The following is a 57,671-nucleotide window of genomic DNA, read 5'->3' as shown; positions in this document are numbered from 1 at the left end:
TGCCGACCGGTGCAGGCTTGTCGCGTCGGCGGGTGCTGTTGTCGTGTCGGCCGACGCCGTGGGAGGTCGGCCGCCCGGTGCGCGTACCGGTGCGCGTACCGCTGCGGTGCGGGCGGTGCGCGTGTCCGTGTGCGGTACGTACCGGTGCGGTGGTGCGTCGTTGAGCGTAACGTGATGGTGACGACAGTCAACGGGCCGCGATAGCACGGGCGTTGGTCCGACAGCCGACAGCCGACAGCCGACAGCCGAGGGTCGAGGGTCGATGGGTTGCCGTCACCGGCCGTCACCGGCCGTCACGGTTGCCGTGGTCGACGCGGTCGACGCGGTCGTGGTGACCTGCCGAGCCCCGGGTCAGCGGGGAGAAGGGTGAGCCGTCGATGAGCAGCACACCCGCGACGGGACCGGATCCCGACGCCGAGGGAGCCGAACGACCGGGTCCGCCGGGGCGGTCGGAGTCGGAGTCCGCTCGGCAGGGAGAGTCCGCTCGGCGGACGGAGCCCGGCTCACAGACGGAGCCCGGCCGACAGGCGGATCCCGGCCGGCTGGGGGAGCCCGGCCGGCTGGGGGAGACGCCCGGTTCGCCCCGGACGGCGCCTCGGCCCTCCGAGGGGACGGCGGGCCCCGGCGGTATGCCCGTGGCCTCCGCGATGCCCGGGTTCGCCCTCACTCCGGCTCAGCAGGAGTGGTGCGCCCAGCTGCGTGCGGTCGCCGCCGACGAGTTGCGTCCGCTCGCTGCGGCGGGCGCCCCCGGTGAGGTCAACCGTCCGCTGCTGCGTGCCCTGGCCGATCTCGGGCTGCTGGGTCGTGTCGTCCCCGGAACGGCGCACGGGGGCGGCGTCTCGGCGCTCGAACTGTGCCTCCTGCGTGAGGAGTTGGCGTACGCGTGTCCCGAGGCGGAGACGGCGCTCGCGCTCCAGGGGCTCGGGTCCGGGCCGGTCGCCGACGCCGGGACGGACGCACAGCGCGCACGCTGGCTCCCGGCCGCCGCGCGCGGTGACGCCGTCGCCGCCTTCGCGCTGAGCGAGCCGGACGCCGGGAGTGACGCCGCCGCCCTCGCCCTGCGGGCCGAACCGGACGGTCCCGGCTGGCGGTTGACGGGCACCAAGACGTGGATCTCCAACGCGCCGCAGGCCGACTTCTACAGCGTCTTCGCCCGCACCGGCGAAGCACCCGGCGCCCGTGGCGTCACCGCCTTCCTCGTGCCGGCCGACCGGCCCGGACTGACCGGTGAACGCCTGGAGATGCTCGCGCCGCACCCGCTGGGCACCCTCCGCTTCGACGGTGTGCCCGTCGGCCCCGACGATCTGCTGGGCGCCCCGGGCGGCGGCTTCCGGGTGGCCATGCGCACCCTCGATCTGTTCCGGCCCAGCGTCGGCGCCTTCGCCGTCGGCATGGCACAGGCCGCACTCGACGCCTCGCTCGAACACGCCGACCGGCGGCGGGCGTTCGGCGGGGTCCTGCGCGACCTTCAGACCGTCTCCCACCGGCTCGCCGAGATGGCCACCCGCACCGAGGCGGCGCGGCTCCTCGTGCACGCCGCCGCCTGCGCGCGCGACCGCGAGGGGGCCCGCGGGCCGGGCGTCACCAAGCGGGCCGCCATGGCGAAGCTCGTGGCGACGGAGACCGCCCAGTACGTCGTCGACTCCGCCGTCCAGCTCCACGGTGCCGAGGCCCTGTCCAAGGGGCATCCGCTCGAACACCTCTACCGCGAGGTGCGGGCACCGCGGATCTACGAGGGCGCCAGCGAGGTACAACGCACCGTCATCGCCAAGGAGTTGTACACATGAGCGACGAGGACCGGTCCGCGCAGCCGCACGCCGTGCGCCGCGTCAACCCCGCCGGACTCTCCCCGCCGCGCGGCTTCTCGCACGCGGTCACCGCCACCGGGTCCCGGCTGGTCTTCCTCGCCGGGCAGACCGCGTTGGACGGCACGGGAGCCGTCGCCGCCCACACCTTCCCCGGCCAGTTCCGGCTCGCCCTGACCAACCTCCTGGCCGCCCTCACGGCCGCCGGCGGCACCCCCGCCGACCTCGCCCGCGTCACCGTCTACACCACCGACGTACCCGCCTACCGGCGTCACGCCGCGAAACTGGGCCGCATCTGGAGGGAGTTGGCGGGGCGCGACTATCCGGCCATGGCCGTGATCGGCGCCGTGCGGCTGTGGGACGAGGACGCCTGGGTGGAACTGGACGGCACCGCCGTCCTGCCCTGAACGGCCCCTGCCGGGCGTCTCCCGTTGTGGGGGAGCGCGACGTCGCCACCGGGGCGGGAGCGGGCGGCGCCGGGCATCGTGTGCCGTGTGCTGTCTGTTGAGGGCTGAGGGGGCGGGTCAGCCGCCGGTGGCGCGGTCGTCGGCGCGTTCGTCGGCCTGGGCGGCAGCGCCCTCGCCGCGGGGGGCCGTGGGGTTCTCCGTGCCCTGCGCCCGGCGGCGGAGGCGGTGCGCGGCCACCCGCGTACGGGAGGCACAGGTGGTGGAACAGTAGCGACGCCGGGCACCCGGGCCGGTGTCGAGGAAGAGCGTCCGGCACCCCTCGGCCGCGCACTCGCCCCACGCCGTACGCCCCTGCTCGCTGAGCAGTTGGGCCAGCGCGAGGGCGCCGGTGGCGGTGAACCAGTCCGCCCAGCTCGCGTCGTCGCCCCGGTCCACATGCAGGTGCCAGGCGTGACCGTCGTGCCGGCTGAGCCGGGGCCGGGCGCCGCACCGCTCCAGCAGGGCGTTCAACGCCTCGGCGGCCCGGTCGGGGTCGGCCTCGGACAGCACGCGTCGGCTCAACTCGGCGACGGCTGAACGCAGTTCGTCCGCCTCGGCCGTGGACAGCTCCGCGAGGTCGTGCTCGGTCTCGCCGTGCCGGGACAGGAGCGCGGCCAGGCCGTCCCGGGACAGCTCGGGGTCCTCCCGTACCGCGTTGGCCAGCTCGATCAGCCGCTCACCCGGCCGGAACCCGCCGTGCACCACCTTCCGGGACCCGCTGCCACCGCTGCCACGGCTGTTGCCGCCCCGGCTGCCCGCCCCGGTACCGCTGCCCTTCCCGGCGCGACCCCCGCCGCCCCTGCTGCCGCTCATGCCCTTGCCGTCGCTGGCGCCCTTGCCGCTGCCGCTTGCGCCGCTGCCGCTTGCGCCGCTGCCGCTTGGGCCGCTACCGCTTGCGCCGCCGCCGCCGTCGTCAGGGGCCCGGCCGCGCGCCGCGTCACCGGCTCCGCCGAGCGCCTCACCGTCGTCCATCGTCCATCGCCCCTCTTCCACCTTCCCGGCCCGCCGCATCCTCCCGCAGCCGTGGGCGCCGACACGAATAGGTAACGCGTTTCCAGTGTAAGCCGTTACAGTGTCCGTCGCCTTCCCGGCAGCGGGCGGGCAGGCAGGTGGCGACGACGGAGGGCCGCCCATGAAGGCGTATCTGTCCACCGCGTTCCTCGCGCGGCTGGCGGACGAGGGCGTCGGGGTCGTCCTCGCGCTGCTGGCGCTGGAGCGCACCGGCAGCCCCGCGCAGGGTGCGTTCGTGCTGACGGCCTGGACCGCGCCGCACGCCGTGGCCGCCGCCCCCGCCGGGGCCGCCGCCGAACGGGCGCGCAGCCCCCGGCTGTTCCACGCCGGGGCGCTCGCCGTCTTCGGCGCGGCCATCGTCCTGCTGGGTCTCGGGCTGGGCCGGGTGCCGACGCCTGCCGTGTGCTGCGTCGCCGTCGTCGGCGGCAGCTGCGGGCCGCTGGTCACCGGTGGTCTGTCCGGCCTGGTGGCGCGGCTGGCGGCGGCCGGGCCCGCGCGCGCCCGCGCCTACGCGCTGGACGCCACCACCTACAACGCGGCCTCCGTCGCCGCACCGGCCCTCGTCGGCACCGTCGGAGCGACGCTGGGGGCCGGGACGGCGGCCCTGCTGCTCGCCGCCTCCGCCGCCGGCGCCGCACTGCTGTGTGCCGCGCTCCCTGTCGCGGGAGCGGGAGCGGGGGTGGGGGCGCCGGTAGGAGGGGCAGGAGCCGGAGCAGGGGCCGGACCCGGGCCCCAGGCCGACGGCGGCGAGGGCGAGGGCGAGGGCGAGAGCGAGGGCGGGGGCGAGAGCGGGCGCCGGGGCGAGAGCGGGCGCCGGAGTGAGAGCGGGCGCCGGAGCGCGAACAAGGGCGGGGACGGGAACGAGAACGGGAGTGGAAGAAGGAGCGGGAGTGGGAGTGGGAGCGGGGGCGGGAGTGGGCCCGGTGGTCCCTCCGGCGGCGCTCGCCCGGGCTCCTGGCGTGACCAACTCGCCACCGGCGCACGGACGTTGTGGAAGGTACGGGAGCTGCGTGCCCTCACCGTGGCGACCTGTGTCGCCTTCCTCGGGATCGGCGCGCTGCCGGTGGCCGCCGTCCTCCTGGCGGCACGCGGCGGGGACGGCGGGGCGGGCGGCGCCCTCATGACGGCGTTCGCGCTCGGCGGCCTCACCGGTTCGCTGGCGCTCGCCCGGCGCCGGACCGCACCCGACCCGCGCCGGACGGCCGTGCTCAGCCTGGTGGTGACCGGTGCCGCGCTCGCCGGCGCGGCGCTCACCGGCTCGGCCCCGACGCCCGGACCCGGACTCCCCGTCGCCCTCGCCCTGTTCGCACTGGCCGGGCTGGGTGACGGGCCGCTGCTGACGACGACCCTGCGGATGCGCGCCGAACACGCGCCGGAGGCCGTCCGCACCCAGGTCTTCACCCTCGGTGCCGGGCTGAAGCTGACGGCGGCGTCCGGCGGTGCCGCCCTCGCCGGGGCCCTCTCGGGAACGTCTCCCGCGGTGCTGCTGCTCACCGTAGCCGGGCTCCAACTGGCCGCCGCCGCAGTGCTGTTCGCGCTGTCCGGGTCAGAGGGATGACAGCCAGGCCGCGGTGTCCCGGGGGTGGCGGAAGCGGACGAGGCCGAGGGGAGCGAAACGGGGGTCGCGGAGACGCTGCTCGACCTCGCGGCGGCGGGTCGCATGCTGGGACCAGGACCACCAGGCCGGGTGCTCCCGGCTCAGCCAGCCCTTCCACGTCTCCCTGTTGCCGCCGAAGAGGACCTCACGCGTCACGGTGCGCCGCACGGACCGGCGCAGCACGCGGGGCATGGTGACGCGCCGGGGATAGTCCAGCCAGAGCACCGTGTCGGCCCGGTCCCACAGCAGATCGCGGACTTCCGGGTAGCCGAGGGAGTCGACGATCCAGCGCGGTCCGGCGGCGAGCCGCGCCACGTCCTCGGCCAACTCGCCGTTGACGGCCCACCCCGGGCCGTTGAAGTACAGCGCGTCCAACTCGTGGTAGGGCAGGGCCAGTCGGCCGCTCACGGCCCGGGCGAGCGTGGACTTGCCCGCACCGGTCACACCCACCACCAGAATCCGTCGCACGCGTGCACCCTAGTGGGGAGACATTCGTCCAAGACGGGCGGGGCGGCGGTCTGCGACGCTGCACGCATGTCCGACAACACGAACTCTTTTCCGCCCACTTCCGTGCGCCGGCCCCGCTACGGCGTCGACGCCCCGACGGTCCCGGCGCTCCTCGGAACCGCCGGGACCGCCTGCCTTCTGGCGGCAGCACGGCGCCGGCCCGGACGCGGCCCGGTGGCCGGCGCCGGAGCGCTGCTGCTCGCCCACGCCGGGATCTATCTGCACACCACGCTCCGGGGCAAACTCCACATCTGGGAACGGGAGTTGGAGCAGGCCGGTCTGCGGGGCGACGAGAAGCTGCTCGACATGGGGTGCGGGCGCGGCGCGGTGCTGATCGAGGCGGCGCGGCGGCTGCCGAAGGGCCGTGCCGTGGGCGTCGACCTGTGGTCGGGAGAGGACCAGAGCAACAACCGGCCCGAGGCGACGCTCGCCAACGCCGCGGCGGCGGGGGTCGCCGACCGGGTCGAGGTGCGCACGGCCGACATGACGGAGCTGCCGTTCCCCGACAACTCCTTCGACGTCGTGACGAGCGCCCTCGCCCTGCACAACATCCCCTCGTTCGAGGGCCAGTACCGCGCGGTGGACGAGGCCCTGCGGGTGCTCCGCCCGGGCGGCCGACTGCTCCTCGCCGACTTCTGGTTCGCCGTCCGCAAGTACGCGACCCACCTCGGCCACGGCACACACCGCGGACTCGGCCCCGGCTACTGGTACGGCAACCCGCTCCTGGGCATCGCCCTCCTCCACACCGTCAAGCCGGATCCAGCCGGGGGAGCTGCTCCCCGGCCGTGATCTTGACAGCGGGACGGCGGCGGGGACGAGGATGACGGGTCAGCGGGTCGGCGGGTCGGCGGGTCGGCGGGTCGGCGGGTCGGCGGGTCGGCGGGGCAACGGGTCAACGGGTGTGGCAGGGAGGCTGTGCGATGCGGGTGGTCGTCATCGGGGCCGGGGTGGCGGGTGCTTCCGCCGCGTACGAACTGGCGCGCGCCGGCGCGGAGACCGTACTGGTCGACGCGGCGCACGAGGGCAGGGCCACCTCCGCAGGCGCCGGCATCGTCTGCCCCTGGACGGGGCGCGAGGAGGAGCCGCTCGGTGTCGAAGGGGCCCGGCACTACCCCGAGATGCTGGCCGCACTGGCCGAGGACGGGCAGACCGAGGTCGGCCACCGCACGAGCGGCGCGCTGCTGCTGATCGGCGGTCCCGGCGGCGCGGACGGCGGGGCCGGCGGTGGGAACGGCGGGGACGGCGATGTCGACGGTGACGCCGCCGAGGTCGAGGAGCGTATCCGGGCCCGTACCGCCGGGGACGCCCAGGCCGGGCAGATCACCCGGGTCGCGCCCGAGGACGCTCGGGAGCTGTTCCCCGCGCTGCATCCACGGTCGAGCGCCCTGCACATTCCCGGGGCCGCCCGCGTCGACGGCCGGCTGCTGCGTGCTGCCCTGTGTGCGGCGGGGGAGCGGCACGGGCTGCGCACCGTCGAGGGCAGCGCCCGTATCGAGACCGGCGGCGGGCGGGTGCGCGGGGTGCGGGTGGTGCGCGGGGCGCGCGGACACACCGGGGGTGAACTGCTCGCGGCGGACGCGGTGGTGGCCGCGGCGGGCGCCTGGGTGCCGGAGCTGCTCGGGCCGCTCGGGGTCGAGGTGCGGGTGGCACCGCAGCGTGGGCAGATCGTCCATCTGCGGCTGCCGGACGCCGACACCGCCGCCTGGCCGGTGGTCCTTCCGCGCGGCACCGGCCACTACATGCTGGCCTTCGACGACTCCCGGATCGTCGTCGGCGCCACCCGGGAGGACGGCGTCGGCTTCGACCCCCGGGTCACCGCGGGCGGGCTGGCCGAGGTGCTCGACCGGGCGCTGACGGTGGCCCCGGGCCTCGCCCGCGCCGAGCACATCGAGACCCGGGTGGGCTTCCGCCCCGTCGGGCCGGACGCCGCGCCGCTGCTGGGCACCGTCCCGCACCTGGACGGGCTCGTCGTCGCGAGCGGGCTGGGCTCGGGCGGTCTGACGGCCGGACCCTTCGCCGGCCTGGTCGCCGCCCGCCTCGCCCTCGGCAAGGACCCGGGCACCGACCTGACCCCCTACGATCCCCTGCGCGCCCCGGCCCCCACATCACCCCGAACCGGCTGAGGGACCGCGCCCCCTCCGAGCCACTGCCGCAGGCCGGTCGAGCTGTGCCCGGGCAGGTGGTGCCGCTCCGACGCCAGGTGGTGCTGTTCCGGCGGCAGTTGGGGCCGTTGCGCCGACAGTGGGGCCGTTCCGGCGGTAGTTGGTGCCGTGCGGGGCCGGTATGGTCCCGCTCCCGGCCGTCAGCCCCGGATGTCAGCTCAGCTCCGGCCAGCAGGCGCGGGCCACCGGCCGTCAGGGGCGGGCCACCGGCCGTCAGGGGCGGGTCACCGGCCGTCAGGGGCGGAGGTGCGCCGCGAGCGTCAGCTCCGGGCGTGGTTCCGCTGCTGGCCGGCGGCGAAGTACGCGGCCAGGTCCGGGTCGAGGGCGGGCACGTCGTAGGGCATGCCGCCCTCGCGCAGGGAGCGGGTGGCGAGGACACCGGCGGCCACGCTCATCCGGGCCGCGACGGGTGAGGTGTCCGTCGCGCCGCCCTCGCGTGCGAAGCGGCAGAACTCCTGCATGATGCGTACGTCGGAACCGCCGTGCGAGCCCGTGGACTCCGGCACCCGGAAGACCGCGTCGGCGTCGGCGCGGTAGTCCGTCGGGCCGGTGTTCCACACCCGCACCTCGCAGCCGGGCCCGTCCCCGAAGTTCTCCAGCCTGCCCTCGGTGCCTATCACCGTGTAGTTGCGGTAGTAGTCGGGGCTGAAGTGGCACTGCTGGTAGGCGGCGATCACGCCGTTGTCCAGCCGCATGTTCATCACCGACACGTCCTCGACGTCCACGACGTGGTGCAGATCGCGGCGGCTCGCCGGCGGCCAGTCGAACTCCTTCAGCCAGCCGTCGGGCCGCGGGGTGTCCGGCTCCCTGCGCGGCAGATCGCCGTAGAGCATCAGATCGCCGAGCGCGTTGACCCGCGTCGTGTAGCCGCCGGCCAGCCAGTGCACCACGTCGATGTCGTGCGCGGCCTTCTGGAGCAGCAGGCCGGTGGTGCGCCGCCGGTCCGCGTGCCAGTCCTTGAAGTAGTAGTCGCCGCCGTAGGCGACGAAGTGCCGCACCCACACCGTCTTCGGTTCGCCGATGTACCCGCGCGCGATGATGTCCCGCATCTGCCGCACGACGCCCATGTGCCGCATGTTGTGCCCGACGTACAGCCGGGTGCCGGTGCGCCGGGCCGTGCGCAGGATGGTGTCGCACTGCTCGACGGTGATGCCGAGCGGCTTCTCCACGTACACCGGCTTGCCGGCCTCCAACGCCTCGCAGGCGAGGGCCTCATGGGTGTCGTCGGGGGTGGCCACGACGATCGCGTCGACGGAGTCGTCCTCCAGCAGACGGCGGTGGTCGTCGACGGTGCGGGCCCCGGCGAAGCGCTCGGGTACCCCGGCGCGCACCTCGGGATCGGTGTCGGCGACCGCCACGACGGCGGATCCCTTGCCGGGGCGGTGCCCGGCGTCGGCGAGAGCGGCGCGCAGCCCGAGCCCGACCACTCCGAGACGAAGGTCTTCCATGATGCTCCGATGCTCCTTGGACAGGTGGCGGCTCGGACCGGTTCCGGCCGGGACGGCCCCGCAACGCGGCGTGCGGTCAACGGTGTTCGTCACACGGGGGCGTGAGGCCCCCGCGGGTGTTCTGCGCGCGCGGGCGCCGACGGCACCCGACGGGTGTCCAACGGTGCCCAACGGTGTCCAGCGGTGCCCGACGGTGCCCGACGGGCGTCCGACGCTCGCGGCGACGGTTCCGATCCTCCCGCCTTGCGCACCGGATGGCAAGAGTTGCTCGGAAAGCCCGTGGAGGAAGCAGAAATGTGCAGGGTGCGCGCAGGGGTCACGCGCCGGCGCCTACACCGCCACCACGCGCACCCCCGCGTCCCGGAAGCCGGCGCGCGCCTCCTCGCCCAGCCCGGCGTCGGTGACGAGGACGTCGACCTGCGGCAGTCCGCAGACCCGGGCGAAGGCCCGTCTGCCGGTCTTGGAGGAGTCCGCCGCGACGATCACCCGGCGGGCGCGCTCGGCCAGCAGCCGGTTGATGCTGGCCTCGCCCTCGTGGTGGACGTGGGCGCCGCGGCCGTCGATGGCGTTCACCCCCAGGACGGCGGTGTCCAGGGCGATTTCGTCCAGCACGCCGCCGGCCAGCGGCCCGGTCAGCTCGTAGGACTGGGAGCGGGCCACCCCGCCGGTGACGACGATCTTGATCTGCGGCCGGACGGCCAGTTCGTTGGCGATGTTGAGGGCGTTGGTGACCACCGTCAGCGCGGGGGGCCGGCCCTTGTCGCCCGCGTCCGGGTCGCCGGTGATGTCGGGGCGCAGCGACAGCGCGCGGGCCACCTCGGTCACGGTGGTGCCGCCGGTGAGGCCCACCACCTCGCCCGCCGCGATCTCCCCGGCCACGGCGCGCCCGATCCGCTGCTTCTCCTCGGCCTGGCGGCCGCGCTTGTAGCGCAGCGGCAGCTCGTAGGAGACGCCGAGGGCCGCGGCGCCGCCCCGGGTGCGCAGGAGCATGCGCTGCCGGGCCAGCCGGTCGAGGTCGCGGCGGATCGTGGCGGGGGAGACGTCCAGCGCGGCAGCCGTCTCCTCCACCTCCAGCCGGCCCCTCTCGGCGAGCAACTCCAGCAGCCTGTTCCAACGGGCGTCCCTGGACACGTGCACCCCTTCTCCGTCTGCGGCCGTGTGCCGGGCCGGTGCGGCCCGCCGCCGCGGGCCGCACACGCCCTTCTCGTGTGCGGCGCGGGGGAGTTGGTGCGTGCGGTCGCGGCGAGCGGTGCTGCACGGACGACCGCGGCCCACCTGTGGCGAGCAGAGATATCACATGAGGTGACCGGGCGGTTGCCCAGGCGTCGCGGGTCCGCAGCGGGGAGGCGGCCCGGCGCTCAGCCCTTCATGCCGGAGAAGGCGATGCCCTGGATGAAGTGCCGCTGCATCAGCATGAAGACGACGATCACCGGCAGCGTCGCCAGCAGGGCGCCGGCCATCAGCACCGGATACTCCGTCAGATGTGCGCCCTGGAGGGAGGCGAGGCCCACGGAGAGCGGCACCTTCTCCGGGTCGGTGTTGACCACCAGCGGCCACATGAGGTCGTTCCAGGACCACAGGAAGGTGAGGATGCCCAGCGCCAGCAGGCCGGGCCTGGCCAGCGGCAGCGCGATCCGCCAGTACACGGTGAACGGGTTGGCGCCGTCCAGCCGGGCGGCCTCCTCCAACTCCTCGGGCAGGCCGAGGAAGAACTGGCGCAGCAGGAACGTGCCGAAGGCGCTGAACATGCCCGGCACCACCAGCGCCTGGAGGGAGTCGAGCCAGCCCAGGTTCTGCATGATCTGGTACTGCGGCAGCAGGAACAGTTCGCCGGGCACCATGAGCACGGCGAGGAACGCCAGGAAGAGCGGGCCCCGTCCGGGGAAGCGGATCCGGGCGAAGGCGTAGGCGGCCATCGAGCACAGCACCAGCTGTGCGCCGGTACGCGCCACCGTCATCAGCAGGGTGTTGAGGAACTGCTGGTCGAAGGGGACGGCGGAGAACACCTTGGCGTAGTTGGACCATTCCCACTGCTCGGGCCAGATCGTCGGCGGCACCCGGGTGGACTCGCCGAAGGTCTTGAACGAGGTCAGCAGCTCCCACAGCAGCGGGAAGACGGTGACGACCGCGCCGAGCGAGAGGACGAGATGGGCCGGCCACAGCCGCCCCTCGCGCCGCGGACGGCGGGCGGTACGCGCGGCGCCGGCTGTCTCAGCCATAGTGGACCCACCTCTTCTGGAGCCGGAACTGGATGGCGGTCAGCGCCATGATCAGCACGAACAGCACACACACGATGGCCGCGCCGTAGCCGCGCTGGTTGTCGAAGAAGGACTTCTGGAAGAAGAGCATGACGACGGTCTGGCCCTCGGCGTAGGCCGGATTGGTCAGCCCCGCCTGGGTGTTGGCGCCCAGGATCAGATAGACGAGGTCGAAGACCTGGAGGGACTGGATGACCGACAGCACGGTGGTGAAGAACAGCGTCGGGCTCAGCAGCGGCAGCGTCAGCGAGAAGAACTGGCGGACGCGGCCGGCGCCGTCGAGGGACGCGGCCTCGTAGTAGTCCTGCGGTATGCCCTGGAGGCCCGCCAGCAGCAGGATCATGTTGTAGCCGACGGTCATCCACACGCCGATCGCGGCGATGGCGAACCGCACCGTCGTCGGGTCGGAGACCCAGAACGTGCCGTCGATGCCGATCGCCGACAGCGCCTGGTTGAGGATGCCGACATCGCCGTTGTACAGCCACCGCCACACCACGGCGACCGCGGCGGGCATCGTGACGACGGGCAGGAAGTACAGCGTGCGGTAGATGCCCGTGCCGCGCATGCCCTTCACGTTCAGCAGGACGGCCAGCACCATCGCCAGCGGGATCCCGAGCAGCACGAGCGCCGTGTAGACGACGGTGTTGCCCAGCGCCTGCCAGAACTCCGGATCGCCCACCAGCGTGCGGTAGTTGGTCAGCCCGATCCACTCGGTGCCGCCGAAGGCGCCCCACTCGGTGAAGCTGTAGTAGAGCGTCTGCACCACGGGCCACAGATAGAAGACGGCGAGCCCCAGCCCGGCCGGGGCGATCAGCGCGTAGCCCCACCACTTGTCCCGGTACCGGAACCGGCGCTCCCGGCGCCGCAGCGCCGCCGGGTCCAGGCCCCCGGGCGCGGTGGCCGCGGCCGCCGCGCCCGCGGGGACGCCCGTGCCGGACGGCCGCCCGGGTGCGGGTGCGCCCGTGCCCGGCGCGGCGTCGGCGGTGACGTCGGAGCTCATGAGCCGGACTTCCCTTCCTGGGCGAGCAGTTGGTCCATGGCGCGGGTCAGCGAGTGGGCCGCGTCGGTGAGGTCCTCGTGGCCGCTCCAGGCGCGGGCGAGCCACTGCTGCTCCTTGTGCGACCAGGCGGCGGTGTTCGCCGAGATCGGGTACGCCTGCGCGTCCTTGACCGCGTCCAGATACACCTGGAGGTTGAAGCTCGGCTTGGCCTGCGTCCACGGCTCCTGGGTGCCGTTGCGTGCCGGGATCGCCGAGCCGTACCTGCCCTGGATCAGCGACGCCTTCCGGCCGGAGAGGAACCGCACGAATTCGCGGGCGAGTTCGGGGTGCGGCGTGCGCGCGTACACCACGTTGGCGAGCCCGTGGATGATCGAGGCGCGGTGCCTGCCGTGGGCGAGCGGTGCCACGTCGACCTGGTCACGGATCCCGCGGTCCTCCCAGAAGGTGGCCGCGTCGTAGGAGCACGCCTGCATCATGGCCACCCGGCCCGACTGGAACAGCTGCCGGGGATCGGTGTCCGTGAGCTGCTGGAGCGTGGGCGAGGCGCGGTGGCGGTGGATGAGGTCCACCCACAGCCGCAGCCCCTCGATGGTGCGCGGATCCGAGTACCCGGAGCGCTTGCGGTCCTTGGAGATGACCCAGCCGCCGGCCTGGGCGATCGAGTCGTAGTAGTTCTCCTGGGCCCACACCGGCGCCGCGATGCCGTGGATCCCGCGCCGCCGGTCGGTGAGCCGCCGGGCGTTCTCGATCAGCTCCTCCCAGCTCCAGGTGCCGTCCGGCGGGTCCACGCCGGCCCGCTCGAACAGCTTCTTGTTGAACCACAGGGCGACGGTGTCGAAGTCCTTCGGCGCACCGTACTGGCGGCCCTTCCAGTGGTAGAGCGAGAACAGGTCGGGCGGGTAGGCCGAGGGTTCGACGACCGCGTCGGGCCCGTCCGTCGCCAGCGGCAGCAGCTGCCCGGAGTCCGCGTACAGGCCGAAGTTGGGCCCGTTCATCCAGAACACGTCGGGGGCCGTACCGCTGGTGCACGCCGTGCGCAGCTTCGTCCAGTACGTGCCGTTCGGCGTCAGCTGGACCTCCACCGTGACGCCGGGATGCGTCCGTTCGAACTCGCGGGCCGCCTTGCGCATCGCCGGGAGCTGGTAGACGTCCCAGACACCGTAGGTGAGGCGTCCACCGCGGCCCGAGGCGCGTGCGGACGCGCCGCTGTCGCAGCCGGTGGCCAGGGCGCCCGTCGCGGCCGTCAGGGCGGACGCGGCGGCCGTGAGGAGGGTTCGTCTGCGCATGCGCAGCCTTTCGGAGGAACCGGGGACCGGGATCGGGCGGGGCCGGCGCGGCGCGGGATGACCGCGGTGCGCGCAGAGCGGATGCCCGGGCGGCCGGGCTGGAAGCCGACCCTGGAGTTGAGTTGCCGTGACGCTAATTGCTCGAAATTGACGCGTCAAGAGCAGTTTCAATCACGATTCCGCGCTCGGGGTGCACCGGCACCCGGCCGCGCGCACACGAAACGGGGGCGGACCGCGTGGGTCCGCCCCCGTCGCAAGGGCACGTTCCTGCCCGGCGGTTCAGCCGGTCAGCCGGTCGGCCGCTGGTCGCTCGGCGGCCCGGTCGTTCAGTTGTGGAGGCCCCCGCGGCTCAGCCGTTCAGCGGGACGCTCGGTGCGAAGGCCGTGACGGCGAGGCGCCCGTTGTCGACCCAGTTGGGGAACTTCAGGGTCTTGTGCTCGGTGGAGGCCGGCGGCGTCACCTGGAGGTACGAGGCGTGCTTCGCGTCCGAGGTGCCGGTGTTGGCGTGCGTCCAGGAGACGACGGCCTCGGCGCTCTGGCCGTTCTTGAGTGCCAGCGTCTTCTTGCCCGGGTCCTTCGCGTACCAGGTGTTGCCCCAGTGCGTGCTGGAGGCCAGCGTCCGGTGCTGGTCGTTCTCCAGGCCGAGCCCGGGGTAGCCGCGCAGGTAACAGGTGTGCCCGCTGGTGTTCTTGACCTTGAGCACCACGCCCTGGTGGTTCATCCCGCCCGCCAGGCGCTTGCCGAACGAGGCGTCCAGCCCGGAGGCGGTGCAGGTCGGCGTCGCGCTGCTGCTCGCCGCCTCGGCCGCGCCCGCCCCGGCCAGCCCGAGCCCCGCGACGGCGACAGCGGCCAGTCCCGCTCCGCCGATGCGCCGGGCCAGCCGGCCACGGATCCCGGTGCTGCTCCGGTACTGCTCAGTCATATCGCTCTGTCCCCTCTGGACGGCCTGTCAACGTCTTGCACAGGGTTGGATGCGCCCGGGGCACAAAAAGTTCACGCCTGAGCAGAACAGAGCGTAAAAAACTTCCGGTGCAATCCGGGCCGCGGAAACGGCGCCCGCAGCGCGCACCCGCCCCGTGCGTGAGCCGGACACACGCCCCGCGCGGCCCTGCGCGGGGTCCGCGCCAGGTGCCGCCCGGGGGAGCGCGGCCCGGTTCCGTGTGCCCACAATGGGCGGGGTACCACCGGTGCGCACCGATGACCCACCGCAAACAACCCGCGACCACCGGCAACCACCCGCAGCCACCCGCAATCACCGGCAACCACCGTCAACTGCACGCGACCCCCGGCGACGACCGGCGATCACCGGCGAACCACCGGCAAGGACCGTAGGCAGAGGGCGCCAAGGACCGTAGGCAGAGGGGGTCACCGACCATGGGCAACGAGGAGGGGCCGACCGTGGCCGACATCCCGCAACTCGCGCTCAACGACGGCAACAGCGTCCCGGCGCTGGGGCTGGGCACCTACCCGATGGACGACGCCGAGGCCGAGCAGGCCGTACGCGGCGCCCTGGAGACCGGCTACCGGCTGGTGGACTCCGCCGCCAACTACGGCAACGAGCGCGGCACCGGTCGCGGGGTGACCGGCAGCGGCGTCCCCCGTGAAGAGGTCGTCGTCACGACCAAGCTGCCCGGCCGGCACCACGGTCACCAGGAGACGCTCTCCTCCTTCGAGGAGTCCCGGCGGCGGCTCGGCCTGGAGTACGTGGACCTCTATCTCATCCACTGGCCGCTGCCGCGCCTCGGCAAGTACGTCGACTCCTGGCGGGCGATGATCGAGCTGCGCGAGCAGGGCCTGGTGCGCTCCATCGGCGTCTCCAACTTCACGCCCGCGCACATCGAACGCCTGGAGACCGAGACCGGAGTCCTGCCCGCCGTCAACCAGGTCGAGCTCCACCCGGCCCTGCCGCAGGAGGAGTTGCGTGCCTACCACGAGAGCAAGGGCATCGTCACCGAGAGCTGGAGCCCGCTGGCCCGCGGTGCGCATCTGCGGGACGATCCCGCGCTCGGCGAGATCGCCCGGACACACGGGGTGACCCCCGCCCAGGTGGTGCTGCGCTGGCACGTACAGCTCGGGGCCCTGCCCATCGCCAAGTCCGGCAGCGCCGAGCGGCAGCGGGAGAACAAGGACGTCTTCGGCTTCACCCTGTCCCCGGGCGAGATGGCCGCCGTCGCCGACCGCCCCTCCCGGCGCATCGGCGGCGACCCGGACGTCCACGAGGAGTTCTGAGCCGACGGAAAAGCGGCCGATCTGCCCACCTCGTCGTCACGTCCAACGGCCCTTCGGCGGACGGGGGTTCGGCGGTGGCCGGGCGCGTCGGGCAGCGGGCCGCCGGGGCCGCGGACGAGAGGGCGCCGTGCGCCCCGCTCGGCGGCGTCCGCACCGTCTTCACCGTCTCCGGCGGTGTGCTGGTCGCCTCCGCACCGCTGCTCGTGCTGCGCGTCGAGGCGCCCCGCAGCGCAGGCGGAACCGCACCGGAGCCGACGGATCAGCCCTCGCCCGTGCCGCCCGTGCCGCCCGTGCCGCCCGTGCCGCTGCTGCCGCCGGCGGCGCCCGCCCGGCGGGAGTCCTCGACGATGCGGTTCAGTGCCGCCACATGGCTTTCGAGGGCCCGCCGGCCGTCCGCGGTGAGGTTGACCCAGGTACGGGGGCGCTTGCCGACATAGCCCTTCTCGACCTCGACGTAGCCCTTGGCCTCCAGCGTGCTGATCTGCTTCGACAGCGCGGAGGGCGACAGTCCGGCCTCGTCGCGCACCCACCCGAACTCCGCCCACTCCACGCCCGCGAGAAGCGCGACGATCGACAGGCGGGTCGGGTCGAGCAGTACACCGTCGAAGTCAGTGGGAGCCATGGACGGCACCGGGCATGTCGCGCGGACCGCGCGTGGCCAGGGAGTTGAGGCTCTGCTGGAGCGTGCCGCCGAAGAAGATCAGCGTGCCGCCGAGCACGACACCGAGCGCGGTCCCCATGTACGGGAAGGGCGGCCCGTCCAGGAACAGCGCCAGGGCGAAGCCCGCCACCAGCACGAGCAGGATGGTGATCCGGGCGGCGGCGGTGAAGCGCGGGGAGATCTCCTCGCGGCGCACCCGGGTGGGCCGTCCCAGCAGTGCGGAGCCGCGGCGGGTGCGCAGCATGGTCTGGTAGGCGAGCAGGAGCACGACGACGGCCCAGGACGCCCAGGGCCGCACCCCGTCGCCGAAGAAGTCGGGCGCCGCCAGCTGCGCGAAGATCACGAGGCCGAAGACGACGCTCACCCAGCGGGATTCCCGCGTGGACGCGCGGGACCTGCTGCGCTGCTGCTCGACGTCACGCAGCGCGCGCGCCGCCTCGTCGGCCGGCGGCAGACGGTCGGACATGGAGACCTCCAAGAATGTGCTCACCCGGAACCTGTTTCCTGAGAGGAAAGTAGTTGCCTGCGGGCGGTGAGGTCAACCCGAGGGGGTCTCCGCCGGGGCCGGGTTATCCTGGCGCGCTCATCGACGTGGGGAGACAACACATGCGTGGCCGCGCCTCGTTGGCGTCCGTGGGGGTCGTTGCCGTCCTGTCCCTGAGTGCCTGCACCGTCGAGGCCGGCGCCTCCGACGACGTGATCCGGACCGGGGAGCTGGAGAAGCAGGTGGACCGGTCGCTGACCGAGAAGGTCGGTGAGTCGCCGAAGAAGGTCGACTGCCCGGACCCGCTGCGGGCGAAGAAGGGCGCGCACACCCGGTGCACGCTCAGCACCCACGACGGGCTGCGGTTCGGGGTCACGGTCACGGCCGGCCGGACAGGAGACGACGGCCGGGCCCATGTGGACATCGAGGTGGACCAGGAGCCGCAGTGAGGGCTCCGTGCGTCAGGCGCCGGACCCGGTGTCCGGGCGGACGGTCGCCACGAACTCCTGGAAGTCGTCGAGGACGGCGCCGGCCCCGTCCGGCGTGGCCGTCAGGACGAGCCGGAGCACCACGCGTCTGCCGGGCTCCGCCTCGTCCAGCAGGGCCAGATGGACCTGGGCCTGCACGAGGTCGCGGCGCACGCCTCCGGTGACCGCGGAGAAGCTCACGATCTGGGTCAGCGCCGGGGCTTCGGGCGAGCCGGCCTCCCGGCGGTCGACCACCCGCACCGACTCGGCCACCTCGTGCAGCCGCCGTACGGACTCCTCGGCGATGTCGGTCAGCGGCGCCGCGTCGGGACGGTACTCGCCGTCGGCGGTGATGTTGGCGGTGAAGCCGGCGTCGGGCCCGGGCGCCAGCGCGGCGAAGGCCACACCGGACGCGCCGGCCCGCGCCGGGTCCACCGGGCGCCAGCCCTCCGGCAGCCGGAACGTGACCGGGACGGGCAGTTCCGGCTGCGCCGGCCGCTCGGGCCCCTCGGGCTGTGCGGGCCCCTCCGAGCGCGTCGGTTGCTCGGCTTGCCCTGCTTGCTCTCGCTGGTTCGGTCGCTCCGGTCCCTCCGGTTGTTCCGGCCGGGCCGGTCGCTCCGGTCGTTCCGGCCGGGACGGTTGTGCAGCGGGCATCCCCACACCTCTTTCGCGACGGGACTCGCGACGGAACAGCCGGTGCCCCGTCTCTTCCAGGACGCCTGTCAGAAGACGTTCTTCAGCTTGCCGAAGCCGTGTGCCACCGAACCCGCCACATCCTTCGCGGTGTCGGCCACCTTGCCCGGATCGACGGTGACCTCCACACCGGCCGCGCCCCCGACCGGGACGATCGGGGTGAAGCCCAGCTTGCCCTTGAAGTGCCAGGCGCCGTTGTCGTCCTTCTTCCAGCCGATGAACCCTTCGGCGCCCTCGCCCTCCCAGGTCTCCGCCGTGCCGCCGATACCGATGCCGCCGGCCTCCGCGCCGACCGCGACGGTCTGTTTCTCCCCGGCGAACGCCTTGAGCCCGAGGCCGGTCTGGTCCCGGCCGACGGCGACGTTCGCCGCGGCCTCCGCGCCGCCGAACCTGCTCCCCCGGCCGTAGGCGCCGAGATGCCCGGACTCGATACGGCCCTCGACCATGGCCCGGGACCCCGCCGACACCTCGGCCTCGCCCCAGACACCCTGGTCCGTCATCCCGTAGCTCGCGCTGCCGCGGGCGCCCCCGTAGACATCGACCAGCCCGGACAGTTTGACGTCGCCGTTGCTGACCGACCCTTCCGCCGTGAAATGGGCGAGGTCGACATACGCCTTGGCCATGCCCTGCATGCCGTAGCCGACACCGGAAGCGGAGGCGTCGGCGTCCGGGCCCGTCAGATCCATCGAGCCGTCGGCCTTCCAGCCTCCGTCCTTGCCGTCCCCGCCGTCCTTGCCGCCGCCCTTGTGCCCCGCGCTCTTCGGCACCCAGTCCTTGGCGTCCCCGTTGAAACCGCCGGGCGCGCCCTTGTCCTTCTTCTCCGTGACGGCGGCGACCAGGGCGAGTTGGATGCCCTCGTCGAACGCGTTGATGTTCTTGACGGCCTTCTTGATCTCGGAGTCGGCCTTCTCGACCCGCTCCATGATCTCCTGCCAGTCGCCGGACTGCACCAGGCTCCGCTTCTCCTCGGCGTCGACCGTGTAGGAGACCTTGCCGCGGTCGCTGACCGTGTAGCCCTTGTCGCGCAGCTCCCCGACGTATGCCTTGAGCGCCTTCTTCCACGCCGTCAGGCCCTCGTGCGCGTCCTCCAGGATGGAGGCGACGGCATGCGCCTCGGTCCTGGCGGCGCCGAACTCCCGGTAGGAGTTGTCGGACGCGCTGCCGAACAGCTCGTAGGCCGCGCCCTGCCAGCTGCCGTTGGACAGCCCCTGGACGTGTGAGGCGTATTCGCCTTGTAGATCACCGAACTTGTCGCCCATCTTCCGCCAGGCGTGCCAGGCGTCGGTCAGGCTCGACAGGCTCGTGTTCATGATGTCGTAGTACGTCAGCGTCACGATGCCACCGTGCTCCCCGCGTTCCCCGTGCTTCCCGCGTTCCCCGTGCTCCCGGCGCCCCGGAGCGCCCGGTCCTCCGGGGCGCCCGGCGTTCCGGTGCTCCTCGCGTCCCGGCGCACCCGGCGTCCCCGGTGCCTTCCGCTTCCGCCCGCGCTCAGTAGTCGTTCAGCTTGCTGGGCAGCGGAGGGTCGGTCGCCGCCGACCGGAGGCGCCGGCCGGTGTCGCCGTCGTTGCCGTGGATCGTGGTGTTCGCCCCGCGCAGCGCGTCCCGCTCCGAGGTCAGCCGGTTCAGCAGGTTCTTCACCTGCTGCTCCCACACCGCGTGCGCGGTCGACAGGCCCTTGCTCAACGCCCAGCCCTGGAACGGGCCTCCGGCGATCGAGGGGCCCGAGGGCCGCTGCATGGCCGACGGGCTCAGCGGGATGCCCTGGTCCGGCACGGCGCCGGTGACGCCCGAGGTGGCGAGATCGGCGTGTGCGCCGTCCGTCTTCGTGTCCGGCGCCAGATGGTTCTCCAGATAGCCGGCCGCCTTCTTCTTGGCGGCCCGGGAGGACGCCAGATCGCCGGCGCCGCCGGGCTTCAGCGGTGGCCCTCCGAGCCCCGGCAGCGGGCCCTCGCCCGGCCGGGCCGGTGGCAGAAGCGGCCCTTCCCCGCTCGATGACATGCGTGTCCTTCCCCGTTCCCCGTTCCCCGTGATGCGCGGGCCCGCCGCCGTCCCGGTACCGCCCCGGCACCGGCCTGACGCCGTGCCGACGCCGTTCGGATGCCGTTCCGGCTCCGTGCCGACGCCGCCTCGGCGGCCGACGGCCCGACGTTCCGGACCCGCGGCTTCAGCCTATGGTCACTCAACTCCCGTTACAAGGCGTGAGGTTGAGGCCGGTGCGACAGCCGGATCCGGCCTCGGTGAGCGGGCCGGCGCCTCAGCGTGCGGTGCGCTTGCCGCCGGTGCGCCGCCCGCCGTCGCCGGGAGACTTTCCGCCACGGCCGGTGCGCTTGCCGCGGCGCGGCGCCGTCACCGTCGTCCCCTGCGACCGTGCGAGCGAGAGGAGCAGCCCGGCCCCGAACAGGGCGGCGATCAAGGCGGAGCCGCCGTAGGAGAACAGTGGAAGCGGTACCCCGGAGATGGGCAGCAGGCCGAGGGCGCCCCCGATGTTGATGGTGGACTGTGCCGCGATCCAGGTGGTGACGCCGACCGCCGTCAGCCGTACGAAGGTGTCCCCGGTGCGCGCGGCCACCGCCAGCCCGGCCGCCAGGAGCAGCGCGTACAGGGCCAGCACGGTCAGAGTGCCGACCAGCCCCGTCTCCTCCCCGGTGATGGCGAGCACGAAGTCCGTGTGCGGCTCGGGCAGTTGCCCCCACTTCTCCATGCTCGCGCCCAGACCCCGGCCGAACAGTCCGCCGTCGGCGAAGGCGTACAGACCGTGCACCGCCTGCCAGCACTGGTCGTCCGGGCCCGGGTCGACCGCCCCGACGCAGGAGAGCCGCGCGGCCCGGTAGGCGGTGGTCGCCACCAGGGCGACGCAGGCGAGCGCTGCCGCCGCGAGGGCCCAGCCGAAGACGCGAGCCGGTGTCCCGGCGGTCCACAGCAGGCTGAAGAGGACGCAGCACAGGATGAGTGCGGTGCCCATGTCCCCGCCGATGAGCACCAGTCCGAGCAGCAGGAGCGCCCCGGGCACCAGCGGCAGCAGCAGATGGCGCACCGAGGTCAGCAGCCGGTGCGACTCCTTGCGGGCGATGAGGTCGGCGCCCCACAGGACCAGCGCGACCTTGGCGAACTCGCTCGGCTGGAGCTGGAAGGAGCCGCCGAGGGACAGCCAGTTCGTGCTTCCGTTGACCGTCTGCCCCAGGCCCGGCACCTGGACGAGGCACAGCAGCACGACCGCCGTCCCCAGCACCGGGTAGACCGCCTTCCGGTGCAACCGCACCGGGGCCCTCATCGCCGCGACGAGGAGCACCGCGCCCGCTGCCGCCGCCAGGAGCTGCTTGCGGAAGTAGAAGGCGGACCCGTGGCCGTGGCTGAGCGCCTGGACCTGGGACGCGGAGAACACCATCATCAGGCCGAACACCGTCAGCAGGGTGCAGCTGCCCACCAGCACGAGGTAGGGAGTGCCGGGACGCCGCCACAGCTCCCGCACACCGGGCCGCCCCGCCCGCCGCACCAGCGACTTCTTCCGCGCCAACGACTTCTTCGCGGCCGGTGACTCCTTTCGCCCCGGCGCTTTCTTCGGCGCCGGCGATGCCTTCCGTGCCGGGGGCTTCGTGGCCGCGGTCTTCGTGGACGCCCGAGCCTTCGTGGACGCCGCGGCCTTCGTGGACGCCCGGGCCTTCGTGGACGCCCGGGCCTTCGTGGACGCCGCGGGCTTCCCGGAGACCTGAGCTTTCTGGGAGGCCGGGGCTTTCTTCGACGCCGCGGGCCCCTTGGCCGCCGAGGACGCCCGTCGCGCCGACGACTTCTCGGTCGCCGCGGACTTCCCGGCTGCCGAGGACACCTTTCGCGCCGGGGCCTTCCCGGGCGCAGGGGACGCCTTCCGCTGCACCGCACCTGCACCTGCACCCGCAGCCACACCCGCACCGTTCCGCCGCACACTCATCCGACCTGCTCTCAGAGATGTTCCGTGGCCGAGGACACCGGTGCGCAAGTACGCCGATGCACGGCTTGCAGCAGTCCGATGGCGGCCCATCCGGCGATCATCGAGGAGCCCCCGTAGCTGACGAACGTCAGGGGCAGACCGGTGACCGGCATGATCCCGAGGTTCATCCCGATGTTCTGGAACGCCTGGAAGGCCAGCCAGGCGCACACGCCGACGGCCACGACCGTCCCGAACGCGTCGGAGCTGCGCCGGGCGATGCGCAGCGTCCGCCACAGCACGACGCCGATCAGTCCGATCACGGCACCGGCACCGAGGAACCCCCACTCCTCTCCGGCGACGGAGAAGACGAAGTCCGTGTGCTGCTCGGGTACGAAGTGCCCCGCGTTCTGCGGCCCGTTGAGCAGCCCGTACCCGGTGAGCCCGCCCGAGCCGATGGCGATACGCGCCTGCTCCGTGTTGTAGCCGACGCCCGACGGGTCCCGCCCCGGATCGAGGAAGGCGACGAACCGGTCCATCTGGTACCCGTCCAGCAGATCCAGCTGCCACACCGCGACACACGCCACGACGACGAGGGCGGACAGCCCGGCGAACCAGCGTCTGTCGGCGCCCGCGGCGAAGAGCATGGCGAGGACGATGACGCCCATGCCCAGGGTCTGCCCCAGGTCGGGCGTCAGCAGGATCAGCAGACCCGGTACGGCGACCAGCCCCAGCGCGGCGAGGACACGGCGCGCCGTCGGCGGCACCGGCTCGTCCAGGGTGCGGTTCTCGGTCAGCACCATGGCCACGCACAGGACGACCGCCACCTTGAGGAACTCGGTCGGCTGGAGCACCACCCCGCCGAGATCGAGCCATCGCTGGGCCCCGTTCGCCGTGTTGCCCAACGGCGTCAGCACCAGCGCGACGAGCAGCACGCCGACCCCGTACAGGACGGGAGCGAGCGGGGCGATCCGGTTGAGGCCGTACAGCGCCAGACCGGCCATCAGCACGATGCCGACGCCGGCGCTCAGCATCTGGCGGAGCAGATACGCGCCCGCGTCCGTGCCGCCCGCCGCCGCGGTGCCCGCGCCCCTGGCCGAGTAGATCAGTGCGCCGCCGAGGACGGTCAGCGCGAGCGCCGCGGCGGTGAGAACCCAGTCGGTGTGCCGCAACGCTGTCGCGCGCCGTCGCAGTTGCCGGGCGAACGACCCATCTGTGCGTCCCCACGTGAGGTGGTGGCGCGGCGCGTACATGCGGGCTCCTTGCACAACAACGGCAACGTAGGGAGCCCTGCCGGGCACCCGAACCCGGACCATACACTTAAACAGATACGCAATTATGCAAGCATGGGAGGTGCCGCCCGTGCCGGGCCGCCACCGCGCCGCCGGTGGCCCGGCACGGGCCGGTCGAGGTACCCCGCCCGCCGGTCGAGGTGCCCCGCCCGCCTCACTCCCGGGGACGCGGCGTGATCGACACCTCGACCTGTGGGCCCAGCGCGTCGGCGTGCATGTCCTCGGCGGACTGGACGGGCTGGTACAGGTCCACCCTGCGGAGGGCCGGCGGCCCGGCGAGCGGGGTGAGGTCGGTGCCGGGGCCCGGGCGAGCGGCGTTGAGGAAGTTGATGCCGGGGAAGGCTCGCGCCACCTCGGCGGCAGGCAGTCCGTCACCCTGGCCGTGGATCCCGTCGGGGAAGATCTGGAGCGACGTCACCTGCGGAAGCGCCACGCCCGTGGTGCTCAGCGCACGCAACTGGGCCTGGTCGACGCACAGATAGCGCAGCTTGTCGAGTCCGGCGACGGCCCGCCAGGCGGCGGGAGTCGGCGGCTCGGCCAGGAAGTGCAGGGACAGGGAGTCCAGTTCGGTGAGACGGCCGACGGCCTCCAGATGATGTGCGGAGCCGGGCAGACCGAGGTTGTTGAGCCCGCTCGGCAGGGCCGACACGTCGCAGCTGCCGTGTTCTCCCTGGAGGAGCAGGACCCGCAGGGCGGTCAGCGCGTTCAGCTCGCGGACAGAGATCGCCGTGTGAGCCGGCATCACCAGCCGTGTCACGGACGTCCCGGCCAGTGGTGCGACGTCCCGGACGCCGGGACAGCCGACGAGTTGCAGCCGGTCCAGCCGTCGGAACCGGCGCAGGAAGCCGAGGTCGTCGATGCGGTTGTTGTTCCACAGCGACAGGTGCGTCAAGGTGTCGGTGAACTGCACCTCGGTCAGTTCCCGCTCGGTGAAATCCCCGTCCAGCATCAACGAGTGGTAACCGCCTGCCTGTCGGACGAAGTCCAGCTGCTCGCGGTCCGACACGGTGACGAAGGCATTGATGTCACTGTCCATGATCGGCCGAATGATCCGCTCCCCGTACTCCACCGTGTCGAACCGGTGCCAGTTGCCGGACAGCGGGAGGGCGGTGCGCGGCCCGAGTTCCGCGCAGTACCGGGTCAGCAGGGGCAGGGCCGCATCCCCGCCGATGCGTGCCGCCGTCAGCGCCACCGCGTGCGCCTCGTCATCGTGGAGCCCCTCCGGGCCGGGCAGCAGGGGCAGCACCACAGGGCCGAGGTCGGCCAGTACTTCGGCCTCGTCGACGCTGCGCGGCGGAATCAGGGAGGCCGCGCGCTGTTCGACCTCCGTGCGGACCTCCGGGTCGAGCTGGGTGGCGTGTTCCAGGCAGGCCATGGCCAGGAGGTGGAAGCGGGCGCGGCGGCGGGGGTCGGCGTCGCCGCGGGCGAGCAGGCCGCGCAGCAGGGTTGCGCGTTCGCGGGCGCGGGCGTGGGCGACGGCCATGCGCAGCACGTCCTCCCACTGGTCCAGGTGGGCGTTGTCGATCAGGAGGTCGAAGTCGCGTTCCTCCACGGCTTCGGCGGCGCCGAGGTAGTCCTGGAAGGTGCGGTGCAGGAAGTCGACCGTGCCGGGGACGGGCTCGCGCAGCAGGCCCGAGCGTTCCAGCAGGAAGCGCAACAGGCTCTCCACCGGGCCATGTTCGGCGACGCGCGGCATCAGCTTCAGGGCGCGGCCGAGGACATCGTGCGCTTCGGCGTGGTCCATCTCGGCGCGGCCGTTGCGGATGAGCCAGTAGGCGAGCTTCTGCAACAGCTCGCGGACGGACTCCTCGTCGAGGTCGATGCTGCCGCGCGCGGCGACGTCCCGCTCGCGGTCCCGGCGCTCCAGGAGCATGCTGAGCGCCGCGTCGTACAGCGCCTTGCGCCCGCGCGGCAGATGGCCTCTGCGCTCCCGGTGCAGGGCGCAGATCAGCCCGCTCATCAGGGGGTTGGTGGCCAGCCTGGCCAGGTCCTGACTGGCGGGTACGGCGTCCAGCAAAGCTTCTTCCAGCCCTGGCTCGGCCTGTGCGGCGGCGTGCCAGCGGGAGATGAAGCGCGCCACGTCCCGGGGCGACATCGGCGCGAGCGACAGTTCGGCGAAGCCCTCGGCGCGCAGCCAGCCGTCGCCCACGGCGGAGGGGCGCGAGGTCACCACGAACCGGTTGTCGGGGTAGGCGGTGACCAGGTCGCGCAGCCACTGCCGGGTGCGGTCGCGCTCGGCCTCGGGCACCTCGTCCACCCCGTCCACGAGCAGCAGGCCGCGCCCTGCCGCGAGCACGCGGTCCGCCCAGCCGTCGGGTTGCCCCGCGGCGAGGGGGCAGCCTGCCGCGGGCAGGAAGTCCTGCGGCAGGGGCAGCGGCGTGGCGGCCCGGGTCAGGCTCCGTAGCGGAAGCACGAACGGTACGAGTCCGGCCGGCTCGGCCGGTGCCCCCTCGCCGGGCTCCGGCTGCGCGGCGGAGACAGCCAGCCACTGGCCGAGCGTTGTCTTGCCGGAGCCCGCGGCACCGCGCAGCAGCACCCGGCGGTCCGCCGTGAGCAGCGTGTCGACCCGGCGGGCCGGTGCGGGGGTCCACGCGGCGGGTTCGTCGGGACCGGCGGCGGACGGTCCCGGCGGGGCGAACTCCCCGGCCGGGACGGCCTCCAGGGTGAGGTAGGCGTCCCGGAGCGGCCATTCCCGGGAGACGCCGAGATCGACGCCGTAGATGGTGAGCCGACTGTGCCGGTCGGTCACGTACCGCGCGTAGCGCTGCTCGAACTTCCGGTCCTGCTTGAACGTCCGGTCCTGCTCGGCGAGTTCCTGCCTGGTCATACTCCGAATCTAGGCGGACTCAGGGCGTTGTGGGGCGGGCGCTGTACAGCGGACCCGTGGGTGTATTCGGCGGGAAGGCCGACGGGTACCGTGACCGTTTCCGTCTCGCGGGAGAAGTAGTCGTGTGCCGGCATGTGGCGGTGCTCATGGGGCCGGGGAGGGCCCCTCCCCGTGGGACTCCGGGATGCCGATGACCTCGACGGCCACTCCACGGGCTGCCAGAGCCTTCGCGGTCTGGGCGATGGTGATCTGGGAGAAGCAGAAGATGGACTCCGGGCCGAGAGTCTCACGGTTCTTGAGAAGCATGGCGAGGACGATCCGCTTCGGGGCGAAGTCCTCGGGGAGGATGCGCTTGCCCCCGCTGAGCCAGGCCACCTTCTCAACGAACTGGGCGCGCACCTCCGCCGATTCCTGGAGGAGCTCCACGGCCACCCTGGCCTGACTGAACAAGTGACTCAGCGGCCCCGAGCCGCTGGCTCGCTTGACGAGAACCAAGGTGCCGTCGGGCAGCAGCAGATCGCAGATCTCGACCTGATCCCTGCGCTGGAGAGGGTTGGTGACGTTCTTGGTGTCGAGGCACCACCACCCGGGCCGGTCGTCGGCCACCTTCTTGTTGTAGCTGTTCTCCGACTCGCTCGCGTGCCAGGGAGGGAGGACGACGGAGGGCGAAGGGGAGAACAGCGCTGCCACCGTGGCTGCGCACTCCTCGACGTACGCGGACCCGGCTTCGTACCACTCTCCCTCCATCAGGAAGAACCGACGGGAGCCGATGGGGATCCCGGTCTCCAACCAGTTCACGGCGCGGGTGACGGCGAGCGTGTCCGTGGCACGCTTCCAGCGGTCCCCGGCCAGGGTGACGGTCCCCTCGCGCAGCACCTTCAGACGCTGGCCCGAAGGCGCGACCCGAGCCCGGCTGAGGACGTAGTCGAGGCAGAAGTCTTCTGACTCGTACGCTTCGCGGCTGTTGATCTGAGTGAAGTACGTGGTGGCCTCGGCATGCGCCGCCTGGTGCTCGCCGGGTACCGAGATCGAGATCTGTCCATCGGCGGGCTGTCCCAGACGGTCATCGAGGGCCCGGTCGAGGATGCCGAGAGTGGCGAAGTCACTGACCGGCACGACGTGGTCGACGAACTCCAGCTCCTCGTGCGGGGTGTCGTCGCGGCAGATCTGCGCGATGGTCCGCAGGTCGGCGAGCAGGTCCTCGGGCTCGATCCCGAGGGCGACCCTGAGTCCGGACCCGCCCTGGGCGCTGACGGCCTTTCCGCGCGCGTACCGCGAGCGGGTGAGCGGCAGGTTGTCGAGGTATCCGCCCAGGCTGCGCACGATGCGCGAGTGGTCCCGGATGCCCAGCAACGGGGCGGGAGCGCCCCCGGGAACAAGTGAGATGTCGGTGCGTGCCTGCCCGAGTGACTTTGAGACGGCTCCGCGGATCAAGTTCGGGTCCATCTGCCGGATCGCGAAGGAGAGACCGAAGCGCTTGTCCTTGAGGCGGTCCGGGATCAGGCGGTAGCCCTGGTCGCAGCCGATGGCGTACACGGTGCCGTCGACGGCGAGGAGGAGCACCGCCGCGGTACGGCGGACGCCCTCGGTGACAGCGATGCCGGTGGTGCGCGACATGGGTTCGCACCAGGGGGCCTCGGTGTGCTCCATCCCGCAGGTGAGGTAGACGGCCGGGACTTCGAGCCGCGTGGGGGTGTGTACCTGGGCGCCGTGGCTGTCGAGGAGTTCGGCGTCGAGGGCGTCCAGCATGGCCTCCGGGGTGGGGGCGACGCTGGAAAGCCGGTACACGGTGCGTACCGCGGTCTTCGCGGCCAAGGGAAACCTCCGTCGTGGTGGCGGTCGGTTGCTGGGCGAGTCGAGCAGGTAGTGATCAGATCCCCGAGCTCTCCGCGGCGTGCGACGCGGGCGCGAAACGAGGGGGCCGGCGCGGTGACGGCGGCAGGGGGTGGGGCAGTGCACCGGATGAGAATCGGGGTACACAAAATAGAGTGGCAGGCGTCTGTGTACGTTGTCAACGTACACGGGTTCTGGTTTGGGAGTCTGGCCGCGTGTACGCTGCTCAACATGACGGACAACGCTGCTTCAGCAGGCGGTTCTCTGGTCACCGGCTCCGAGATCGCTCGGTTGGCCGGAGTTACTCGGGCCGCTGTCTCCAACTGGCGTCGGCGCTACGACGACTTCCCTGCGCCGGCCGGGGGCGCTGCCAACAGTCCGCTCTACGCGCTCGCCGAGGTCCAGCAGTGGCTGGACAAGCAGCGCAAAGGCCAGGAAGTTTCACCTGAAGTCGAGCTGTGGCAGGCCCTGCGTGCCGCCTACGGAGAGCACACGGTGGCCGGTCTCGCCGATGTGGCCGGCATGCTGGCTGGTGAGCGTGAGGGACGGCTACCAGACGAGGTGGCCTCCCGGGTGGAGGCGCTTACCAGGGCCGAAGCGCCGGTCGAGCTGGTGAAAGGACTGACGGAACGGTTCATGGACTCCGCGCGGCGCGCGGGCTCCGAGCAGGTGACCCCCGCGCGTGTGGTGCGCGCTGTGTGCCACTTCGCGCCCGCGCTGACGGACGGCGCCACGGTCTTCGATCCCGCCTGCGGAGTCGGGACGCTCCTCTTGTCCGTAGCGTCCCAAGCTGATGTGCGCTGCCGTGGACAGGAGCTGGACGCTGACAGTGCCCGTTTCACACAGCTGCGCGCCGATCTCCTGGGCCGGACGGACGTGCGCATCGCGACCGGGGATTCCTTGCGGGCAGACCAATGGCCGGACCTCAAAGCGGATCTGGTGGTCTGCGACCCACCAGCCGGTGTCACCGAGTGGGGGAGAGAGGAACTCCTGCTCGACTCCCGGTGGGAACTCGGTACGCCGTCGAAGGCCGAAGGGGAGCTGGCCTGGCTCCAGCATGTGTATGCCCACACGAAGCCGCGCGGTCATGTCCTCATGGTCATGCCTGCCTCGGTCGCCTACCGGAAGGCGGGCCGCCGGATCCGAGCCGAACTCGTGCGCCGGGGCATCGTGCGGCAAGTGGTCGCCCTGCCTCCGGGGACGGTGCCCTCGCACGCCTTGCCTGTTCATCTCTGGTGTCTGCAACGTCCGGAGAGCACAGGAGGCGCGCTTGTTGATTTTGCCGTGCGGATGGTTGATCTGACCGGTAACAGTCCTGATGGCAGCCTGGAACCGCGTGATGATCAAGTGGCCGTCGTGCCGCCGATCGAGCTCTTGGACGAGACCGTGGATCTGACCCCTGGCAGTCATCTTCGGTACCACCACCGGGATCATCCACGCGAGTACGCTGCGCTCCGGAAGAAGCTGGAGGCCCGAATCCGTCGCCTCGCCGCTCTGCTGCCCGAGCTGGCACCGGGTAGGGGTCCGGGCTCGCTGGACAGCGCTACCACCAGCGTCGCGGATCTTGCCCGTGCCGGGCTCGTCGCCTACGACGGAGCGGAACCGGTCTCGGCCAGCGAGCAGCTCGACACGGACTTCCTGCGCGGGTTTCTCCTCAGCGGCGCCAACGCACGCAGGTCCACCAGCGCGAGCGGCTCCTACCGTCTCGACATCAAAGGCTCGCGCATTCCGCGCATGAGCATCGACGAGCAGCGTCGGTACGGCTCGGCCTTCCGGGCCCTGCTTGCCTTCGAGGAAGATCTGCGCGAGATCGACGAGCTGAGCCGGCAGCTCGCTGACGTTGCCCGAGAGGGCCTTGCCACGGGAACTCTGACGCCCGAGGAGTGAGGCCCGTGGTGGGAACCGCGCGACCTTTTGCGGAGTGTTGCGCTTCAAGCGGCGTTCGGTATGAACGGGCTCGGGGCTCCGCTCCACGTCACGCTCAGTGCTTCACGCGCGCGAGTGCAGGCGACGAAGAGAAGACAGCGCTCCCGGATCAGGTCGGCGTCGTGTTGCAGGGGGTCCGCCTCACGCGGGGTGACTTCACGGGCGAAGGGAACGGCTCCCTCGTTGACCCCGAGGACGGACACCGCGCGGAACTCCAGCCCCTTCATCGCATGCATCGTCGCCAGCCGTACCCCCTCGGCCCGCTGTGGGGTCTGCCCTTTGACACGCAGCACCGGGACGTCGGCGGCTTTCAGCTTCTTCTCGGCCGCGTCCAACGCGAGGTTGAAACGTGCGCATACGCCGATCTCGTGCGGGGCGAGACCCTGGATGAGGAGGGTTTTCACCCGCTCCACCAGCGCCTCGATTTCCTCCTGCTGTGTGGTGTAGCTGCACGCCTGGGGACGGCGTCCGCGGAGCAGTGAGAGGTAGCCGGCCAGTGAGTCGGTTCCCTCTCCTTCCAGAGAACCGACGGAGACAGGGGCGAGAAGCCGCGCCGACCAGGCGAGGATCTCCTCGGTGGAGCGGTAGTTGACGCGCAGCCGGAAGCTTCGCCCGGCAGTGGCGATGCCCAGGGAACCGAGCGACACCCGGGAGTCGTAGATCCGCTGGTGCGGATCACCGGTGATGAACAAGTCGTCGGGGCCGGCCGGGACGGCGGCGCGCAGGACACGCCACTGTGCGGGGTGCAGGTCCTGAGCTTCGTCGACGACGACATGGGAGTAAGGAGCCGGCTCCTTGTCGAGGTGGTCCGCCGCCTCTGCACAGATGCGCAGGTATGTGGTTTCGCGCCGTTCACGGAGAAGTTGTTCGAAACGCTCCACGGCGCTCCACACCACTTGGCGCCGGGAGGGGCCCAGGCCCGTACCACGGCCCCGGCGACTCGCACCGCGGTAGGTGTCGAGATCGCGGATGTTCTGGCCGAGGACGATGTGCCGGTATTCCTGGGCGAGGAACTGGGCGGTAAACGGTAGATCGAGTTGTTTGACGACCTTTTCCCACAACTGCCGTTGTTCGCGGTCGCCGATCGGCTGGGGAGTTGTCGTCGACTTCGCACGCACGACGCTGTTCGCGTAGGCGTCGACTGTGGTCACATCGACCCGCGCGAGCAGCCTCTCGTCGTCGTCCAGGAGCAGTCCGAGCATGTCGCGCAGGCTGGCAGCCAGCGCGTTCGTATACGTGGTGAGCAGGATTCTGCCGCCCTGCGACCGGTCGAGCAGATGCTTGACCCGGTGCAGTGCGGCCACGGTCTTGCCTGTTCCGGGGCCTCCGGTGACCTGGACTGGACCTGTGTACGAGAGGCGGTAGGCGATGCGCCGTTGGGAGGGGTGGAGGAAGATCCGCCAGGCCGCGAACGGCTTCTCCAGCATTTCCTCCAGTTCCTGTGGTCCCGTGACCAGGTGAACTCGTGCGGGGGTGTTGGCGATCACCGTGGCGAGATCCTCGACCGGCTCGGCCGGTGCGTCGGCCGGGCGGCGGATGGCGACGACGTCCCGGTAGACCTCTTCTGGTGGGAAGCCCTCAGCCAGGTATTGCAGCACCTCCAGCTGATCTTCTGGCAGGAGGGTGGAGAACGCTTCCAGCTGGCCCTTGTCCACGAAGGAGCGTGCGGCGCGGAGTACTTGCTCGTCGATACCGAGCTTGCGCAGCGTGCCGTCGGAGACGTCCGCGAACAACAACCGGGGCGCAGACCGCGCGGCGGTCTCATACAGAGGCGTGAGCTCGTCCAGGGCGACGGCGTTGCGCACTTCGAGGGCGCGGGTCGCGAGGTTCGCGCTGTAGAGGCGTTTCGCCGCCCAGTCATAGGCGTCGTCATGCGGCAGGACGTTGACCAGGAGGAACACGTCGCTGCCGTCGTCGGGAGCGAGGACGACGCCGCGCCAGAAATCGGTGATGCGAATGGTGCGCATCCGGACGTCACGCGCGTCTTTGACGGATTCCAGATGCAGCCCTTTGTCCGCATTCAACTGGGCGACGCTCATGGACTGGAACTTCGCCATGGCCTTGCGCACTCCGGTCCGGATGGGCTTCTCCAGGCTCTCGTAACCGTCCCAGAAGCTCTGGGCGAAGGCGAGCCGGGGCATGAGCATTCTTCCTTTCGGCCTGCTGGGCTTTGTGTCTGCTTCATGGCTGCGAAGGCGCCGCGGATCCGGCCAGCCGTCCGCCGATCTTACGGAGAGAAGCCAGAAGTTGTGCGGGATCCTGGGAGAGATCGAGACTGTGCTGGTACAGCCGCACTCCCTGGCCGCTCGGCCCTGTGCCGCGCACCTGGTGGGAGCGTTCGGGTTCCCTTCCGGCTGCGTAGACCAGATGTGCCTCACGCAGGCCGAGCACGGTCGCGTAGGCGAGCGCCTGGTACAGGTCGCTGGGGGGAAATCCGCCGGCCTTCTCGACCTTGTACTTGGCATCGACCACCGCGTGCGGAGTGCGGCCGTCGCGACCGCGGACGACCAGGTCGGGGCGCATACGGACGAGCCCCGCGGTGTCGAGGTGACAAGGGTGTTGGAGGCGCGCGGTGAGGCCGTGCTCGCGAACCGCCTCGCGCAGCCCGACGGTGACGAAGTCCTCGAACAGCTGGTTCATGTCGAGGAGGAAGCCGTCCAGAGCGAGTGGGGTGGGCCCGGCAGGCCGATGTTCCGGCGACGAGCCGTGCAAAACGGCTTCGGCGAGCCGCACCGCCGGCTGATAGCGGGAGTTGAGACGCGAAGGCTGCCAACGCGGCAGCTCCTGTCCTCTCACCAGTGGCGAGGCGTCAGCGAGGCGTGCGCGTAGGCGGAGGAGGCGCTGCCGCACCGGTCCCGGAACGTCGGGCAGGCGCAGCAGTCGCTCTGTGGCAGCGCGCAGGATGCGGTTCTCGGCTGTGTCGGCGGTGTACGCGTCGTAGGTGATCTCCACGGGCGGGGTACGGCCGAAGTGCCGTCTCAGCTGCTCCGCCGTGCGTAGCCGTCCGCGCATGACGAGGGCGGTCTCCTCCACTTCGCGGTAGCCGTGGAGGAGACCCTGCCGCAGGGCCCGGTCGATGTGTCGCTCGACGGCGTGTGCGAGCGCGGGGACGACATCGTCGTAAGTGCCGACCTCCACAGTGCCTTCCCGGCTGTCGCGCCAGGAGCGTGCCGGGTCGAGGCTGAAGCCGAGGAGGAAGAACAGCCGCCGCACGGGTGTCTTGGGGGCGATCCGTACGACCGGACCGCCGGGCGTACGCACGGCTCCGACCCGGCTGCCGGCCTGGAGCAGCCAGTGCCCTTCCCGGCCGGGATCCGGAGTGACGCTCCGCAGAATGCCGGACGCGGCCAACGTCCGCCCGGTTTCCGCGGACAGGGGAACGGAGACGGCCGGTCCGTACTCGCGGAGCGTCACATCGGACGCCGTCACGGGTGCTGCTCGCGCAGCGCGTCGATGCCGTAGCGCGCGGCGACGTCCAGCCCCTCGCCGTAGTGGTACTCCTGGAGCAGCGGCAGGATCTTGGTACGCCAGGTCCGTTCGAGGCCGCCGTCGCGGTAGACCCCCGGCTTCATCAAGTAGGAGGGTCCGATGGCGAAGTCGGCGTCGTCGATGCGGGCGTTGAGGGCGTCGAGCAAGTGCGCGGGCTCCGGGTCCTTGCCTTCACGTCTGAGCCAGCGTGCGAGCAGGCCGGCAGTCGGTTCGGTGTGCGGGGACAGCTCCACGAACGCGAAGCGGCGCCGCATCGCCGCATCGACCAGGGCCACGGAGCGGTCGGCCGTGTTCATCGTGCCGATCACGAAGAGGTTGGGCGGCAGAGAGAAGTCGTCTCCGGAGTAGGTGAGACGAATGGATCTCTTCCGGTACTCCAGGAGGAAGTACAGCTCGCCGAAAACCTTCGCCAAGTGGGCGCGGTTGATCTCATCGATGATCAGGAAGTGCGGGAGGTGCCGGTTGCCCTCGCGGGAGGCCAGGTCGGCCAGCTCCCGCAGGGGGCCCGCCGACAGCCGGAACGCCACCTCCCGCGTCTCGGGATCCTCGACGGGTCTGAACCCCTCGAAGAAGTCCTCGTAGGCGTACGAGGGATGGAACTGCACGATCTTGACCTGCTCCGGTCCGCCCCCGAAGTACTCGGCCAGCTGCACCGCCATATACGTCTTGCCGGTGCCGGGCGGGCCGTAGAATACCAACTGCTTCTCGTCAGTCAGAAGCTGGCGTATCTCCTCCAGCCAGGCCCGGTCATGGACCAGAAGCTCGGTGGTGAGGGTTTCGGTGACGGGCGGCAGGGACAGCTCCCGTGGTGGCGGGTGTCCGGCCGCGGCGGTCCCGTCCGTCTCCTCCGCCGCCGGTGAGTCCGCATCCTCCGGCCGCCCGGTGAGACCGTCCAGCGTCTCCAGGAGGCCGGTCAGATCCACGACGTCGTGCTGGGTGGACAGCTTCAGCTGCACCTCGTCCGGGAGTTCTTCGTACGTGTAGCTCTTCGGCAGCCAGGCGACGGTCCGCCGCAGGTTGGACAGCCCGCCCGGTGAGGCGGTCTGCACGGCGGCCCCCGTGATCCGGCCGAGGTACAGCCGCCTGTCGTCGTCGGAGGTGGCCACCGTGTCGCCGACGCGCATCTGCGACAGAAAAGCGTGCAGTTCGTCGACGAGGCCCTGCTTCTGGTTGTACGAGGCCGCTCCTTCGTACCCGTCCTGGACGAAGCGGCGCAGCGTGCTCTTCGTCGGGTCGGACTCTTCCACCGGCGGCAGAAGCGCACCCGAGAGCGAGACGAGTCCCTCTGCCAGCCACAGCCGACGCACCAGGTTGTGTCCCGAGACGTTCGCGCCACGCACCAGCCACGCTTTGCGGGGCGGGCGCCAGCTGGTCGACAGGTAGTCGTTCAGCGGGTAGCCCTCGGCCGTGCGCCAGGACTCGGGTCCCGACGCGTCATAGCCGTAGACCAGCGCGGCGGCGGCCGAGGAGGAGTTGCACGTGATGTCCCGGGTCGCGACCCATCGAGGCGGCCCCTGCGGACGGTCCTGTTCAGTGGGCGCGTCGACGAGCGTTCCGTCCGCGCGCAGTTCGGCGCGGCGACGACGGGCGTGATCACCGAGCCCCGGCCAGGAGTCGGCCGCCACCATCGACCCCTTCTTGAGGAGGAATTGGTGTGTGCCGTTGCCGCCGAACTCCGTGAGCAGATAGCCGCGTGCCCCCGCACCGTCCTTGGGAAGCTGGAGGTGGAACTCGGGGGCGCCGGGGAGACGCTCGGGCTGCGGCATGGATGACCTTCCAGGGGAGGACGAGGCCGGACGAACGCCGCACACTTTACGTGTTGACACTGTCAAGCGACATCACACGCGAACTCCTGGCCGGATCAGTCCCGTCGGCGGGAGAACACCGCGCGGACGGTCTTCCCGCTGGGCGGGTAGGGGACGGTCTCCCAGTGGTCGGCGAGTGCGGCGACGAGGGAGAGGCCGTGCCCGCCGGTGCGCAGGGCGCCGGGTTCGGCGTCGGACGGCGCGCACCGCGGGTACGCGTCCCCGCGCGCGTCGGTGACGTCGACGCGCAGCTGACCATCCGACGGGTCGTAGACGAGCGTGAGCCGGAAGCTGCGGCCGGGCACCCGGCCGTGCAGCGCGGCGTTGGCGGCCAGCTCCGCCACCACATTTTCGGCACGCTCAGTGACGTCGTGCGGAACACCCCAGGAGTGGAGTTCGCTCACGCTGAGCAGCCGGGCGAGCCGGGCGCCGCGCCGCGTGGCCGACAGCAGCTGAGTGAACGTGTGTGCAGGCTCGCTGAGTTGAGGAACGTGCTGATGCATGACGACAGCGTGGCGCCCGGAGACCGCCGGATACGAGCGCGGCACCACGTACGCGGAGTGAGCGTACGGGCACATGGAGTGGACAGTACGCACGGGCTGCCGTAACGCTGAGTCGTGAGAGCGGCGGCTGTGAGGTGCCGTCGCGTCGCGGCACGGAGAGGGACGGCGCATGGACATCGCCGAAGAAGACGCGGGTGGAGCCGAGTGCGGGGCCGGGGACACGGACGGGCGGCCGGAGCAGACAGAAGAGTGGGAGCGGGAACCCCTGCCGTCGGACAGTCTGCGGACCTTCGGGGCGTTCGTCCAGGGGCTGCGGGAGCACGCGGGGCTCAGCCGTGCGGAACTGGGCGCGCTGGTGCAGTACTCGAAGCACACCGTGGAGTCCGTGGAACTGGGACGCCGTATGGCGGACGACCCGTTCGTCGAGCGCGCCGAGGAAGCGCTCGGCAACACCGGCGCACTGCGCAAGGCCGCCCCTCATGTGACCCGGGCCAAGTCGGGGCTCGCCGCCTGGTTCCGCCGGTGGGCACGGCTGGAGCGGGAGGCGGTCAGCCTGAGCACCTACGAGTGCCGGTTGGTGCCCGGGCTGTTGCAGTCGGAGGCGTACGCGCGGGCCGTGTTCGACGGCACCATTCCGCTGCGGACCGACGCGGAGATGGAGACGCAGCTCATCGCGCGGATGCAGCGACAGGCCATGATGAGCGAGCGGCCGAAGGTGCCGTTCAGCTTCATCGTCGAAGAGCATGTGTTCCGGCGGCGGTTCGGCGACGCGGAGGCGATGCGCGAGCTGCTGGACTGCGTCCTGGAACGGACCGCTCCGCGCAATGTGACGCTCCAGGTGGTGCCGTTGGAGTCCGGGTTGCACGCTTGCCTGGACGGTCCTGTGCAGATCTTGGAGACCCCCTCGGGGCAGAGGCTCTGCTACTCCGAAGGGCAGCGCAACGGGCGCCTGATCTCAGACCGGAAAGAGGTGAGTCTCCTCTGTCAGCGCTATGACACACTGCGCTCGCAGGCCCTGAGCCCCACGGAAACCCGGGCCTTGCTGGAGCGTTTGCGAGGAGAGCTATGAGTAGCGGTGCGGCGGGTCTCGCCTGGTTCAAGTCGAGCTACAGCGGCAGCGACGGCGACAGCTGCGTTGAGGTCGCGGTCGCTGAACAGGCCGTTCATGTGCGGGACTCGAAGGACGTGAGCCGTCCGGCCTTCACGGTGGGCCGTGAGGGCTGGAGAGACTTCGTGCGGTTCGTGCCGGAGCGCTGAGGCGCAGCCTGGTGTCGGTTGGCCCGCTCGCGAGGGAGCGGGCCAACGCTTGTGTGGCGACCTTCAGTTGTCTGCGGCTGCGGGGTGCCGGGGCCCCTGGCCCGGCGGCGGCGTGAGGGCGGAGCGGTAGGCACCGGGCTCGCCCTCGTCGAGCGGGTTCTCCAGCGTCAGGCCGGCCTCGGCCATGCGGTCGTACTCGGCGAGAACAAGCCGCTTGGTGCGGTACTCGCCGTACTTGGTGATCTCGTTGTTCTTGAGGCCACCCGACTCCGACTGGAAGGACTCCAGGATGTAGTCGGTGTCGTCCCGAGTGATCCCGTACAAGTGGAAGAAGTACGCGTCCAACTCGGCACGGAGCTGCGCACGTCGCTCCTCGTCCCACCGGAACGGTTCACCTTCGTCGCCCAGGTCGCGGGCGAGGGGTGTCATGTCGTAGGCGGTGTAGACGAGTTCGAGCACGCGGGGGAGCAGGAAGGGGACGTGGGGTTCGAGGGTGGTGGGGGTGGGGACGGGGAGCTGCTTCCAGATGAAGAGCTTCATGTGCGCGTCGCTGATCTTCTGACGGCTGACGAAGTCGAAGACCAGGGAGGACTGGGCGGCGACGAGTCCGGCGACCAGCGAAGGAGCCACGCAGGGCATCATCAGGGGGTAGGTGTGGCCGACGGCCGCACGCGGGATGAAGGCGGGGATGGCGGTGCGTTCGTTGGTTGAGGCGGTGACGTCGCACCATCCACAAAGCCAGCCATGGTCCCAACCCTCTTCAGCCAGCCGCAGCTCGACGCCTTTGATGCGTACTTCCTTGTTGTTGCGCCGAGTGAGGATTTTTCCGTCCCGCTGGATCCAACTGAGCGGCGTGGCTTTGCGTGCTGGGTCTTGCAGTTCTCCGTTGTCCAGGTAGTTTGGCTGGTTCTGACGATTGACGGCTGTCAAGCTCTTCACGACGTCAGCGGCGCGGTGGTTAAAGAAGTCCACCATTTTCGCCTCGTACAGCGGCAGCATCCGCTCTTCGCCCCGCTCGAAGACGTTACCCCGCAACTCCCACCCCTCAGCTTCCAACCGCTCTCGGCTGCGGAAAAGGTCGGAGTCGTCTGCCATGTCGAAGAGACGTTTGAAGGTCATGCCCCATGCATTGCCGTCCCGGCGCCCTTCGTTCCACAGCACCGGGACGCGACGGTAGACCCCGGCTGTGATATCCGCGTCCCGCTGGGTGCGGAAGACGGGCAGGGTTCCCGTGTTGGGATTGATGCGGGCCAGGTCTTCCGGAGTCAGGGCGAACACACGGTTCGGGTCTTCCAGGTCGGAGGGGTCGGACAGGAAGAAGCCGACGCGGCTGGAGTCCGCACGTGTGGCGCGTCCGGTGAGTGAGAGCAGGCAGAACTTGTAGCTGGAGTGCACGCTCTCGAACCACTTGCCACCCTTGGGCAGCGCCGATGACTTCGGGCGGCGGTTCTCGAAGTCGTACAGCGAAGCCAGCGCGCCCCGCTTGGTGAAGTTCGCGAACAGGTGCTGCGAGCCCGCGCCCGTTGCGATCGCCGTCGGCAGGATCATGCCGAGCCGGCCCGTAGGCGCGACCACGTTCGCCATCCGTTCGGCGAAAAGCTGGTCGGTCTGGAGGGAATTGACGCCCTTGACCGTCAACCCCTTGGCGCACAGCGGGAACACATCCGAGTCCCCAGCGAAGTGGAAAGAGCCCTTCACGGCGCGCCGCGCCTCCCGGTACCGCATCCCGGCGTCCGGATGCTCCCGCTCCCACTCGGCGATGCGCGTGCGCCGGGCCGTCCCGGCGATCTCCGCGATCTCGGGGGCGACCACGCTGAAGTACTTCTTGTCCTCGAAGTCGACCTTGTCCCACGGGGGATTGCCCACCACGCACGAAAATCCGCCGGCCCAGCCTGTCGAGGGGTCGACCTCGCCCGCGTCCGAGGACGCCTCGTCGCCCTCCGGCACGGTGAAGATCTCCGGAAACTCCAAGTGCCAGTGGAAGAAGGCGTACTGGTCGCGGAGGCGGACGATCTCGTCATGCGTCGACTGCGGAGCCGAGTCCTCTTTCGGGTCCTCCAGGTCCCGGAACACCTTGTGGGTGATGGCCGGCGGCGCGTCCTCCCGCTTGAGCCAGACGAAGGCCGCGCACCAGGCGTCGGCCAGGTGCAGAGCGTGCAGGTATTCCGCCGATGTGGACCAGTTCCGGTAGGCGGCCTCCTTGCGGCGGATGTCGGTGAGATCGTCGGCCGGGGAGGTGGTGATCCGGCGGAGGCCGCGTGCGAAGGAGGCGTTGGCGACCTTCGTCTCCGTCTCGGTCTCGAACAGACCGCCCTGGCCTTCGCGTTCCAGCGCGTTGCGGTTGAGCAGCGACCGCGCCCAGGCGTCGTCGTCACCCTCGGCCTTCTTGAACGCCTTGTCGGGGATGCCGTCCCGCAGCAGGGCCGGCGTCGCCCCGATCAGGCCGTTGCCGTGCTTGATGTGGGCGTCGAGGAACCCGAGGGGCCGGCCGGGTTCCATGGCCTCCAGCCACAGGGACACCTTGGCCAGCTCGACGGCCATGGGGTTCAGATCGACGCCGTACACGCAGCGGGCGGCGACCTCGTGGAGGGCGTGGCGCACGGACTCCGCCGTGGGCTCCGGGTTGCGCTCGCGGACGGCGGCAAGGCGCTTGGCGATACGGCGCGCCGCCGCCACGAGGAAGTGGCCCGAGCCGCACGCCGGGTCGCAGACCGTGAGGGAGAGAAGTTCCTCGGCGATCACCTCCCTGGGTTCGGACAGGCCCTCCTCACGTGCGCGCTGCTCTCCGCGCCGGACGGCGTCGTCCAGTACCGGGTTCAGCGTCGAGTCCAGCAGGGTCTCGGTGAGCGCGGACGGGGTGTAGTAACTGCCGGTCTTCTTGCGGTCGTTGCCGATGCGGTCGACCAGTTCGAAGGTGCGGTCGGCGGCGCTGTGCTTGGGCACCAGCTCCAGCAGCGCCTCGTACACCGAGCCGAGTTCCTCGGCGCCCATGTGCAGATAGTCGACGGGACGCCAGCGGGCCGAGCCCACGTCGCGCACGCGGGCCAGGTGCTTGACGGCCTCGAACAGATGGCGGTTGGCCAGCCGCGCTCCGTGCAGCGGCGCGTCGTCGGAAGTGTCGTCGAAGAGGCCGCCGAGACCCTTGAGGCCCAGCTCGGGGCGGCCCTCTTCGGAGCCGAGCGCCTCGATCAGCAGCTCCAGGACGCGGTACTGGTCGTCGTGGGCCGTGCCCAGACGGCGCAGGGCCTGACGGCGGAGCCGGGATGTGGAGAAGTAGTCCGTGAATCGATCGCGGGTCTTCTCGTCCGCTTCGGGGTCCAGCAGGGCGCCGCGGTCCTCGGCGACGAAGAGGAAGATCATGCGGTAGACGAGCCGGAGCAGCGCCTTCTGGAAGTCGTCGACGTCGAGGTGCTCGCGCAGCTTGTCGTTGTGCGGGTGGCTGAGGAACCCGGTGCCGAGGACGGTGAGGGCTGCCTGGACGCCGTCGCGGAAGTGTTCGAGGGCCCGGCTGCCGGACTCGATGGCGACCGTCCGCCACTTCTCCAGCCAGCACCCCGAGGGCGGCGTCCCCTCCGGCACGGTGAACCGGGAGGCGTGCAGCACGCAGTACAGCAGGACGAACTCGCTGAACAGCTCGCCGTCGAAGATCGCTTCCAGATCGAACTCGACGTAGGCAGCGGTGGCGAAGGACGAGGAGTCGCGCAGCAGCCGCAGGTGGCGGCCGTTGGTGAGGACGGCCCACAGATGGGCCTCGGTGCGGTTGAGGCAGTCCTGGAGCATGGATTGCGCGGGGACCTCGCCGGGGGCCGGACGCTTGTCCAACTCCTGGTTCCAGGGAATGAGGTGGACCAGTGCCGGGCCGTGGTGGTGGGAGACGGGGAAGCGCTTGTCCGGATCGGAGTCGGCGGCGATGCCGTCCGGGCCGACCTCGGTGAGCGCGCCGAAATCGAGCTTGCGGAAGAGCTGGGACAGCCAGTCGGCGCCCGCCCGGCCGGTGGGGTCGGCGGCGGGGGCGCCGGTCTCCGGGTCGGCCGGCAGGGCGGCACGCAGATCGCGCCAGAGCGGCTTGAGGTACTCCCAGGCGCGCTCCGCCTCGTCGCGTACTGCCACCGAGGCGGGCAGGCCGTAGTCGGCGGGCTTGACCCCGGGCACGTTCCGCGCCTCGGCGATGCGCAGCAGCATGTCGGTCGGCAGCAGTCCGCCGACCGTGGTGACGGCGGTGAGGGCCCGGGTGGTGCGGGTGGCGGCGGACATCAGGCTTCGGCTCCGGACGCGGTAGAGACGGGAACGGTCGCGGGTGACACGGCCGCGGCGGGCTGCTGCGGCAGGTAGACGTACACGCCGAGCACGTCGGCCGGCTCCTGCGGAACGACCTTCAGGCCACGGACGATCTCCTCGTTGGCCTTGCGGACCCGGCGGTGCGAGGCGTCGAGGTCGGCCGCCAGAGTCCTGCCGTACTCGGTGAGGTGGCCGGTGAGGTCGGGCAGGCCGTCCAGGGCCCGCGTGATCTGGTTGCGTGCCATCTGCTCGTGCGTGTTGGCGCCCGCGCGGGCCGCGAGCAGAGCGGCGGCCGCGTCGCCGTCCAGCCAGCGGGCACGCGACGGCAGTCCCTCGTAGGCGAGCAGGCGCGCGTCCTCGGCGACCAGCTCCCGCTCGCCGGTCCGCGACGGCAGGGTGAGATGGAAGCGGTAGCGGACGAGCAGCAGCGTGGTGCGGATGGTGACCGCGTCGGTGGTCACGACGCCGCAGCGGCGGGCGGGGCGCGGTCCGTGGACGTTCGCGTCCAGCGCCGAGTCCAGTACATAGGAGGCGAGGGCGCCGATCGCCGGGTCGGTGCGTACCAGCGCCGCCTCGCCACGGGCGACCGCGGGAGAGCTGCGGAACGGGATCCGGCGGTCCTCCTCGACGAGCCGGCTTCCGAGAGTGGCGGCGAACGCGTCCCGCAGCCCGGCCGGGGTGCCGCCGACCTGCGCCGTGAAGTCGCCGGTGCCGTCGCGCGGATCCCGCACCACGGCGTCGAGGTCGCGCAGCGCCTCCAGCACGAAGGCGCGGACCTCTTCGGTGCTGCCGAGAGCGGTCCGTACGGCGGCGACCTCCCGGGCCACCTCCTCCGGATGGATCGCGCGCTGGGCGTACTTGGAACGGGAGGTCTTCTCACGCTCGGCGGCCGAGGTCCACTCGCGCGCGATCCGGTCGAAGGACTCCTGGTGGCCGTCCAGGTCGAACAGGGTCTCCTGGCTGCCCTGCCGTCCGTGCAGCAGCAGCCACTCCACGACGGCGTCGGTGACCCCGGAGGCGGTTTCGTCGGGAACGGAGACGGAGATGCCCAGATCCTTCTTGATCTGCCGGTGCTTCTTGAACAGCACCTCCAGCACCTTGCCGTCGATGCCGTTGTCCTCGCCGTACATGGTGATGACACGGACCTGGTCGCGCTTTTGGCCGTAGCGGTCGACGCGACCCTCCCGCTGGTCGTGGCGGGTCGGGTTCCAGGCCAGGTCGTAGTGGATGACGGCGTCGAAGTGGTGCTGGAGGTTGACGCCCTCGGAGAGGCAGTCGGTCGCGACCAGCACGCGGCGGGCGGCCACGTCGCCGGAGTCGCCGGAGTCGTCGGCGGACTCGGCGGCGAGCTGCTCGATGCGCTCCAGACGCTGCTGCGGGGAGAGCGTGCCGGTCACGGCGGCGATCGTGGTCTGCTGGCCGAGCTTGCCTTTGAGCTGCTCGGCCAGGTACTCGGCGGTGGGGATGTAGCGGCAGAAGACGATCGGCTGATAACCGTCGGCGAGCAGTTTCTTCAAGTGCCGGATGAGTGCCTTCAGTTTCGCGTCCTCGGCCGGGCCGACGAGCTTCTCGGCCCGCTCGGCGAGCTCGCGCAGCCGGGCGCCCGCGTCCTCCGCCTCGGCCGCACCCGGCGCGACGTCCATTCCCTCCAGCCGGTCGTTGTCCGCGGAGTCGGCGGCCACGGGGGCGCCGAGCAGATCCGCCTCGTGTGCGGTGCGGGCGGCGGCGGACTCGGAGCGGGTGTTGAGAGTCTGCGCGGCGGCCGCCGGCGAGGAGACCATGGAGCGCAACAGCGCGATCACCGACCACCAGGCGATACGGGCCTCCCGCCTGCCCTGCTCACCGGCTGCCTCGACACGGTCCTTGGCATAGCCGATGGCGTCGTCGAGCAGCGCCCGGTAGGCGGGCGTCAGTTTGTACGGCTCGTCCTTCGTCCAGCGGTCGGAGGGGAAGGCGGTCCGCTCGGCGAGAGAGTCGTCGGCGAGGCCGTCCTCCCTGGTGAGGTAGTCGCGGACATCCGCGCGCTTGCGGGCCACGAAGTGCTCGGCGAGCTTCGCCCGCCCCGCCGGCGTCTCCAGGTCGAGCGTGGCCAGTTCAGGCCGCACCAGGCCGAGCAGATTCCGGAAGGCCGACTCCTTGCCGGAGTGCGGTGTCGCCGTCAGCAGCAGCAGGTGACGGTCGGCGTCCGCCGAGATTTTCTGCAACAGCTCGTAGCGGAGCTGGTTCGAGGAGGAGCTGCCGGCCTGCGCGGCGTCGTCGGTGGCGACACAGGTGTGAGCCTCGTCGACCACCACCAGGTCGGGGCAGTGCCGCAGAAAGTCCTCGCGGTGGCGGGTCGATTTGATGAAGTCCGTCGAGATGATCGTGAACGGGTGCCTGTCGAACAGGGACTGGCCCAGTTCCAGCCCACGCTCCAGGCGCGAGACGGTCGAGGCGAGGACCAACTCGGCGTCGATACCGAACTTTGCCCGCAGCTCGGTCTGCCACTGCTCGGCGAGCGCCGGCGAGCAGAGCACGGCCAGGCGCACCGCCTCGCCTTGTGCAAGAAGCTCTTTGGCGATCAGACCGGCCTCGACCGTCTTGCCGATGCCGACATCATCCGAGATCAGGAGCCGCACAGTGCGTTGCCGCAGTGCCATCAACAGCGGGACCAGCTGGTAGGCCCGGGGTTCCACCGCGATGGACGCCAGGGAGCGGAACGGACCCGCGCCCGACCGGAACCCGATGCGCAGCGCCGTGCGCAGCAGACCGGCGGCGCGCTGGTCTCCCAGGTCGTCCGGGCTCGGCGCAGCGAACTTCGCGGGACGCACATCCTCGAAGCCGGGGAAGACGGCCGCGACGTCGTCCTCGCTCCCGCCCAGCGGGCGTAGCACCAGCATGTCCGGGACGCTCTCGGGCAGCACCACCCATTCCCTGCCGCGGGCGGCGACCAGGGAGCCGGCCGTGTACGTAAGGCTCATGTGATTGTCTCGGTTTCTGGAGTCGTAAGGGGGCCGTCAACGGATGTGGAAGTAGCCGGCGTTGTGCTCGACGATGGCGTCCCAGTCCGCGTCCGACGGGAAGCGCAGGACGTCCCAGCCGGCTTCTTCCAGGCGATAGCCGGCCTCCAGGTCGCGCGTGGAGTCGGACGGCCGCCCCGGCATGTCGACGAACACGGCGAGATGGGCGCCGTCTAGGTGGAAAACGAGATCAGGACGGGCCGCTGCTTCGTCGACGAACACGTCCACTCCGTCTGGCAGCCGATGGCCCTTCGCCTTCAGCCAGCCGAGCACATCGCCCTTCGCCACCAGGGCGGCGAGGTCTTCCTCTCCGGCGGTGAGCGAGGACGCGAGAGCGCTGTCCGAGGCGGCGTCTTCGGCGCTGACGGCCGCAGCGAGCCTGCGGAACTGCTCGCTGCGGGATTCGCCACGGTCCTCGCGCTCGGTGCTGGCGCCGGCCAGCTGCAACAGCAGTGGCCCGGCGGTGTGCCGGCTCAACTGGCGGTGGTGCGTCTGGTTGCCGTAGGTCAGCAGACAGGCGTAGCAGCCACGGGCACATTTCTCGCCGTCCGGAGGCCCGCCCTGGTCCTCTCCGGTCTCCGGGTCGAAGTGACAGATCTCCAAGGCGCTCCGGGCGGCCTCGGCGAGGGCCTTCCTGTCGTGCTGGATGCGGCGCAGCACACCCGCGCCGCCCTCGGCGGCTTCCGTGAACAGCAGCCGGCGACGCGGACCCTCGTCGGGAGGCAGCAGCTCAGCTGTCAACTCGGAGTCCTCCAGCTCGAATGCCGCCTCGATGCCACGTTCCAGCGCATACATCAGGGACAGGGCCACCGGCTCCGGCTGAGGCTCGTCCAGAGTGACCACCAGAATGTTGCGGCGGTCCTCCACATAGGGCAGGACCCGCTTCTTGCGGCGCTTCTCGTTGCCGTCCTCGTCGACGACCGGCATGCCGGTGCCCTCGATGGCGTCGGCCGCGGCCCGGTCGTTGAGCCAGCGGCCGTCGCCCAGATCGAGCCAGTAGCCGTCCGGCTCATCCTGCTTGTCGCGGACCCGGCCCAGGTTGGTGATGCGCACGGTGGCCGAGTCGCCGTAATCCAGATCGAGGAGCGGCCCCCCGTCGGCGTCGGTGACGTGAGAGGTGAGGCGCCCCCTGCGAGACCCGTGGTCGTGGAAGGCATACGAAGTCTCCAGGCGGAAACCGGCCCGGCGGCGTTCCTCCTCGTCCGAAGAGATCCGCTCGCGTCGACTGGTGTACACGGTGTGCAGCTGGAGCAGGCCGGTGCGCTTCCCCTTGAGTTCCTCTCCGCACATCGAACACCTGTCGACGCCGATCTTCACGGGGTGGTGGTAGCCGCAGCTGTCGCAGCGCCTCGCTTCCGCGGTCGCCAGGTCCCCCGAGGCGTCCGGCGGCAGCTGGACCCGCGTGACCTGGTAACGGGCGCCCTCGTGGTAGATGAGCGCGCCGGGCCCGAACTCGCGGATGGCCAGGAAGCGGGGTCGTTGCAGGTAGTCGCCGTCCGTGTTGCGGCGGTTACCGGCATGCGGAATGTAAGCGGCCAGTGGAAGCCGCGGGAAGCTGTAGCCCGGCAGAAAGCCTTCGGACGCCAGATAGCGGTACGGGTTGAAGTCGCTCATCACCGACTTGCTGTCGACGGAGCGGTTCAGCAGCAGGTTCGTCTGCGTCTCGGCCTCCCGGCGGCGGCTGCGAGCCCTGCCCTGCTCGCCGGGGGAGAGGGTGTGGTCGACGACGCGCTTGTTCTGCTCGTACTGGTCGAGGACGGCGGCCCGGAACAGCTGCCGCCACCGGTCGAAGGAAGCGTCGAACTCGTGCGGAGCCTGCTCGATCCGATCCTCGATCCACTCGTCGTACCACCAGGTGGTGGCTGTGAAGTCCGTGATCAGCGGGGCGAGAACGGTACGCGCTGTGTCGATCGCCCGCCGGCGGGCTTCCTCGTCCAGTGACAGATCGCGGACGTGGGGGAGCAGCGGCAGTGACATGTGCGGGTCGGGGCGGTCGTCACCGTCGGGGTCGTAGGCGACATCGATCACATCTGTGATCGCGGTGCCCAGCTTCATTCCGGTCTCCGCCAGCCAGATGCCCTGGAGGTGCGAGCGCACCAGGTCCTCGTTGGCGAGCTCCAGGCGCGGTGGGGCGACCTGCCCGGACACCATGTCCTGGGAACGCCGGAAGTAGTACTGGTCGTGGCTGTTGCCCGTCGCGCAGTATGTCGTCACCAGCGCGGGCTGGCCGAACCGGCCGGCCCGTCCCGAGCGCTGTGCGTAGTTCGCCGGTGTCGGCGGCACATTGCGCATCAGCACGGCGTTGAGCGAGGAGATGTCGACGCCGAGCTCCATCGTCGGCGAGCAGTACAGCAAAGGCAGTTCGGCTTCACGGAACGCCTTCTCGCGCTCCAGCCGGCGGTCCTGGTCGACCTGAGCGGTGTGTTCCCGCGCGTACAGCCCGGCGAGCTCGGCTGCCGTCGTCCGGTACAGGTCGCGGAAGAAGGAGTTGACGCGCGGCCCCTCGCCGCGGCTGTAGGTGCGTGCCAGCGGGTCCACCGCGCCTCGCTCACCGTCCCCCGCCCGCCAGATCAAGGCTGCGGCCGACACCCGGTAGCCGATCCGCTTCTCGGCCGCGCGGCGCCGGAACGCCGGGCCGGAGCGCTCCGGAGCCGACTCCACCTCGCGCACCAGGTCGGCGCCGTGCAACACCTTGAGAAGGTCCTCGATCACGCACTGGACATCGTCCAGCGGCAGGTGACGCAGCTGGGGCATGTTGCGCCGCAGGTACTTTCCGAACTTCCCACGGGCCGACAGGAAGAGCGCGGAGCGCTCCATGCCCGGCTGCGAGCCGTGCGGGTAAGCGATACCGACAGCCGGCCGGTCGCTTTCGCCGAGCACCCACGGACCGGCGAGCCGCTCCTCGCTCGCCCGTTGCAGGGCATCGAAGTCATCGCGGAAATACTGCACGTCGATGGCGAGGGAGCGCCGCATGAAATCGAGCAGCGTACGAGCGATCTCCTTGAGCAGCGCCGGATCGGCGTCGCGCAGGGCGGCATGGGCGGACTGCCAGCGCTCGGGCCGGGCGGCGAGCCAGTCCAGGTCCACGTAGTCGATCCGCAGGAGGCCCGTCTGCTCCAGGTTCGGCATCGTGACGCGCCAACCGCGTTCCAGGTCGCGGTAGAGGCGGTAACAGATCACCTTCCGGAAGATTTCCGTGGCCTGTCGCTCCAGGGAGGGCGTCGGGTCCGAGCCCCTCGCGTACTCGCGCGGGGAGAGGCCCATTGCCTCCGTCACGGCCTCGGCGAGGTTGTCATGGTGCAGTCCGTCCGCACCGGCCCGCGCCGCCGCCTCGTACAACGCCCCCCGCAGCTGCGTCACTTGGGCGAAGTCATTGAAGTGCCCGGCTTGCAACGACGCGTCCTGCCGGTTGTCGACGAAGGTGAGGAGCTTGCGTGCTTCCGCGCTCAGACTGTCTTCGGGCACCGCCCGCAGGGACTTCACGATCGATGCCGAGATCAGGGAGGTTGCCGAAGAACGCCCTTCCTGGTCCAGAGTGGCCAGCTTCGCGAAGTCCCGGCCGCGGGTCTGCTCGTAGGAGACCTGGCAGTGCACGCAGAACAGGAACGGCGCCGGGATGAAGGCTGCCACGAGCCCTTCGTCCGACTCGTTTCCGTAGGCGTCCACGACGACGCGCCGGGGGACCCGGGGGCGGTACGACTTCCGCACGACGGTCAGACCGTTCGCGTCCGTCTCCAGCCATGACTCCGGCAACCGCCTGTCGTCCACGGCTTTCTGCGGATCGGCCGGCCACTCGTAGTCCTCCCCCGGCATCCCCACGTACAGGTAGCCCTCACCCTCGCGGCCCCCGGAGGCGGAGGTGTTCCGACGCGGTTCGTGCCGGAATGTGCCGTTCTCCTCGGTGCGCCAGACAGTCAGATACTCCTGTCCGCACTCGCGGCAGAACGCCAGCGGGAACAGGGGCTTGCCGTCGCTGTCCGGATGTTCCAGCTGGTATGTGCGCGTCAGCGGCCGGGTGAGCGGATCCTCAAGTGTCGTGTAGACGGTGTCGCCGTTGGACAGGAACTGATGCAGCCGGAAGGCAAAAAGCGGACGCTCCGTCACCGGGTGCTTGGCTTGGGCGCCGGCCTCCAGGGTGGCCCGGATCGCGCCGCGCACGGTTTCCTCGGCCACCCCGGTCCGGGCGTGCAGCTCGGCTGCCGCCTCCTCCACCGTGCCGGGGGCGCACCGGCGCAACCGCCCCGTGTGCTCCTCGCGCTCCAGACCGAACCGGGATTCCACCCAACGAGCCAGCGGGTCCTTCGTCAGCGCCTCGTACGAGCGGGGCGCCGCCGGCACCCGGAGCCGCTCGGCGGGAACCGTCTCCGGTGCCTCCTCGGTGCCTCGGATCAGGGTTTCGCCGATGATCCTCTCGGGCAGCACCGTCGTGCCGAACAGCCGGCCGGCGACCCGGGCCACCTCGCGCTGCTGGTCCTTCCACGAGCCTTCGGTGGACATGGTCGCCGAAGTACCGATGCACTGGAGGGAGGCGGAGGCCCGGCAGGCCTCCCGGACCCGGCGGATCAGGAACGCCACGTCCGCGCCCTGCCTGCCCCGGTAGGTGTGCAGCTCGTCGAAGACGAGGAACTGCAAGCCTTCGGCCATGCGGATCAGACTGGACCGGTCATCCGGCCGGGTCAGCATCAGCTCCAGCATCACATAGTTGGTCAACAGGATGTCCGGGGGATTCCTGCGAAGCTCCCGACGCCGCTCTTCGGTCTCCTGACCGGTGTAGCGCGCGAACGTGACCGGTTCACGTCCCGCTCCGAAACCGTTGCGCAGGTACTTCTCCAACTCGCCGAGCTGGGAGTTGGCCAGTGCGTTCATCGGGTAGACGACGATCGCACGTACTCGGCCCCCGGCATCCGGCCCAGCTGCTTCGCGCTCCTTCAGCACCCGGTCCACGATGGGGACGATGTACGACAGCGACTTGCCCGAGCCGGTGCCTGTGGTGAGCACATAGGAGTCACCTGCCTGCGCTGCCTCGATCGCCTGCCGCTGGTGGAGGTGGAAGGTCAGTGGCCGGCCGTCCGGACGCAGCGAGTCCTCCTTCTTGCCGGCCTGGAAGATCTCCGCGCACCTGGGATGCAGTACCTCGTCCCGTACGAGATCGGTGACCTGGCCGCCTTCGGCGAAGAAGGGATTCAGCGACAGCCACGGGTCGGGCCACTGCGACTTCTTCGCCGCCCGGTCGTCCTTGACGAAGCCGTCGATGCGGGCGTCCCGTATCACCGTCCCGCTCTTGGTGAAGTCCTCGTACTCACTGATCAGGTCGGCGTGGATACCGAAGATGTCCATCGCCTCGGGCAGGCGCGGCTCCCTGCGGGGGGCCGGAGCGGGCGCGGCGGGTGCGGGCTCGGGGAGGAGGGCGCGCAGCCGCGCCACGGGATCCTTCTCCTGCCAGTGCGGAGCCAGTAGCGCGGCCGTGTCGTCCGGTGCGAAGGCGAGCGGTACCAGTGCCTCACGGACCAAGTCTGCGGTCTCGGGCCGTAGTTCGGCGTCCTTCTCCAAGAGCCGGTCCACCAGCCGGACCAGTTCGGAGGGCAGATCAGGGCGCACCAATGTCAGCCTCGGCGGCTGGTCCTGCTCGTGTTGATCGCGGAGTTCGAAGGGCGTCGTGGCGGAGAACGGCGGGCGCCCGATCAGCAGTTCGTACAGGATGCAGCCGAGCGCGTAGAGATCGGCCGGGGCGGAGACGTGTTCCGCGCGGAATTGCTCGGGCGCCATGTAACGGGCCGTGCCGACGCTGACGCCCGTGCTCGTCAGCCGTGTCTGATCGGGATCGTCGACGATCGAGCCCATGCCGAAGTCGAGGACCTTGACGGTGCCGTCGTCGGTCAGCATCACATTGGCCGGCTTCAGGTCGCGGTGGACGATTCCGGCGGTATGCGCCGCGGTGAGGCCGGCGGCGATCTGTGCCCCCAGGGCGGCGACCCAGGAGACGGGCAGCTGCGGCTCCTCGTCGATGAGGTCCGCGAGGGGGTGGCCGTCCAGCAGCTCCATGGCCAGGTAGGGAAGGCCACTGCCGCCGGAGGACTGGTCCACGCCGCCCTTGATCAGCAAGGTGAGGTTCGGATGGCCCCGGGAGAGCATGCGCATGATCTTCACTTCGCGATGGAAGCGGGCCACGTCCTTGTCAGGATCTGAGACGTCGACCGTGACGCCGGTTCGGCCACGCAACACGGTCTTGACGGCGACCTCGCGATGCGGGGAGTCCGCCTCGGCTTCCAGGTCCCTGGCCCGGTGCACCTCCCCCATGTTCCCGCGGCCGATCACCCCCATGATCTGGAACCGTCCGTCGACCGTGTCCAGGCCCACTGGCCCTCCCCTGTCTCGCCGCTTGCGTGGAAGGTGGGTACGTCCCGCAGGAGCGTACATCTTCACGTATGGGTGAGGATGGGGCATGCCTGTTAACACTGTCAACGTATAGGTCGGATCAGGGGAGGGGGTGCACGGTTGCCGCCGTCCCTCCAGCCGGCCCGCTCTGCGCAGACCGGGCAGCCGCGACGGCGACCGTGCGAGGCGCTCAGATGTCCCGGAACGTCTCGATCTGCGCCCCCACCTCGTTGAGGCGTTCGGCCAGTTCCTCGTAGCCGCGGTTGATGACGTAGACGTTGCGCAGGACCGAGGTGCCCTCGGCGGCCATCATCGCCAGCAGGACCACGACGGCCGGGCGCAGGGCCGGCGGGCACATCATCTCGGCGGCGCGCCAGCGGGTCGGGCCCTCGACCAGGACGCGGTGCGGGTCGAGCAACTGGAGCCTGCCGCCGAGGCGGTTGAGGTCGGTGAGGTAGATGGCGCGGTTGTCGTAGACCCAGTCGTGGATGAGGGTCTTGCCCTGTGCCACGGCCGTGATGGCCGCGAAGAAGGGCACGTTGTCGATGTTCAGGCCGGGGAACGGCATCGGGTGGATCTTGTCGATGGGCGCCTCCAGCTTGGAGGGCCGTACCGTCAGATCCGTCAGCCGGGTGCGGCCGTTGTCCGCGGCGTACTCGGTGCTGCGGTCGAAGTCGAGGCCCATCTCCTCCAGGACGGCCAGCTCGATCTCCATGAACTCCACCGGCACCCGGCAGACCGTCAGTTCGGACTCGGTGACGATGGCCGCCGCGACCAGGCTCATGGCCTCGACCGGGTCCTCGGAGGGGGAGTAGTCCACGTCCCGGTCGATCTCGGGGACGCCGTGCACGGTGAGCGTCGTCGTGCCGATGCCCTCCACCCGGACGCCCAGCTCCTCCAGGAAGAAGCACAGGTCCTGGACCATGTAGTTCGAGGAGGCGTTCCGGATGACCGTCGTGCCGTCGGAACGGGCGGCGGCCAGCAGCGCGTTCTCGGTGACGGTGTCCCCGCGCTCGGTCAGCACGATGGGCCGCTGGGGCGCGACACCCGGCTCGACCTCCGCGTGGTAGTTGCCCTCCGTCGCCGTCACCGCGAGCCCGAAGTGGCGCAGTGCGCTCATGTGCGGTTCGACGGTGCGGGTGCCGAGGTCGCAGCCGCCCGCGTAGGGGATGCGGAAGCGGTCCATGCGGTGCAGCAGCGGGCCGAGGAACATGATGATGCTGCGGGTGCGGCGGGCGGCCTCCTGGTCGATCGAGCCCAGGTCCACCTCGGCCGGCGGCACGATCTCCAGGTCGGCACCGCCGTTGATCCAGCGGCACCGCACGCCGATGGAGGAGAGCACCTCCAGGATGCGGTAGACCTCCTCGATGCGGGCCACCCGACGCAGCACGGTGCGGCCGGAGTTGAGGAGCGAGGCGCACAGCAGGGCCACGCACGCGTTCTTGCTCGTCTTGACGTCGATGCTGCCGGAGAGCCGACGCCCGCCGACGACCCGCAGATGCATGGGGCCCGAATAGCCGAGCGAGACGATCTCGCTGTCCAGTGCCTCGGAGATGCGGGCGATCATCTCAAGGCTGATGTTCTGGTTTCCGCGTTCGATCCGGTTGACCGCGCTCTGGCTGGTGCCGAGCGCCTCCGCGAGCTGGGACTGCGTCCAGCCGCGGTGCTGACGGGCGTCGCGAATCAACTGGCCGATGCGGGCGAGGTAATCGTCGGTCATGACTCAGGACCATATCTCAGATGTGAGATAGCAGCGCGAGGGGGGTGTCCGCGCCGCCCGGGACCCACGGGTAACCCCCGGATGCACCGCCCCGGGTTGCGGGGCGGGTGCTCCCGTGGTCGGTTGCGGGGCCGGTGCTCCCGTGGTCGTCCCGTGCGCTCGTCCCGTCGGCCCCTTCCGCCGTCGGAGGCGGCCGTTCCGCCCGGAGGGCTCAGTGTGCGGTGAGGCCGCCGTCGACGACGAGTTCGGAACCGGTGACGAACGACGACTCGTCGCCCGCCAGGAAGAGCGCCGCCGCGGCGATCTCCCGGGCGTGGCCCGCGCGGCGCATGGGCGTGCGCACGATGTCCGGCTGCTGGTCGCCCTGTTCGTCCAGCAGGTCCTGGATCATCGGGGTGGCGATGACGCCGGGGTGGAGGGAGTTGACCCGCACCCCGTGGCGGGCGTACTCGACGGCGGCGGTCTTGCTGAGCAGTCGCACGGCGCCCTTGGACGCCTGGTAGGCGGCGGCCGAACCGCTGCCCACCAGGCCGAGGACGGACGAGGTGTTGATCACCGAGGCGTTGCCGGTGGCCCGCAGCAGGGGCATGGCGGCCCGCATACCGAGCCAGGTGCCCTTCTGGTTGACGTCGATGACGCGGTCCCAGGCGTCCTCCCGGGTGTCCTCGATACCGGGCCAGTCGACGATGCCCGCGGTGTTGACGAGGACGTCGAGCGTGCCGAACCGCTCGCGTACGGCGCCGATCGCCTCGTCCCACTCCCGTGCCGAGGAGACGTCGAGGCGGACGGCGAGCACCTCGGCGCCCGTGTCCGTCAGCCGCCCGGCCAGCTCGGCGAGGGGGCCGTCCGCCACGTCGGTCAGGACGAGGCGTGCGCCTTCCCCGGCGAAGAGTTCGGCGGTCGCCGAGCCGATGCCGCCGGTCGCGCCGGTGATCAGGGCGACCTTTCCGGCCAGTCGTTGTCCCGTCATGGTGGTGCTTCCTTTGCGTTCGTGGATTGCGGTGCGGGGCGCCCGTTTGCCGTGCGGGGCGCCCGTACGCCGTGGGGGCGCCCTGTCGTGCGGGTGCCGTCGCGGTGCGCGCTCAGGCCGCCGTGAAGCCGCCGTCCGCGGCGACGACGGAGCCGGTCATGAAGCCGGAGCGGGCCGAGGCGAGAAAGCCGATGATCTCGGCGATCTCGGCGGGCTGAGCGACCCGGCCCAGCGGATGTGCGGTCGCGAAGGACCGCAGATAGGCGCGGCCGTCGTCCCGGGCGTCGTCGAGCAGATCCGTCTCGATCACGCCGGGCGCCACGACGTTGGCCCGGATGCCGTGCGGCCCGCCCTCCAGCGCGACGACCTTCGTCAGCTGGGCCAGCGCGCCCTTGGACGCGGTGTACGCCGATCCCTCGGGCAGCGCGACGGTGCAGGTGTAGGAGCCGACGTTGACGATCGCGCCGCCGTCGCCCTGCTCGCGCATGGCGCGGAACGCCTCGCGGGCGTGCAGGAACGCGCCGCGGACGTTGACCGCCATCAGCGCGTCCCAGTCCTCGGCCGTCGTCTCCGTGAACGGCTTGTTCAGGGTCCGCCCGGCGTTGTTGACCAGCACGTCCAGGCGGCCGAACCGCGCTCGCGCCAGCTCCACGGCCCGCCGGGCGGTGGCCTCCTCGGCGACGTCGCCGACCAGCGTGGCCACGCCGTCGAACTCGTCCGCCAGCGCGCCCACTTCGGGGCGTACGTCCCCGGCCACGACGCGTGCGCCGCGTGCGTGCAGCCAGGCGACGGTGGCCCGTCCGACGCCGCGCGCCGCACCGGTCACCACGGCCACGGCCCCGTCCAGGCCGTCGCCGTCCGGTGTCCCGCCGGGGTCCACAGCGGTCCTCATGTGTGCCCTCCGTACTCGGTGGTGTCGCCCGCCGAGTCTGGGCGCCGCGGAACCCTCCGACCAGGGCGTTCGCTGCCTGGGTGGCACACACCCAGGCACCGCGCCGCCGCCCCCGTCTAGCCTGGACGGCATGTCCGACAACGCACTGGGAGACTTCCTGCGCGTCCGGCGCTCCGGGCTGCGGCCCGCGGACGTCGGCATGGCGAGCCACGGGCTGCGCAGGGTCCCGGGGCTGCGGCGCGAGGAGGTGGCGGTCCTGGCCGGGGTGAACGCCGACTACTACACCCGGCTCGAACAGGGCCGCGAGCGCCACCCCTCGTCCCAGGTCCTCGACGCCCTCAGCCGTGCCCTGCGTCTCGACGACGACGCCCGCGCGCACGCCCACCGGCTGGCCGGCGGTGTGCCCGACGCCCGGCCGGCCCCGCGGCAGGACGAGGTCGCCCCCGATCTCCGCCGGCTCATGGACGGCTACCCGCACACCCCCGCGTTCGTCCTCGGCCGCACCCTGGACATCCTGGCCGCCAACGCCCTCGCCGAAGCGCTCTACGCGCCCTTCCGCCCGGCGGACAATCTGGCCCGGATGACGTTCCTGGACCCGGCCGGGCGGGACTTCTACGTCGACTGGGACCGCGCTGCGCACGCCACCGTGGCCAATCTGCGCGAGGCCGCCGGCGTGGACCCGGACGACCCCCGGCTGCGTGCCCTCGTCGCCTCGCTGAACGAGCGGAGCGCCGAGTTCTCCGCGCTCTGGCAGGCGCACGCCGTACGCGGCAAGACCCGGGAGGCCAAGCGGCTGCACCACCCGGACGTCGGCCCGCTCACCCTCACCTTCCAGGCGTTCGACGTCCGCGACGCCCCCGGTCAGCAGCTCGTCATCTACCACGCCGAGCCCGGCAGCCCGGACGCGGAGGCGCTCGCCCTGCTCGGCACCCTCGGCGCCACCCGACGCCGAGCAGAACACGCCGAATAACCCGGGCCCGAGCGCCCCGGACGTCTCCGCACCCTTCGAACGCCCCGCACCCTTCGAGCGGGCCGCACCCTCCGAGCGGCCCGGGCGACGCGTCACCCGACGAGGGTAAACAAAGTGTTCACAACTCGACGTTGACAATGCCGTGCAGTGACCGCATGCTTGCGGCATGTCCTCGACCTCGACCTCGTCCCCGTCCCCGTCCTCGTCCTCGACTTCGTCTCCGCACCCGACGCCCGAGCCGCCCGGCGCGCAGCCGACCGCCGATCCGTTCACGCCTCCCCACCCCGAGCAGGCGCGCGCCCACCGGGTGCACGCCTCGCTGTTCCGGATCGCCGAGCGGCACGCGGCCACCGAGGCGCAGCGCGGGCGGCAGGCGCACCCGGCCGTGCTCGGCCCGCACGAGGCCGTACGGCTCGTCGCGCTGCTGCTCAGCGGGGGCGCGCAGCCGGTGGAGGGCGAGCCGGAGGTGGACCACGCGGACATCACGGCCGCGCTCAGCCTCGTCCCCCGGGTACGCGGCGAGCTGGACGAGCTGGAGGAGGGGCTGCTGCGGATGGCGCGGGGCCGGGGAATGACCTGGCCGGAGATCGCCTTCGGCCTCGGCCTGGGCACACCCCAGGCGGCCCGCCAGCGCTACGAGCGGCTCGTGGGGCGGCTGCGGGCCGAGGGGCCCGAGGAGTCCGAGGGGAAGGGCCCGGGCAAGGGGTGAGGGCGCGCAGCTGCTCCGGTGTGCGGGGCGGTGGGGCTCAGTCCTCGCCGCGCCACCGCAGTACCGCCTTGTTGAGCCCCCACAGTCCGATGCCGATCAGCACCAGCACCCCGGCCCGGATGTAGACGTCGGCGGGCCGCTGGGACAGTGGGCTCGCCAGCGCCAGCGCACTGATGGCGCCGAGTACGGGGAGCGCGGTGGGCGCCCGGTAGTGCTCGTGTGCGACGCGGTCCCTGCGCAGCACCAGCACCGCGATGTTGACGACGGCGAACACGCACAGCAGCAGGAACGACGTGGTGTCCCCGAGCCCGGCGATCTCGCCGGTGGCCACCAGGCCGACGGCCAGCAGCGTGACGAAGACGATGCCGACCACCGGGGTCCGGCGCCGGGGGAGCACCCGGGCCATGCCGCGCGGCAGGATGCGTTCGTTGGCCATGCCGTAGCACAGCCGCGAGGCCATCATGATGTTGATGAGCGCCGAGTTGGAGACGGCGAACAGGGCGATGACGGCGAACAGTTCGTGGGGGAAGCCGACCCCGGCGGCCTTGACGACCTCCAGCAGCGGCCCGCTGGAGGCGGACAGCTTCCCGGTGGGGACGAGCAGCGAGGAGACGAGGGCGACCAGCAGATAGATGGTGCCCGTCACGGCGACGCCGATGAAGATGCCGCGGGGGAAGGTGCGTTGCGGCTCCACCGTCTCCTCGGCCATGTTGACGCAGTCCTCGAAGCCGACGAAGGCGAAGAAACCGAGCGCGGTGGCGCCGAGGACGCCGGACAGCAGGGCGTATCCGGTGCCGCCGGTGTCCACGACGGCCAGCCGGGAGGGTTCGCCGTCGCCGCTGAGCACGGCCCAGACACCGATCCCGATGATGATCAGCAGCCCGGACACCTCGACGGCGGTCAGCACCACGTTCGCCTTGACGGACTCGGAGACCCCGCGCAGGCTCAGCGCCGCGAGCGCCACGACGAAGAGGACGGCGACGAGCGTCCCCGGCGCGGCGCCATGGGTCAGTTCCGCCATGTAGTCGCCGCCGAAGGCCAGCGCGGCCGCGCTGGCGGAGGACAGCCCGGAGCACATCACCATGAAGGCGACGACGAAGGTCAAGAACGGGGTGCGGAAGGCCCGTTGGGTGTAGAGCGCGGCCCCGGCGGCCCGCGGGTACTTGCCGACCAGCTCGGCGTAGGAGGCGGCGGTCAGCAGGGCGACGACGAACCCGATGAGGAAGGGCAGCCACAGCGCCCCGCCGATCTTCCCGGCGACCTCGCCGGTGGTGGCGTAGATACCGGTGCCGAGGATGTCCCCGACGACGAAGATCACCAGCAGCCGGGGCCCGATGGCCCGCTTGAGCGGTGGCTGCCCGGACGCGGGGTCCGGCTGGGGCGCGTGCGCTGCTGGGCCGTTGGCGGACACGGGTCCCCTTCCGACGGGCGGCTCCGGGGCGCGGGCTGCGGCCCGCGGCCTGAAGGTGTCGGTGCCCACTGTGCGCCGTGCGACGCCCGCCGTCAGCCGTCCGGCAGCGCGTTTCCCCCGCATTCCCCCGGCTTTCCCCGTCTTCCTCCCTGTCTTCCCCGTCTTCCCGGGGTTCCCCGCTGTCCTTCCCCGGTGCTCCTGCCCGGCGGCGGCCGGCTCGGGGTCCGGTGGGATCCGGGCGGGGTGGTGGCACCTGTTCTTTCTCATCGAAGTTTGAGTGATTCTCACCGAAGTTTGAGTGACTGCTCCTGGCGGGGCCGCTCGTCCTGGTGTCCCGGCCAGAGCACGTCAGGTCCTCGACGGTGCGATCGGTCAGCCGGCCCGGCGGATGGTCACGGCAGACGGTCCGTTTCAGCGTGGGCAGGAGTTGGTCCGCTGGCTGCGGATGTAGGTGTGGAGT

General features: G+C 71.3%; 41 protein-coding genes. 13 read left to right on the top strand and 28 right to left on the bottom strand.

Features of this window, described 5'->3' with window-relative positions; genetic code table 11:
* Positions 1-647: 647 nt before the first annotated feature.
* Positions 648-1,787 (top strand): acyl-CoA dehydrogenase family protein, encoded by a 1,140-nt coding sequence (locus SCA03_RS24150; RefSeq protein WP_086815712.1) that lies wholly within the window; start codon positions 648-650, stop codon positions 1,785-1,787.
* A complete protein-coding gene (locus tag SCA03_RS24145) occupies positions 1,784-2,212 on the top strand; it encodes a RidA family protein (protein WP_086815702.1) in 429 nt (142 codons plus the stop codon). The genes SCA03_RS24150 and SCA03_RS24145 overlap by 4 nt, the downstream gene beginning before the upstream one ends.
* Positions 2,213-2,329: 117 nt before the next feature.
* On the opposite strand, the gene SCA03_RS24140 is transcribed toward SCA03_RS24145, so the two are convergent.
* Positions 2,330-3,223, bottom strand: coding sequence for a CGNR zinc finger domain-containing protein (locus SCA03_RS24140; RefSeq protein WP_371863981.1), 894 nt, complete (start codon positions 3,221-3,223; stop codon positions 2,330-2,332).
* A 160-nt stretch (positions 3,224-3,383) separates the two neighbouring features.
* Here SCA03_RS24140 and SCA03_RS35265 point away from each other — a divergent pair, with 160 nt between their 5' ends.
* On the top strand, positions 3,384-4,820 hold the full coding sequence (locus SCA03_RS35265; RefSeq protein WP_170223850.1) for an MFS transporter: 1,437 nt from the start codon (positions 3,384-3,386) through the stop codon (positions 4,818-4,820).
* On the opposite strand, the gene SCA03_RS24125 is transcribed toward SCA03_RS35265, so the two are convergent.
* Positions 4,809-5,327 (bottom strand): P-loop NTPase family protein, encoded by a 519-nt coding sequence (locus SCA03_RS24125; RefSeq protein WP_086818342.1) that lies wholly within the window; start codon positions 5,325-5,327, stop codon positions 4,809-4,811. The genes SCA03_RS35265 and SCA03_RS24125 overlap by 12 nt on opposite strands.
* 66 nt (positions 5,328-5,393) lie before the next feature.
* Here SCA03_RS24125 and SCA03_RS24120 point away from each other — a divergent pair, with 66 nt between their 5' ends.
* Together SCA03_RS24120 and SCA03_RS24115 are read left to right on the top strand one after the other, a co-directional pair.
* Positions 5,394-6,155 carry a class I SAM-dependent methyltransferase gene (locus SCA03_RS24120; RefSeq protein WP_086818341.1) on the top strand — a complete coding sequence of 254 codons (762 nt, stop codon included), beginning with the start codon at positions 5,394-5,396 and terminating at the stop codon, positions 6,153-6,155.
* A 131-nt stretch (positions 6,156-6,286) separates the two neighbouring features.
* Positions 6,287-7,489 (top strand): NAD(P)/FAD-dependent oxidoreductase, encoded by a 1,203-nt coding sequence (locus tag SCA03_RS24115; protein WP_141275646.1) that lies wholly within the window; start codon positions 6,287-6,289, stop codon positions 7,487-7,489.
* 299 nt (positions 7,490-7,788) lie between these two features.
* Here SCA03_RS24115 and SCA03_RS24110 read toward each other — a convergent pair whose 3' ends face one another.
* The 6 genes from SCA03_RS24110 to SCA03_RS24085 form a co-directional block, all read right to left on the bottom strand.
* On the bottom strand, positions 7,789-8,976 hold the full coding sequence (locus tag SCA03_RS24110; protein ID WP_086814340.1) for a Gfo/Idh/MocA family protein: 1,188 nt from the start codon (positions 8,974-8,976) through the stop codon (positions 7,789-7,791).
* A gap of 330 nt (positions 8,977-9,306) precedes the next feature.
* Complete coding sequence (locus SCA03_RS24105) at positions 9,307-10,107, bottom strand: DeoR/GlpR family DNA-binding transcription regulator (RefSeq protein ID WP_030879344.1); 801 nt, start codon at positions 10,105-10,107, stop codon at positions 9,307-9,309.
* Between the two features lie 227 nt (positions 10,108-10,334).
* Positions 10,335-11,195: a carbohydrate ABC transporter permease gene (locus SCA03_RS24100; RefSeq protein ID WP_030879342.1), complete on the bottom strand. Its 861-nt coding sequence runs from the start codon at positions 11,193-11,195 to the stop codon at positions 10,335-10,337.
* Positions 11,188-12,234: a carbohydrate ABC transporter permease gene (locus tag SCA03_RS24095; protein ID WP_086814338.1), complete on the bottom strand. Its 1,047-nt coding sequence runs from the start codon at positions 12,232-12,234 to the stop codon at positions 11,188-11,190. The genes SCA03_RS24100 and SCA03_RS24095 overlap by 8 nt, the downstream gene beginning before the upstream one ends.
* Complete coding sequence (locus SCA03_RS24090) at positions 12,231-13,520, bottom strand: ABC transporter substrate-binding protein (RefSeq protein WP_030879334.1); 1,290 nt, start codon at positions 13,518-13,520, stop codon at positions 12,231-12,233. Before SCA03_RS24090 ends, SCA03_RS24095 begins: the two co-directional genes overlap by 4 nt.
* A gap of 349 nt (positions 13,521-13,869) precedes the next feature.
* Entirely contained in the window at positions 13,870-14,442 is a 573-nt protein-coding gene (locus tag SCA03_RS24085) for a DUF4232 domain-containing protein (RefSeq protein WP_030879332.1), read from the bottom strand.
* A gap of 452 nt (positions 14,443-14,894) precedes the next feature.
* Between SCA03_RS24085 and SCA03_RS24080 the strand changes: the two genes are divergently transcribed.
* A complete protein-coding gene (locus SCA03_RS24080) occupies positions 14,895-15,749 on the top strand; it encodes an aldo/keto reductase (RefSeq protein ID WP_086814336.1) in 855 nt (284 codons plus the stop codon).
* Positions 15,750-16,008: 259 nt separating this feature from the next.
* On the opposite strand, the gene SCA03_RS24075 is transcribed toward SCA03_RS24080, so the two are convergent.
* Positions 16,009-16,371 (bottom strand): winged helix-turn-helix domain-containing protein, encoded by a 363-nt coding sequence (locus SCA03_RS24075; protein ID WP_086814335.1) that lies wholly within the window; start codon positions 16,369-16,371, stop codon positions 16,009-16,011.
* Positions 16,358-16,900: a hypothetical protein gene (locus SCA03_RS24070; RefSeq protein ID WP_086814333.1), complete on the bottom strand. Its 543-nt coding sequence runs from the start codon at positions 16,898-16,900 to the stop codon at positions 16,358-16,360. Before SCA03_RS24070 ends, SCA03_RS24075 begins: the two co-directional genes overlap by 14 nt.
* Positions 16,901-17,016: 116 nt before the next feature.
* On the opposite strand from SCA03_RS24070, the gene SCA03_RS24065 reads away from it, so the two are divergent.
* A complete protein-coding gene (locus tag SCA03_RS24065) occupies positions 17,017-17,343 on the top strand; it encodes a DUF4333 domain-containing protein (RefSeq protein WP_086814331.1) in 327 nt (108 codons plus the stop codon).
* Positions 17,344-17,355: 12 nt separating this feature from the next.
* Here the strand turns inward: SCA03_RS24065 and SCA03_RS24060 are convergent, their stop codons facing one another.
* The 4 genes from SCA03_RS24060 to ftsW all read right to left on the bottom strand — a co-directional run bounded on the left by SCA03_RS24060 (position 17,356) and on the right by ftsW (position 21,478).
* A complete protein-coding gene (locus SCA03_RS24060; RefSeq protein ID WP_230988880.1) occupies positions 17,356-17,796 on the bottom strand; it encodes a hypothetical protein in 441 nt (146 codons plus the stop codon).
* A 287-nt stretch (positions 17,797-18,083) separates the two neighbouring features.
* Positions 18,084-19,388 carry a hypothetical protein gene (locus SCA03_RS24055; protein ID WP_086814329.1) on the bottom strand — a complete coding sequence of 435 codons (1,305 nt, stop codon included), beginning with the start codon at positions 19,386-19,388 and terminating at the stop codon, positions 18,084-18,086.
* Between the two features lie 154 nt (positions 19,389-19,542).
* Positions 19,543-20,052: a hypothetical protein gene (locus tag SCA03_RS24050; RefSeq protein WP_030894584.1), complete on the bottom strand. Its 510-nt coding sequence runs from the start codon at positions 20,050-20,052 to the stop codon at positions 19,543-19,545.
* Between the two features lie 256 nt (positions 20,053-20,308).
* On the bottom strand, positions 20,309-21,478 hold the full coding sequence (gene ftsW / locus SCA03_RS24045) for a putative lipid II flippase FtsW (protein WP_371863980.1): 1,170 nt from the start codon (positions 21,476-21,478) through the stop codon (positions 20,309-20,311).
* 16 nt (positions 21,479-21,494) lie between these two features.
* Between ftsW and SCA03_RS36435 the strand changes: the two genes are divergently transcribed.
* Positions 21,495-21,764 carry a hypothetical protein gene (locus SCA03_RS36435; protein WP_230988885.1) on the top strand — a complete coding sequence of 90 codons (270 nt, stop codon included), beginning with the start codon at positions 21,495-21,497 and terminating at the stop codon, positions 21,762-21,764.
* Positions 21,765-21,990: 226 nt separating this feature from the next.
* On the opposite strand, the gene rodA is transcribed toward SCA03_RS36435, so the two are convergent.
* The 3 genes from rodA to SCA03_RS24030 all read right to left on the bottom strand — a co-directional run bounded on the left by rodA (position 21,991) and on the right by SCA03_RS24030 (position 27,889).
* On the bottom strand, positions 21,991-23,208 hold the full coding sequence (rodA, locus tag SCA03_RS24040; RefSeq protein WP_086814324.1) for a rod shape-determining protein RodA: 1,218 nt from the start codon (positions 23,206-23,208) through the stop codon (positions 21,991-21,993).
* Between the two features lie 193 nt (positions 23,209-23,401).
* A complete protein-coding gene (locus tag SCA03_RS24035) occupies positions 23,402-26,074 on the bottom strand; it encodes an NACHT domain-containing protein (protein WP_086814322.1) in 2,673 nt (890 codons plus the stop codon).
* Positions 26,075-26,218: 144 nt separating this feature from the next.
* Positions 26,219-27,889 (bottom strand): TIGR04141 family sporadically distributed protein, encoded by a 1,671-nt coding sequence (locus tag SCA03_RS24030; protein WP_086814321.1) that lies wholly within the window; start codon positions 27,887-27,889, stop codon positions 26,219-26,221.
* Positions 27,890-28,138: 249 nt separating this feature from the next.
* Here SCA03_RS24030 and SCA03_RS24025 point away from each other — a divergent pair, with 249 nt between their 5' ends.
* A complete protein-coding gene (locus SCA03_RS24025) occupies positions 28,139-29,794 on the top strand; it encodes an N-6 DNA methylase (RefSeq protein WP_086814343.1) in 1,656 nt (551 codons plus the stop codon).
* Between the two features lie 44 nt (positions 29,795-29,838).
* On the opposite strand, the gene SCA03_RS24020 is transcribed toward SCA03_RS24025, so the two are convergent.
* The 4 genes from SCA03_RS24020 to SCA03_RS24005 all read right to left on the bottom strand — a co-directional run bounded on the left by SCA03_RS24020 (position 29,839) and on the right by SCA03_RS24005 (position 35,630).
* Positions 29,839-31,974: a UvrD-helicase domain-containing protein gene (locus tag SCA03_RS24020; RefSeq protein ID WP_086814319.1), complete on the bottom strand. Its 2,136-nt coding sequence runs from the start codon at positions 31,972-31,974 to the stop codon at positions 29,839-29,841.
* Between the two features lie 40 nt (positions 31,975-32,014).
* The gene (locus tag SCA03_RS24015; protein WP_037852495.1) at positions 32,015-33,262 is read right to left on the bottom strand and encodes an McrC family protein; all 1,248 of its coding nucleotides are present in this window, start codon (positions 33,260-33,262) and stop codon (positions 32,015-32,017) included.
* Positions 33,259-35,088 (bottom strand): DUF4357 domain-containing protein, encoded by a 1,830-nt coding sequence (locus tag SCA03_RS24010; protein ID WP_086814317.1) that lies wholly within the window; start codon positions 35,086-35,088, stop codon positions 33,259-33,261. Before SCA03_RS24010 ends, SCA03_RS24015 begins: the two co-directional genes overlap by 4 nt.
* A 95-nt stretch (positions 35,089-35,183) precedes the next feature.
* On the bottom strand, positions 35,184-35,630 hold the full coding sequence (locus SCA03_RS24005) for an ATP-binding protein (RefSeq protein ID WP_086814341.1): 447 nt from the start codon (positions 35,628-35,630) through the stop codon (positions 35,184-35,186).
* A 169-nt stretch (positions 35,631-35,799) separates the two neighbouring features.
* Here SCA03_RS24005 and SCA03_RS24000 point away from each other — a divergent pair, with 169 nt between their 5' ends.
* The gene (locus tag SCA03_RS24000) at positions 35,800-36,699 is read left to right on the top strand and encodes a helix-turn-helix domain-containing protein (protein ID WP_086814315.1); all 900 of its coding nucleotides are present in this window, start codon (positions 35,800-35,802) and stop codon (positions 36,697-36,699) included.
* Positions 36,696-36,887 (top strand): DUF397 domain-containing protein, encoded by a 192-nt coding sequence (locus tag SCA03_RS23995; RefSeq protein ID WP_086814313.1) that lies wholly within the window; start codon positions 36,696-36,698, stop codon positions 36,885-36,887. Before SCA03_RS24000 ends, SCA03_RS23995 begins: the two co-directional genes overlap by 4 nt.
* Positions 36,888-36,950: 63 nt before the next feature.
* Here SCA03_RS23995 and SCA03_RS23990 read toward each other — a convergent pair whose 3' ends face one another.
* From SCA03_RS23990 to SCA03_RS23965, 6 genes are all read right to left on the bottom strand, one after another.
* Positions 36,951-41,141, bottom strand: a complete 4,191-nt coding sequence (locus tag SCA03_RS23990; protein ID WP_141275645.1) for an Eco57I restriction-modification methylase domain-containing protein — start codon at positions 41,139-41,141, stop codon at positions 36,951-36,953.
* Positions 41,141-44,125 (bottom strand): DEAD/DEAH box helicase, encoded by a 2,985-nt coding sequence (locus tag SCA03_RS23985; RefSeq protein ID WP_086814831.1) that lies wholly within the window; start codon positions 44,123-44,125, stop codon positions 41,141-41,143. Before SCA03_RS23985 ends, SCA03_RS23990 begins: the two co-directional genes overlap by 1 nt.
* A 36-nt stretch (positions 44,126-44,161) precedes the next feature.
* On the bottom strand, positions 44,162-50,521 hold the full coding sequence (locus SCA03_RS23980) for a protein kinase domain-containing protein (RefSeq protein WP_086814830.1): 6,360 nt from the start codon (positions 50,519-50,521) through the stop codon (positions 44,162-44,164).
* Between the two features lie 208 nt (positions 50,522-50,729).
* Positions 50,730-52,259, bottom strand: coding sequence for a helix-turn-helix domain-containing protein (locus tag SCA03_RS23975; RefSeq protein ID WP_030879278.1), 1,530 nt, complete (start codon positions 52,257-52,259; stop codon positions 50,730-50,732).
* 211 nt (positions 52,260-52,470) lie between these two features.
* Positions 52,471-53,229, bottom strand: coding sequence for an SDR family NAD(P)-dependent oxidoreductase (locus tag SCA03_RS23970; protein WP_030879275.1), 759 nt, complete (start codon positions 53,227-53,229; stop codon positions 52,471-52,473).
* 112 nt (positions 53,230-53,341) lie between these two features.
* Positions 53,342-54,121, bottom strand: coding sequence for an SDR family NAD(P)-dependent oxidoreductase (locus SCA03_RS23965; protein WP_086814829.1), 780 nt, complete (start codon positions 54,119-54,121; stop codon positions 53,342-53,344).
* 130 nt (positions 54,122-54,251) lie between these two features.
* Between SCA03_RS23965 and SCA03_RS23960 the strand changes: the two genes are divergently transcribed.
* On the top strand, positions 54,252-55,091 hold the full coding sequence (locus SCA03_RS23960; protein WP_086814828.1) for a helix-turn-helix domain-containing protein: 840 nt from the start codon (positions 54,252-54,254) through the stop codon (positions 55,089-55,091).
* 166 nt (positions 55,092-55,257) lie between these two features.
* Complete coding sequence (locus SCA03_RS23955) at positions 55,258-55,800, top strand: DNA-binding protein (RefSeq protein WP_230988878.1); 543 nt, start codon at positions 55,258-55,260, stop codon at positions 55,798-55,800.
* Positions 55,801-55,837: 37 nt separating this feature from the next.
* Here SCA03_RS23955 and SCA03_RS23950 read toward each other — a convergent pair whose 3' ends face one another.
* Positions 55,838-57,211, bottom strand: coding sequence for an APC family permease (locus SCA03_RS23950; protein WP_086814827.1), 1,374 nt, complete (start codon positions 57,209-57,211; stop codon positions 55,838-55,840).
* Between the last annotated feature and the right edge of the window lie 460 nt (positions 57,212-57,671).

The organism is Streptomyces cacaoi (assembly GCF_006539165.1).
In the GTDB taxonomy this organism is placed as follows: Bacteria; Actinomycetota; Actinomycetes; order Streptomycetales; family Streptomycetaceae; genus Streptomyces; species Streptomyces cacaoi.
The sequence above is the reverse complement of the archived record's forward strand: the minus strand, read 5'-3'. Positions and strand labels throughout refer to the sequence as shown.

What these genes read in the sequence shown, in the direction of transcription:
- SCA03_RS24150 (WP_086815712.1), top strand. Translation starts at nt 648, where the DNA reads ATGCCCGGGTTCGCCCTCACTCCGGCTCAGCAGGAGTGGTGCGCCCAG.
- SCA03_RS24145 (WP_086815702.1), top strand. Translation starts at nt 1,784, where the DNA reads ATGAGCGACGAGGACCGGTCCGCGCAGCCGCACGCCGTGCGCCGCGTC.
- SCA03_RS24140 (WP_371863981.1), bottom strand. Translation starts at nt 3,223, where the DNA reads ATGGACGACGGTGAGGCGCTCGGCGGAGCCGGTGACGCGGCGCGCGGC.
- SCA03_RS35265 (WP_170223850.1), top strand. Translation starts at nt 3,384, where the DNA reads ATGAAGGCGTATCTGTCCACCGCGTTCCTCGCGCGGCTGGCGGACGAG.
- SCA03_RS24120 (WP_086818341.1), top strand. Translation starts at nt 5,394, where the DNA reads ATGTCCGACAACACGAACTCTTTTCCGCCCACTTCCGTGCGCCGGCCC.
- SCA03_RS24115 (WP_141275646.1), top strand. Translation starts at nt 6,287, where the DNA reads ATGCGGGTGGTCGTCATCGGGGCCGGGGTGGCGGGTGCTTCCGCCGCG.
- SCA03_RS24110 (WP_086814340.1), bottom strand. Translation starts at nt 8,976, where the DNA reads ATGGAAGACCTTCGTCTCGGAGTGGTCGGGCTCGGGCTGCGCGCCGCT.
- SCA03_RS24100 (WP_030879342.1), bottom strand. Translation starts at nt 11,195, where the DNA reads ATGGCTGAGACAGCCGGCGCCGCGCGTACCGCCCGCCGTCCGCGGCGC.
- SCA03_RS24095 (WP_086814338.1), bottom strand. Translation starts at nt 12,234, where the DNA reads ATGAGCTCCGACGTCACCGCCGACGCCGCGCCGGGCACGGGCGCACCC.
- SCA03_RS24090 (WP_030879334.1), bottom strand. Translation starts at nt 13,520, where the DNA reads ATGCGCAGACGAACCCTCCTCACGGCCGCCGCGTCCGCCCTGACGGCC.
- SCA03_RS24085 (WP_030879332.1), bottom strand. Translation starts at nt 14,442, where the DNA reads ATGACTGAGCAGTACCGGAGCAGCACCGGGATCCGTGGCCGGCTGGCC.
- SCA03_RS24080 (WP_086814336.1), top strand. Translation starts at nt 14,895, where the DNA reads ATGGGCAACGAGGAGGGGCCGACCGTGGCCGACATCCCGCAACTCGCG.
- SCA03_RS24075 (WP_086814335.1), bottom strand. Translation starts at nt 16,371, where the DNA reads ATGGCTCCCACTGACTTCGACGGTGTACTGCTCGACCCGACCCGCCTG.
- SCA03_RS24065 (WP_086814331.1), top strand. Translation starts at nt 17,017, where the DNA reads ATGCGTGGCCGCGCCTCGTTGGCGTCCGTGGGGGTCGTTGCCGTCCTG.
- SCA03_RS24050 (WP_030894584.1), bottom strand. Translation starts at nt 20,052, where the DNA reads ATGTCATCGAGCGGGGAAGGGCCGCTTCTGCCACCGGCCCGGCCGGGC.
- rodA (WP_086814324.1), bottom strand. Translation starts at nt 23,208, where the DNA reads ATGTACGCGCCGCGCCACCACCTCACGTGGGGACGCACAGATGGGTCG.
- SCA03_RS24035 (WP_086814322.1), bottom strand. Translation starts at nt 26,074, where the DNA reads ATGACCAGGCAGGAACTCGCCGAGCAGGACCGGACGTTCAAGCAGGAC.
- SCA03_RS24025 (WP_086814343.1), top strand. Translation starts at nt 28,139, where the DNA reads ATGACGGACAACGCTGCTTCAGCAGGCGGTTCTCTGGTCACCGGCTCC.
- SCA03_RS24020 (WP_086814319.1), bottom strand. Translation starts at nt 31,974, where the DNA reads ATGCCCCGGCTCGCCTTCGCCCAGAGCTTCTGGGACGGTTACGAGAGC.
- SCA03_RS24010 (WP_086814317.1), bottom strand. Translation starts at nt 35,088, where the DNA reads ATGCCGCAGCCCGAGCGTCTCCCCGGCGCCCCCGAGTTCCACCTCCAG.
- SCA03_RS24005 (WP_086814341.1), bottom strand. Translation starts at nt 35,630, where the DNA reads ATGCATCAGCACGTTCCTCAACTCAGCGAGCCTGCACACACGTTCACT.
- SCA03_RS24000 (WP_086814315.1), top strand. Translation starts at nt 35,800, where the DNA reads ATGGACATCGCCGAAGAAGACGCGGGTGGAGCCGAGTGCGGGGCCGGG.
- SCA03_RS23995 (WP_086814313.1), top strand. Translation starts at nt 36,696, where the DNA reads ATGAGTAGCGGTGCGGCGGGTCTCGCCTGGTTCAAGTCGAGCTACAGC.
- SCA03_RS23990 (WP_141275645.1), bottom strand. Translation starts at nt 41,141, where the DNA reads ATGTCCGCCGCCACCCGCACCACCCGGGCCCTCACCGCCGTCACCACG.
- SCA03_RS23985 (WP_086814831.1), bottom strand. Translation starts at nt 44,125, where the DNA reads ATGAGCCTTACGTACACGGCCGGCTCCCTGGTCGCCGCCCGCGGCAGG.
- SCA03_RS23975 (WP_030879278.1), bottom strand. Translation starts at nt 52,259, where the DNA reads ATGACCGACGATTACCTCGCCCGCATCGGCCAGTTGATTCGCGACGCC.
- SCA03_RS23970 (WP_030879275.1), bottom strand. Translation starts at nt 53,229, where the DNA reads ATGACGGGACAACGACTGGCCGGAAAGGTCGCCCTGATCACCGGCGCG.
- SCA03_RS23965 (WP_086814829.1), bottom strand. Translation starts at nt 54,121, where the DNA reads ATGAGGACCGCTGTGGACCCCGGCGGGACACCGGACGGCGACGGCCTG.
- SCA03_RS23960 (WP_086814828.1), top strand. Translation starts at nt 54,252, where the DNA reads ATGTCCGACAACGCACTGGGAGACTTCCTGCGCGTCCGGCGCTCCGGG.
- SCA03_RS23955 (WP_230988878.1), top strand. Translation starts at nt 55,258, where the DNA reads ATGTCCTCGACCTCGACCTCGTCCCCGTCCCCGTCCTCGTCCTCGACT.